This is a genomic window from Paenibacillus sp. fava2 (assembly GCF_058313675.1).
The window spans coordinates 5,356,453-5,414,123 of sequence record NZ_CM177755.1 but is presented as its reverse complement, the minus strand read 5'-3'; the positions used below and the strand labels follow the sequence as shown (position 1 = coordinate 5,414,123).

At 50.6% G+C, this 57,671-nt stretch carries 47 protein-coding genes (2 of these 47 only partly in view); 35 read left to right on the top strand and 12 right to left on the bottom strand.

Going from position 1 to position 57,671, the window contains the following annotated elements:
• The 3 genes from AC4G46_RS23820 to AC4G46_RS23810 all read left to right on the top strand — a co-directional run.
• Positions 1-1,189, top strand: partial view of a GH39 family glycosyl hydrolase gene (locus AC4G46_RS23820; protein WP_491124902.1) — the final stretch only. 1,271 nt of this gene lie to the left of the window's left edge; the window shows 1,189 of its 2,460 coding nt (coding positions 1,272-2,460); its start codon lies beyond the left edge, outside the window; its stop codon occupies positions 1,187-1,189.
• A gap of 210 nt (positions 1,190-1,399) precedes the next feature.
• Positions 1,400-2,629 (top strand): PTS sugar transporter subunit IIC, encoded by a 1,230-nt coding sequence (locus AC4G46_RS23815; protein ID WP_039875826.1) that lies wholly within the window; start codon positions 1,400-1,402, stop codon positions 2,627-2,629.
• A gap of 24 nt (positions 2,630-2,653) precedes the next feature.
• Complete coding sequence (locus AC4G46_RS23810) at positions 2,654-4,924, top strand: beta-glucosidase family protein (RefSeq protein ID WP_491124901.1); 2,271 nt, start codon at positions 2,654-2,656, stop codon at positions 4,922-4,924.
• Positions 4,925-5,055: 131 nt separating this feature from the next.
• Here AC4G46_RS23810 and AC4G46_RS23805 read toward each other — a convergent pair whose 3' ends face one another.
• From AC4G46_RS23805 to AC4G46_RS23795, 3 genes are read right to left on the bottom strand one after another with little or no spacing between them, the layout of a single operon-like run.
• Positions 5,056-6,030, bottom strand: a complete 975-nt coding sequence (locus AC4G46_RS23805; RefSeq protein ID WP_491124900.1) for a LacI family DNA-binding transcriptional regulator — start codon at positions 6,028-6,030, stop codon at positions 5,056-5,058.
• 28 nt (positions 6,031-6,058) lie between these two features.
• Positions 6,059-7,528: a sucrose phosphorylase gene (gene gtfA, locus AC4G46_RS23800; protein WP_491124899.1), complete on the bottom strand. Its 1,470-nt coding sequence runs from the start codon at positions 7,526-7,528 to the stop codon at positions 6,059-6,061.
• Between the two features lie 11 nt (positions 7,529-7,539).
• Entirely contained in the window at positions 7,540-8,496 is a 957-nt protein-coding gene (locus tag AC4G46_RS23795; RefSeq protein WP_491124898.1) for a carbohydrate kinase family protein, read from the bottom strand.
• Between the two features lie 238 nt (positions 8,497-8,734).
• Between AC4G46_RS23795 and AC4G46_RS23790 the strand changes: the two genes are divergently transcribed.
• The 7 genes from AC4G46_RS23790 to AC4G46_RS23760 all read left to right on the top strand — a co-directional run bounded on the left by AC4G46_RS23790 (position 8,735) and on the right by AC4G46_RS23760 (position 18,370).
• Entirely contained in the window at positions 8,735-10,306 is a 1,572-nt protein-coding gene (locus tag AC4G46_RS23790; protein ID WP_491124897.1) for a response regulator transcription factor, read from the top strand.
• 28 nt (positions 10,307-10,334) lie between these two features.
• A complete protein-coding gene (locus tag AC4G46_RS23785) occupies positions 10,335-12,101 on the top strand; it encodes a sensor histidine kinase (RefSeq protein ID WP_491124896.1) in 1,767 nt (588 codons plus the stop codon).
• A gap of 95 nt (positions 12,102-12,196) precedes the next feature.
• Entirely contained in the window at positions 12,197-13,921 is a 1,725-nt protein-coding gene (locus tag AC4G46_RS23780) for a type 2 periplasmic-binding domain-containing protein (RefSeq protein WP_491124895.1), read from the top strand.
• A gap of 94 nt (positions 13,922-14,015) precedes the next feature.
• Positions 14,016-14,990 carry an ABC transporter permease gene (locus tag AC4G46_RS23775; protein ID WP_491124894.1) on the top strand — a complete coding sequence of 325 codons (975 nt, stop codon included), beginning with the start codon at positions 14,016-14,018 and terminating at the stop codon, positions 14,988-14,990.
• 21 nt (positions 14,991-15,011) lie between these two features.
• The gene (locus AC4G46_RS23770) at positions 15,012-15,929 is read left to right on the top strand and encodes a carbohydrate ABC transporter permease (RefSeq protein WP_491124893.1); all 918 of its coding nucleotides are present in this window, start codon (positions 15,012-15,014) and stop codon (positions 15,927-15,929) included.
• A 190-nt stretch (positions 15,930-16,119) separates the two neighbouring features.
• A complete protein-coding gene (locus tag AC4G46_RS23765) occupies positions 16,120-17,553 on the top strand; it encodes a family 43 glycosylhydrolase (RefSeq protein ID WP_491124892.1) in 1,434 nt (477 codons plus the stop codon).
• Between the two features lie 28 nt (positions 17,554-17,581).
• A complete protein-coding gene (locus AC4G46_RS23760) occupies positions 17,582-18,370 on the top strand; it encodes an alpha/beta hydrolase (protein WP_491124891.1) in 789 nt (262 codons plus the stop codon).
• Between the two features lie 64 nt (positions 18,371-18,434).
• On the opposite strand, the gene AC4G46_RS23755 is transcribed toward AC4G46_RS23760, so the two are convergent.
• The 5 genes from AC4G46_RS23755 to AC4G46_RS23735 form a co-directional block, all read right to left on the bottom strand.
• Positions 18,435-20,192 (bottom strand): extracellular solute-binding protein, encoded by a 1,758-nt coding sequence (locus AC4G46_RS23755; RefSeq protein ID WP_491124890.1) that lies wholly within the window; start codon positions 20,190-20,192, stop codon positions 18,435-18,437.
• Positions 20,193-20,250: 58 nt separating this feature from the next.
• Positions 20,251-21,201: a carbohydrate ABC transporter permease gene (locus tag AC4G46_RS23750; RefSeq protein ID WP_491128963.1), complete on the bottom strand. Its 951-nt coding sequence runs from the start codon at positions 21,199-21,201 to the stop codon at positions 20,251-20,253.
• Between the two features lie 5 nt (positions 21,202-21,206).
• Positions 21,207-22,061 carry an ABC transporter permease subunit gene (locus AC4G46_RS23745; RefSeq protein WP_491124889.1) on the bottom strand — a complete coding sequence of 285 codons (855 nt, stop codon included), beginning with the start codon at positions 22,059-22,061 and terminating at the stop codon, positions 21,207-21,209.
• 382 nt (positions 22,062-22,443) lie between these two features.
• Positions 22,444-23,868: a DHA2 family efflux MFS transporter permease subunit gene (locus AC4G46_RS23740; RefSeq protein ID WP_491124888.1), complete on the bottom strand. Its 1,425-nt coding sequence runs from the start codon at positions 23,866-23,868 to the stop codon at positions 22,444-22,446.
• Positions 23,869-24,022: 154 nt separating this feature from the next.
• Entirely contained in the window at positions 24,023-24,511 is a 489-nt protein-coding gene (locus tag AC4G46_RS23735; protein ID WP_491128962.1) for a MarR family winged helix-turn-helix transcriptional regulator, read from the bottom strand.
• Positions 24,512-24,759: 248 nt separating this feature from the next.
• On the opposite strand from AC4G46_RS23735, the gene AC4G46_RS23730 reads away from it, so the two are divergent.
• The 12 genes from AC4G46_RS23730 (at position 24,760) to AC4G46_RS23675 (ending at position 39,289) form a co-directional block, all read left to right on the top strand.
• Positions 24,760-25,419: a response regulator transcription factor gene (locus AC4G46_RS23730; protein ID WP_491124887.1), complete on the top strand. Its 660-nt coding sequence runs from the start codon at positions 24,760-24,762 to the stop codon at positions 25,417-25,419.
• A gap of 1 nt (position 25,420) precedes the next feature.
• Positions 25,421-26,818 carry a sensor histidine kinase gene (locus AC4G46_RS23725; RefSeq protein WP_491124886.1) on the top strand — a complete coding sequence of 466 codons (1,398 nt, stop codon included), beginning with the start codon at positions 25,421-25,423 and terminating at the stop codon, positions 26,816-26,818.
• Positions 26,819-26,864: 46 nt separating this feature from the next.
• A complete protein-coding gene (locus AC4G46_RS23720) occupies positions 26,865-27,941 on the top strand; it encodes a hypothetical protein (protein WP_491124885.1) in 1,077 nt (358 codons plus the stop codon).
• 385 nt (positions 27,942-28,326) lie between these two features.
• Complete coding sequence (locus tag AC4G46_RS23715; protein WP_491124884.1) at positions 28,327-29,337, top strand: hypothetical protein; 1,011 nt, start codon at positions 28,327-28,329, stop codon at positions 29,335-29,337.
• A gap of 37 nt (positions 29,338-29,374) precedes the next feature.
• Entirely contained in the window at positions 29,375-30,100 is a 726-nt protein-coding gene (locus tag AC4G46_RS23710; protein ID WP_491124883.1) for an SDR family oxidoreductase, read from the top strand.
• Between the two features lie 146 nt (positions 30,101-30,246).
• Positions 30,247-30,600, top strand: a complete 354-nt coding sequence (locus tag AC4G46_RS23705) for a hypothetical protein (protein ID WP_491124882.1) — start codon at positions 30,247-30,249, stop codon at positions 30,598-30,600.
• A 274-nt stretch (positions 30,601-30,874) separates the two neighbouring features.
• Entirely contained in the window at positions 30,875-31,408 is a 534-nt protein-coding gene (locus AC4G46_RS23700) for a GNAT family N-acetyltransferase (RefSeq protein WP_491124881.1), read from the top strand.
• Between the two features lie 146 nt (positions 31,409-31,554).
• Entirely contained in the window at positions 31,555-31,986 is a 432-nt protein-coding gene (locus AC4G46_RS23695; protein ID WP_491124880.1) for a MarR family winged helix-turn-helix transcriptional regulator, read from the top strand.
• Positions 31,983-32,843 (top strand): SDR family oxidoreductase, encoded by an 861-nt coding sequence (locus AC4G46_RS23690; protein ID WP_491124879.1) that lies wholly within the window; start codon positions 31,983-31,985, stop codon positions 32,841-32,843. Before AC4G46_RS23695 ends, AC4G46_RS23690 begins: the two co-directional genes overlap by 4 nt.
• A gap of 1,037 nt (positions 32,844-33,880) precedes the next feature.
• A complete protein-coding gene (locus tag AC4G46_RS23685; RefSeq protein WP_491124878.1) occupies positions 33,881-36,523 on the top strand; it encodes a beta-glucosidase H in 2,643 nt (880 codons plus the stop codon).
• Between the two features lie 185 nt (positions 36,524-36,708).
• Entirely contained in the window at positions 36,709-38,214 is a 1,506-nt protein-coding gene (locus AC4G46_RS23680) for a glycoside hydrolase family 30 protein (protein WP_491124877.1), read from the top strand.
• Positions 38,215-38,269: 55 nt separating this feature from the next.
• A complete protein-coding gene (locus AC4G46_RS23675) occupies positions 38,270-39,289 on the top strand; it encodes a DUF4179 domain-containing protein (protein ID WP_491124876.1) in 1,020 nt (339 codons plus the stop codon).
• 76 nt (positions 39,290-39,365) lie between these two features.
• Here AC4G46_RS23675 and AC4G46_RS23670 read toward each other — a convergent pair whose 3' ends face one another.
• Positions 39,366-40,256 carry a DMT family transporter gene (locus AC4G46_RS23670; protein ID WP_491124875.1) on the bottom strand — a complete coding sequence of 297 codons (891 nt, stop codon included), beginning with the start codon at positions 40,254-40,256 and terminating at the stop codon, positions 39,366-39,368.
• A 257-nt stretch (positions 40,257-40,513) separates the two neighbouring features.
• Here AC4G46_RS23670 and AC4G46_RS23665 point away from each other — a divergent pair, with 257 nt between their 5' ends.
• The 4 genes from AC4G46_RS23665 to AC4G46_RS23650 all read left to right on the top strand — a co-directional run bounded on the left by AC4G46_RS23665 (position 40,514) and on the right by AC4G46_RS23650 (position 44,535).
• Complete coding sequence (locus AC4G46_RS23665; RefSeq protein ID WP_491124874.1) at positions 40,514-41,752, top strand: FprA family A-type flavoprotein; 1,239 nt, start codon at positions 40,514-40,516, stop codon at positions 41,750-41,752.
• Between the two features lie 14 nt (positions 41,753-41,766).
• On the top strand, positions 41,767-42,984 hold the full coding sequence (locus tag AC4G46_RS23660) for an NAD(P)/FAD-dependent oxidoreductase (RefSeq protein ID WP_491124873.1): 1,218 nt from the start codon (positions 41,767-41,769) through the stop codon (positions 42,982-42,984).
• Between the two features lie 568 nt (positions 42,985-43,552).
• Positions 43,553-43,732 carry a rubredoxin gene (rd, locus tag AC4G46_RS23655; RefSeq protein ID WP_042179145.1) on the top strand — a complete coding sequence of 60 codons (180 nt, stop codon included), beginning with the start codon at positions 43,553-43,555 and terminating at the stop codon, positions 43,730-43,732.
• A gap of 95 nt (positions 43,733-43,827) precedes the next feature.
• On the top strand, positions 43,828-44,535 hold the full coding sequence (locus AC4G46_RS23650; RefSeq protein WP_491124872.1) for a Crp/Fnr family transcriptional regulator: 708 nt from the start codon (positions 43,828-43,830) through the stop codon (positions 44,533-44,535).
• A 161-nt stretch (positions 44,536-44,696) separates the two neighbouring features.
• Here the strand turns inward: AC4G46_RS23650 and AC4G46_RS23645 are convergent, their stop codons facing one another.
• Positions 44,697-45,539 carry a MerR family transcriptional regulator gene (locus tag AC4G46_RS23645; protein ID WP_491124871.1) on the bottom strand — a complete coding sequence of 281 codons (843 nt, stop codon included), beginning with the start codon at positions 45,537-45,539 and terminating at the stop codon, positions 44,697-44,699.
• A gap of 80 nt (positions 45,540-45,619) precedes the next feature.
• On the opposite strand from AC4G46_RS23645, the gene AC4G46_RS23640 reads away from it, so the two are divergent.
• The 4 genes from AC4G46_RS23640 to AC4G46_RS23625 all read left to right on the top strand — a co-directional run bounded on the left by AC4G46_RS23640 (position 45,620) and on the right by AC4G46_RS23625 (position 50,557).
• On the top strand, positions 45,620-46,834 hold the full coding sequence (locus AC4G46_RS23640) for an MFS transporter (protein ID WP_491124870.1): 1,215 nt from the start codon (positions 45,620-45,622) through the stop codon (positions 46,832-46,834).
• Between the two features lie 189 nt (positions 46,835-47,023).
• Positions 47,024-47,899, top strand: coding sequence for a cation diffusion facilitator family transporter (locus AC4G46_RS23635; protein WP_491124869.1), 876 nt, complete (start codon positions 47,024-47,026; stop codon positions 47,897-47,899).
• Between the two features lie 148 nt (positions 47,900-48,047).
• Positions 48,048-49,874 (top strand): APC family permease, encoded by a 1,827-nt coding sequence (locus AC4G46_RS23630; RefSeq protein WP_491124868.1) that lies wholly within the window; start codon positions 48,048-48,050, stop codon positions 49,872-49,874.
• Positions 49,875-50,050: 176 nt separating this feature from the next.
• Positions 50,051-50,557 (top strand): GNAT family N-acetyltransferase, encoded by a 507-nt coding sequence (locus AC4G46_RS23625; RefSeq protein WP_491124867.1) that lies wholly within the window; start codon positions 50,051-50,053, stop codon positions 50,555-50,557.
• A 170-nt stretch (positions 50,558-50,727) separates the two neighbouring features.
• Here AC4G46_RS23625 and AC4G46_RS23620 read toward each other — a convergent pair whose 3' ends face one another.
• Positions 50,728-51,699 carry a helix-turn-helix domain-containing protein gene (locus AC4G46_RS23620; RefSeq protein WP_491124866.1) on the bottom strand — a complete coding sequence of 324 codons (972 nt, stop codon included), beginning with the start codon at positions 51,697-51,699 and terminating at the stop codon, positions 50,728-50,730.
• A gap of 55 nt (positions 51,700-51,754) precedes the next feature.
• Here AC4G46_RS23620 and AC4G46_RS23615 point away from each other — a divergent pair, with 55 nt between their 5' ends.
• A complete protein-coding gene (locus AC4G46_RS23615) occupies positions 51,755-53,281 on the top strand; it encodes an alpha-L-rhamnosidase-related protein (RefSeq protein ID WP_491124865.1) in 1,527 nt (508 codons plus the stop codon).
• Positions 53,281-53,799, top strand: coding sequence for a hypothetical protein (locus tag AC4G46_RS23610; RefSeq protein ID WP_491124864.1), 519 nt, complete (start codon positions 53,281-53,283; stop codon positions 53,797-53,799). The genes AC4G46_RS23615 and AC4G46_RS23610 overlap by 1 nt, the downstream gene beginning before the upstream one ends.
• A gap of 61 nt (positions 53,800-53,860) precedes the next feature.
• Here the strand turns inward: AC4G46_RS23610 and AC4G46_RS23605 are convergent, their stop codons facing one another.
• Positions 53,861-55,099, bottom strand: a complete 1,239-nt coding sequence (locus AC4G46_RS23605; protein ID WP_491124863.1) for a helix-turn-helix domain-containing protein — start codon at positions 55,097-55,099, stop codon at positions 53,861-53,863.
• A 165-nt stretch (positions 55,100-55,264) separates the two neighbouring features.
• On the opposite strand from AC4G46_RS23605, the gene AC4G46_RS23600 reads away from it, so the two are divergent.
• The 3 genes in view from AC4G46_RS23600 to AC4G46_RS23590 are tightly spaced (at most 54 nt apart) and all read left to right on the top strand, a layout consistent with a single transcriptional unit that may run on beyond the window.
• On the top strand, positions 55,265-56,548 hold the full coding sequence (locus tag AC4G46_RS23600) for a glycoside hydrolase family 1 protein (protein WP_491124862.1): 1,284 nt from the start codon (positions 55,265-55,267) through the stop codon (positions 56,546-56,548).
• Positions 56,549-56,596: 48 nt separating this feature from the next.
• Positions 56,597-57,400, top strand: coding sequence for an SDR family NAD(P)-dependent oxidoreductase (locus AC4G46_RS23595; protein WP_491124861.1), 804 nt, complete (start codon positions 56,597-56,599; stop codon positions 57,398-57,400).
• 54 nt (positions 57,401-57,454) lie between these two features.
• A protein-coding gene (locus AC4G46_RS23590; protein WP_491124860.1) for a glycoside hydrolase family 2 protein crosses the window boundary here: on the top strand, positions 57,455-57,671 show its 5' end (the start). It continues 2,126 nt past the right edge of the window; the window shows 217 of its 2,343 coding nt (coding positions 1-217); it begins with the start codon at positions 57,455-57,457; its stop codon lies off the right edge, out of view.

Sequence of the window (57,671 nt, the reverse complement as noted above, 5' to 3'; positions counted from 1 at the left end):
GTCCAGAGAAACGCTGTTTTGGTGGAGAGGCAATATCAGTCCGCCGGCAGATCCAGCCAAGTGGGAAGCGCTGGTCAGGGCCTTCATCCGACATTGTCTGAACCGTTACGGACCGGACGAGGTGAAGCAGTGGTATTTCGAAGTGTGGAACGAGCCGGATTTGGCAGGTGTCTGCTGGGCAGGCAGCAAAGAAGAGTACTTCGCCTTTTACGAATCTACCGTTCATGCGATTAAATCGGTGCTGCCGGAGCTGAGAACAGGCGGGCCTGCTATGGGGTACGGCTCGATCTGGAACGATACCTGGGCGGAGGATTTTCTGGCTTACTGCAGCTCGAGGGAAGTGCCGCTCGATTTCTTTTCGTTCCATATTTATTCGGAGTACCCCAAGCTAAAAACGGAAGAAGGCCGTTTGACCCGGATCATGCCCCCGGCATTTTTTAAAGAAAGCATTGACCGTGTACGGCAAAAAATGAAGGCGGCCTCGTACAGTGACGTTGAGCTTCATATTACCGAGTGGAATTTTTCGCTGTACGACCGGAATCTGCTGCACGATACGATGTTTATGGCCCTGTTTGTCATCTACCAGACGATGAATACGCTCGGGGACGTGGAGGCGATGGCCTACTGGTCCTTTACCGATGTGTTTGAAGAAAGCGTCGTTCCCGCATCCCCGTTCTATGGAGGCTTTGGCCTGATCAGCCGCGACGGGCTGAAGAAACCCGGGTATTATGCGTTTGAGCTGATGCAGAAGCTGGGTGACGAGCTGATTACACAGGGGGAAGGTTATACTTTTACCCGAAAAAGCGACGGAAGCCTGCAGTTCCTGTTCTATCACTACGTCCATGTGGATCAGCTGTTTGCGAGCGGAGACTGGTCAGAGCTATCCGGCTCCACCCGTTATGATGTATTTGAGGAAAAAGGCAGCAAGGCCTTTGACATCACGCTAACCCGGCTCGCAGGACCGTATAAATGCACCAGCTATCAGCTGGACCGGGAGCATGGGTCGGTATTCGATGAGTGGATGACTATGGGCGCGCCTGATTTTTTATCACAGGAGGAAATTCTGTATTTAAACAGCAGAAGCGGTCCGGTCATCCGGACAGAGCTTATACAGAAGGAAAACTGGCGCAAAGAAATTGTACTCCCGCCTCATGGGGTGCTGCTGCTCCAGCTCGAAAGGCAGTTTTAATTGAAAATACACTGAGCAAACATCCCTTCTCTGATGAAGGGGTGTTTTTTGTTGTTTATTTTGGATCGAAGCAGACAAGCTAGTACAAGAGGCAGGAAGTAGGCAAAATACGAACCCGGATGCGGCAAGTTACAACAAGAAAACGGTATCATAAAACACTATACTAGGGTTGTATCAGCATCAGCTAAGAGAAAGACAGGGGGAATTTAGATGAAGCGTTTCATGAAGTGGATGACAGAATCGTTTGCACCTAGATTGGAGGCGTTTACGAATAATCTCTGGGTTGCATCCATTCAGGAAGCCATTATGGTGGCGATTCCGATGATTTTTATCGGCTCGATTATCACACTCATTTCAATCTTGAAGGATTTCATTCCGGGGATGCCGGATCTTACACCCATCACGACCTTTAGCTTCGGGCTATTGGGGTTGTTTATTGCTTTTTTAACACCGTATACCGTCATGGAAAAAAGAGAACGTCACAAAATTAAGCTGCTGGCGGGAATGAGCGGGGTCTCCCTCTTCGTGATGCTGCTTAACCCGACCCTAAATGAAGACGGTACCATCCAGTTTATTCTGGAACGGTTTGGGCCTTCGGGGATGATTACGGCACTCCTGGTTGGTGTGTTTGTTGCTCTTGTCATGAATCTGTGCAACAAATTCTCGTTCTTCAAAAAGGGCTCCTCCCTTCCGGAGTTCATTATGGACTGGTTTGATTTTCTCGTGCCGATTGCCCTTATTTTAACTACAGGCTGGGTTCTGGTCTATCAGCTGCATTTCGATATTTTTGCACTGATTGTCAATGTGTTCGAGCCCATCAATGCCATGGGTCAAAGTCTGACCGGCTTTGTATTGTTTAACTTTATCGGCGTGGTGCTGTATTCCTTCGGTGTAAGCCCTTGGGTGATGACTCCGATCTGGTATGCCATCTGGATCCCTGCCATTGAACAGAATGCGGCCCTCGTTGCAGCCGGTCAGGACCCGGTCAATATCAATACGTTCGAAACCTTTTTCTCCGGCTGGCTGGGGATCGGCGGGATGGGCGCTACGCTGCCTTTAGTGGTCTGGTTCCTGCTGGCCCGGTCCAAAAAATTGAAGTCTGTCGGCAAAGCGACAATCCTTCCGTCCTTGTTCAACATTAACGAGCCGGTTGTGTACGGGGCACCGATTGCGTTCAATCCGCTGCTTATGGTGCCGATGTGGATTAACGGGCTGATCACGCCAATTCTCGTGTATATCGTCCTCGATATGGGGCTGGTGCGGATTCCGAGCCAAATCTTCCAGCTGTGGTATACCCCGATCGGGCTGTCTACCTATCTGATGAGCGGATTTAACGGGCTTATCCTGCTGGCGGTCGTTCTGCTGATTGTGTTTGCGGTCTGGTTCCCGTTCTTCAAGCTGTATGATGCCCAGGAGCTGAAAAAGGAACAGGAAAATTAATCTGATAATAAAGGATGGAGCAGCATGAATAAATCACCTGATGAATTGTTGAAGGAATTGACCCTTACCGAAAAAGCCTCGCTTGTTGCGGGACTGAATATGTGGATGACCAAAGGGATCGAGCGGCTAAATATCCCGCCAGTTCATATGTATGACGGAACCAACGGGATTCGCAAGACGAACAGTAATGAAGAGATGGGAATCACCACGGAAAATGTACCGGCTACCTGTTACCCGACAGGCTCTGCGATCGGCTCTTCCTGGAATACAGCATTGCTGCATGAGGTAGGCGTGGCGCTTGGACGGGAGTCCAAGACGATGGAGGTAGAGCTGCTGCTCGGTCCGGGCGTCAATATGAAAAGAACACCGCTTGGCGGAAGAAATTTTGAATATTATTCGGAGGATCCCTGCTTGACGGGCGAGCTTGGCGCAGCCTTCATTAACGGTATTCAAAGCGAAGGTGTCGGAGCCTCCGTCAAGCACTTTGCAGGCAACAACCAGGAGTTCGAGAAAATGGTGACCAGCTCGGAAATCGATGAGCGGACGCTGCGTGAAATATACCTGAGCGCCTTTGAACGGATTATTAAGAAATCCGATCCCTGGACGGTCATGTGCTCCTATAACCTGCTGAATGGAACCTATACCAGCGAGAATGAGCATCTGTTAAACGATATTCTCAGAGAAGAGTGGGGCTACGACGGTGTTGTCCTGTCCGACTGGACAGCCGTCAATGACCGGATACGCGGGCTAAAGGCCGGACTTGACCTTGAAATGCCGGGCCCTGCCCACTACAATGCCAAAGCCATAGTAGAAGCGGTTCAGGACGGGAAGCTTTCCGAAGAGCAGCTGGACAAGAGTGTGAGCCGTATCCTGAAGCTGGTTGAACGGGTTACCGGAAACAAAGCTGCTGAAAAAGAGGATGCAGATTATCATACGCTGGCCCGTAAAGCGGCGGCCGAAAGCATCGTGCTGCTGAAGAACGATAACGCGATTCTCCCGCTGCGGCCGGAAACGGCTTCGTCGATTGCGGTAATCGGACGGTTTGCGAAGAAGCCGAGAATTCAGGGCGCCGGCAGTGCCAAGGTGACCCCTACCAGAGTCGATATCCCGTTGGAGGAAATCAAAGAGCTGGCAGGTAGTCTAGCCACGGTGAGCTATACAGCCGGATACCCGGAAGATGATTCTGTGAATGAAGAGCTTATTCAGGAGAGTGTAACACTGGCCAAGAACGCCGATGTGGCGGTACTGTTCGTAGGCCAGCCGGAATATGCCGAATCGGAAATGCATGATTTGAAGGGCATCGAGCTTCCGGAGCACCAGGTCAAGCTGATTCAGGCGGTTGCCGCTGTTCAGCCAAAATGTATCGTGATAACCAGCAGCGGCTCGGCACTGGTCATGCGTCCATGGGTACAGCATGTTCCTGCTGTCATCCATTCCTGGCTGTCGGGTCAAGGCATGGGCAGATCCATAGCCGAGGTATTGTTCGGTTACACCAATCCTTCAGGCAAACTGTCGGAGACCTTCCCTGTGAAGCTGTCGGATAATCCTTCGCATATGCGGATTCGCGGAGAGAACGGCAAGCTGTATTACCGCGAAGGACTGTTCGTGGGTTACCGCTACTATGACCGTAAGGAACTGGCGCCGCAATTCCCGTTCGGACACGGATTGTCCTACACTACCTTTGCCTATACAGATCTGGAAGTGGTGCAGCACGAGAGTTGCGTCACAGTATCTTTTCAACTCACCAATACAGGCAAGCACAGAGGGAAAGAAGTCGTACAGCTGTACGTACACGATGAAGAATGCAAGTGGACCCGCCCGGAGAAGGAGCTGAAGGCCTTTGCCAAGGTGGAGCTTGATCCGGGCGAACAACAGACGATTGTCTTTGAGCTGGAGGAGAGAGATTTTTCATACTTCAATACCAAGTACAACCGCTGGGTCGCAGACACAGGATATTTTCAGATTCTGCTGGGCAGCTCGTCCAAGGACATCCGGATTACGGGAAGATTGCACTGTGACTTCGGTAAGGAAGAAATCACGTTCCACAAATTCAGCCTTCTCAGCGAATGGGTGAGTGATCCCGCCGCAAAAGCCGTATTGGAAGATTGCCTGAATGAAATGAATGAGCATGTCACAGACAAAGTATATCTTAACGAGGAGTTTGTCGGCTTCTGGGAGGACTTCCCGATGATAAAGGTCTTCCAGATGTTCGGCCAGACCTGGATGAACGAGCGCTCACCGGATCAGGTGATTCAGGAGCTTATTGAACGGGTTGAGCGGTTGCGGACTTATTAACTATATATTTATATTGAGAAGAACGACTATGCCTGTGTTGGCGTGGTCGTTCTTTTTTTAGTTTAATAAGCCTTGGCTGTTTGTTTTTTAAAATAAAAAAAGTACGCAGCTAGCGTACTTTTCAAATAAAGCTAAGTCGTTTCCCGCTCAATCAGCTCGACCGGAAGAATGTTTTCGTGAACAAGCGGCTCGGAGCTCATCTGCTGCTGAATTAGATTTACGGCCATACGCCCCATATCCTCAATAGGCTGCCTGACTGTAGTGATGCCAGGTGAGGACCAGGACGCCAGACTGACGTCGTCGTAGCCGACAATTTTTATTTGGCCGGGAACGGTTTTGCCCAGCTGTCTGCATTTTCTGATTACATGGCCTGCAATAATGTCACTGGTGGCGAATACACCGTCCAGATCAGGGTGGTCCGCAAACATATTCGTTATTAGGTACTCGTACTCTTCCCGGTCAAACACATTCATCTTGGTTTCAAGAATGACCGTTTCGATTCCTGCCTTTTTTACAGCCGACATGAAGCCTTCCGTTCTGAGATTGGATAGCATATCCAGAGACTGGTTCCCGCAAATATGGACAAGCTTCCGGCAGCCTTTGCTGATCAGCAATTCCGCTGCCAGGCGGCCTCCCAGCTCATTATCCGATGCAACATACGGAAATCCTGTGATCAGGCGGTCAACGGTTACAATCGGATAACTCAGATTAAGGTAGCTTTCTGTATCCAATGTATGGCTTCCCATTATGATCCCGTTGACCTGGTTGCCTTTCATCATTTTCAGGTATTCCCGCTCCTTGGCCGGATCCAGCTGTGAGTTGCACAGAAGCAGTTTGCAGCCTTGCTCATATGCATATTGCTCTACTGCGTAGGCGAACTCTGCAAAAAAGGGATGAGAAACATTGGGAATGATTAAGCCGATGACGTTTGATTGTTTGCTCAGCAGGGAGCGGGCAAGATCGTTGGGCTGGTAGTTAAGCTCTTCCATCGTTTCATGAACAATCTGCCTGGTTTTCTGACTGATGTATCCCCGGTTGTTCAGTACCCGGGAGACGGTAGTGACTGACACTCCTGCTCTCTTCGCTACATCGTGTATGGTTGCCATATATTGTCCTCTACATTTCTATTGTTAATCAGACAGTATATTCAATCACGCTGTTAGTATCATCAATGTATTGAATAGTGGTTCGCTTGGTATTAAGATCAACGAACAGTTCGCAATAGTTGTCATTATAATCCCAGCGCAGCCTGACTTCTTCCGTTGATGATACCTTAACTTCAAACTTACCGTCAAATGCCGCATAGCTGTTACGGAACCGGATAAGCTTTAAAAGCCGCTGAACGACAGGTTTTTGCAAGGATTGGTCGATTTCATCAAGGGTATAGTTGTGACGGTTAATCTCACGGCCGTCTCCGGTTGCTTCTGCCCGTTCATAATCATTTTCACCGGCAAGCAGTCCTACATAATATACCTGCGGAATACCCGGAGCAAAAAATTGAATGGCTCTTGCAGCAAGGTAAGCATCATCATCGCTATCCAGAACAGAATAATAGGTACAGCGGATTTGATGGACATCGAAGCCATCCTCACCCTTATGCTCCTCCGACAGAATCAGGCTCAGATTAGAGCCTCTCTCTAAACAGATGTCTACGAGCTTTTTCGCCTCTCCCGTATCAAGCAGACCGTCCAGATCGGGTTTGACAGGAATACCGTCATGACAATCGAGCATTGTGAACTGTTTGGCAGGCCGGGTCTGCAAATAATCGCACAGTGCAGCGCTGGACTGGTTGGTTAAGGCTTCCAGAATGCGGTACGGTAATATAAAATCATAAATCCAATAACCGTGCTCTGCCAGTTTGTACTGAATATAGTGGTGGGAGTGCACCTCTGGAAGAAGCTCAATGTCTAAGGATTGGGCAAGCTCCATGATCCAGTCGAGAAAATCATAAACATCCGGTTCAACAAAGAAACAGCTGGTGCCCAGCTTCTTAATAACGTATCCGACTGCATCCAGACGGACAATTTTGATATTATATTTTTTGAAGTTCCGGAAGAATGAGGCCAGGAGCTGTTTGGTCATTTCCGAGCGGATGTCCAGGTCAATCTGTTCTGAAGGGTCTGTTTTTCCAAAAGTAGTCCATACGCTTTCCTCTATCCCACTATCTTCAATCCGGAAGGTGGAGTAGGGGAGGGGTCTGCGCAAAAACATCTTGTCTATATCTTCCTGCACCGGCTGCCCGTCTTCCCACAGCTTATCCAGGGTGAGGAACAGGTCTGAATATTGTGAGCTGCGGCCGGACTTCAGGAAGTCCTGGAAATATTCCGATTTCTGCGAAATATGATTGACCATCAAATCAACGAGGACATCAAATTGTTCTCCGATCTCCCGGATATCATCCCATGTTCCGAACCTCTGATCAATTTCGAGGTAAGTAAGCGGCGCAAAACCTCTGTCGCCTGAAGAAGGGAATGGAGGGAGAATATGCACGCCGCCTTTAAAAACTTCAGCGAACCGGGAATAAAGCACCTCCTTCAGAGCCTTTAAGTCTCCGCCCAGTGAGTCGGGATACGTTATCAATTGAACCTGATTTTTTAATGACATGATTAATCCTCCTAAATTTGGTATAAAGAGCCGATGACCTCAAGTCTGGGCAAATCTGCTACAGCTCCTGCAGATTGTAATTTAAAAGCACTCACAGCGAGTCCCATACGAACAGATTCACGAAGGGTCAATCCCTTTATAATGCCTGCATACAATCCTGACCAAAAAGCATCTCCGGCTCCGGTGGTATCCACTACTTCTGTTGCCAATGAAGGAAATGCCTCGCTAGTTCTGCCGTTGGACACCAACGCACCGTCCTTGCCTAAGGTCAAAATCACCAGTTTGGCTCCCAGCTCAAGAAATTGCTCAATATACGATTCGGGTGAACCTTTGCCGAACAGGCGCTCAGCATCATCTTCAGAGGGTTTAATAATATCGCTTTTTGCAATAAATGATTTGACATAGCTGATCCCGTCTTCTCCTGCTTCCCACAGCTTTTCATGATAATTAGGGTCAAAGCAAATGAGCATCCCGTTGTCCTGTGCAATGCCAATCGCTTTTTCAAGAGTCTGGCGGGCAGGTGCTCTGGAGATTGGCCAGCAGGAAAAATGCAGGATCTTGGAATGTTTAAGCCGTTGTTCGAGTTCTGTGGTGTAGGCAAGCTTATAATCTGCCCCCCTGTAAAAAATGGGTACGGGTGTCGATTTGCTTTTTGTCAGCATTACCATACTCGTAGCCTCTTGTACAGTTTGAATGGAGTCCGTGTTCATTCCTGCCTGTTGCAGCTGCTGTTTAAGAAAAGCTCCCAGACTGTCTTCTCCGACCGTTGATGCTACTGCTGCACGGATTCCGAGTTTTGTTGCATTCATTGCGATGTTTGAGGGGGATCCGCCAAAAAATCTCTGATAAGTGCCGCCTGAAGCATCCTCGTCATACGTAGTTGATATCAGATCAACAAGAATTTCTCCGATGGCTAACAGGTCATAACTTTTCGGCTGGAAATTGACTTTTTCATTTAAATTGAGCATATAGCTCCTCCCTGAAGCAATAGTAGAAGATTAGCCTTATTGTATATGTCAAAGGTTTGACATGTCAATCGTTTGACATATAAATCAGAGCATTTAGTCAACCCATACAAATTATAGTGCTTTCCTTGAAAAGTATAGATGTTACCCTCTTTTTGATAAAGGCTCTGGTCATAGAAGCATTGTTGAGGTTAGCATAAAAGAAAGATAACCCACTATACCCGATAGAGAGGTGCTGGCAATGTTTTCTGCGCTTATAGTTGACGATGAATTGTTTGTGCGTAAGGGATTGATCAAAATGATTGACTGGGAGCGCAGCGGATATGTAGTGACCGGAGAGGCCGACAACGGAGAGGATGCGCTGGCTATGATCCGCGAGCACAAACCTGATCTGGTGGTTACGGATATCCGGATGCCGGTTATCGACGGGATTGGCCTGATTCGTGCCGCTGTGCTTGAAAAGCTGGATACGGAGTTTATTATTGTCAGCGGATATAATGAGTTCGAGTATGCCCGGCAGGCTGTGCGCTACGGTGCTTTTGATTATGTGCTCAAGCCGATTGACCAGGAGGACTTCGAGAAGACACTCGGCAAGCTAAAGGAGCGGCTGGAGGAAAAAGAACGGCTTAAGGCCCGTACCCAGGTCGGTCTGGACCAGAGCCGGGTTGAAGCGCTGATCCGGGGAGAGGAGGGCATGCTGGACGATGCTGCCTGGAAGGCTCCATGGGAAGGTGAAGCCGTACAGACGTTCACCTACGCCCTGCTTGAATGGAACGATATTCTTCCCTGGAACGGGTATGTACTGCCGGCCAAGGATATGCTGCGCAAGGGCATCCGCGAAGCTGTGCATACAGCCTCGGGAACGGTGTTTGAGCCTGTACTGTATGAGCATCACCAGACGTACGGCCTGCTCGTGCCTGATCTGTATGCCCGTTCCTTCGGCGGGGATGTCAGCGCGTTTCTAACGGAGCTTGCCGGTCTGATCCGCACAGCCTTTTCCTGTCCGTTCCGTATTTACGCCGGGCCCGGTGTTCCTTCATTAAAGGATATAAAACATTCCTATCTCGGAGCCAAGGAAGTCCAGCAGCATAAATATCTCCTGCCGGCGCATTCCGTCATTGCGTATGAGGATATTTCGGGCAGAGCGCTGAATTACCGGCATTTGGAGGATGAAATGTACCGTAAGCTGATTGATGCGGTAGAAGAGAACGATCCGGAGATGCTGGCTGAACAAATAAACCATCTGTTTCAATTCATGCAGGAAAAAAGCTTCTCGCCGGAGGCGATGAAGGCGGCAGTCACCCAATGTGTGTTGGGCATCCTGAAATCGATCCAGACCCTGGAGGGTGACGAAAAGGAACTGATTTATCTGGAGGCGGCGGTAGGCTGGTATGACCGGAACATCACGCTGGGGGAAATTACGCGCATCTTTACGCTGTTTGCCCATGAAGCGGCCGGACTTCTGGGGCGGCTCAGCCAGAACCAGTGCAAGGGCGGTATCCAGAAGATCAAATGCTACGTCGACGAGCATTATCATGAATCGATTACGTTAAAGGAGATCGCTGCCCGGTTTTATATGAATTCTGCCTATCTGGGCCAATTATTCAAGAAAACCTACGGAAGCTATTTCAATGAATATCTGCAGCAGCTACGCATAACGGAAGCCAAACGCCTGCTCCGGCAAAGCGATTTGCGGATCTATGAAATTGCCCAGAAGATCGGATTCAGCAACGCTGATTATTTTGTTACCCAGTTTGAAAAGCTGGAGCAAATGACACCGACCGAGTACCGGAACCGCATTATCAGCCGGTAAGCCGAATGAGGAGGAGGAGAGGAAGAAAGTGGACAGGCTGCTCAATCATATTAAGATGCGCAACAAAATGCTGTTGATCTATTTTCTGTGCGTGTTTATTCCAATCGTGCTTACCAATATTCTGTTCTACAATGCCATTACAGAAAATGTGCGAAATCAGCGGATTCGTGATATCGACCGGACCATCGAGCAGATCAGCAACGATTTCCGCGAGCAGGTTGATAATGCGGTAGGATTGTCTTCCTTTTTCTATGCCGATTTAAGCACGAATGAAATTCTGGACCGGAACTTTGCGAATGCGGCCGATTATCTGGAGGTTTACGACTCGTATTTACGGCGGATGCTTAACAACTATACCCCGCTATCCTTCTCATTACAGAATGTGACGATTTATGTAGACAATGATACCTTATTACACTCGGGAAATATCGGCTACCTGTCGGATGAATTGAGAGAGGAACCGTGGTACAGGCAGGCTTTGGCCAATGACACCTCCCATCCGATCTTTACCCGGACCGAAAGCGAAAGCGGCCGGTTTCAAGAATTCTCGCTGATCCGGAAGATGGATTATTACTCTGGAAGGCTGAACAAGGAGAAGGTCGTCAAAATCGATTTCAAGACCATCGACATCGGCGAAATCTTTAATAATCTGAATATGCAGGGGGCTGTCTATCTGCTGAATCCCTCAGGAGACATCGAGTATACCACTGATTCCTCCATCGACTGGAAGACGTCAGACAAGACAGCCTTCAGTACGATCCGCTCCAGCGACCGGATCAAATTCTCAAGCCGGTACAGCGGAGTAAGCTATCTGGAAGGCTGGAGTATCGTCGGAACGGTGGACGAGAACGAAGTGATCCGGGAGGTGAGGAAATCCCGTGACTTCATTCTTATATCCGCCTGTCTGATGATGATTCTCCCTACCTTCGTTATTGTCATTATCACCCGGTCCTTCAATGTCCGCATTGTCAAAATCCTGAAACAAATGAAGAAGGTGCGCAGCCAAAATTTCGAGGTGATTCCGGTTACTGACTTCCGGGATGAAATCGGCCAGCTCAGTCTGGGCTTCAACCGGATGATTCTGCAGATCAAATCCCTGATAGATGATGTATACATAGCCGAGATCCAAAAGAAATCACTGGAGCTGGAGCGCAGCAAGGCGCAGCTTAATGCGCTGCAAAGCCAGATCAATCCGCATTTTCTGTTCAATGCGCTGGAGACGATCCGGATGCGCAGTCTTCTGAAGGACGAGAACGAAACGGCGGCCATGATTCACAGCATGGCGAAGATTTTCCGCAGCTCGCTCACCTGGAACAAAGATATGATTACAGTCCGGGAAGAGCTGGAATTTATCATCTGTTTCCTTGATATCCAGAAATACCGCTTCGAGGACCGGATTGACTATTCGCTTGATGTACAGCCGGAGGCGTATGCCTGCAAGCTGCCCAAGATGCTGTTCCTGCCTTTTGTGGAGAATGCCAGTATTCACGGTCTCGAGCCTTTAAAGCAGGGCGGACGAATCCATATTACCATCACTATGCAGGACCGGAATCTGATTTTTACAATCAGGGATAACGGGACAGGGATGAACGAGAGGCAAATCGGCAAGCTGTACAGCTACCTTGAAACCAATGAAATCATGGGCGAACGGATCGGGATTCAAAATGTAATCTACCGCGCCAAATTGATATACGGTGCAGGGTTCCATTTTACGGTGAACAGCGCTCCCGGACAGGGAACAGAGATCGAGCTGAGGATTCCAAGATTACCCGATTCAGGTGAAAAGGAACAATAATTTCTACAGTACGGTCTATATTCTTGAGGGTAATCAGGAAATGTAATCGCTTTTATAATGGAAAAGCAAGGAATTGATAACGAGGGGGAAAGGCTTTGAAAACAAAAAAAATGCTTCGTCTAAGTCTTGCAATGCTTCTATTGTCATCTTTGGCAACAGCCTGTTCCGGGAATAACGGGAACAACGCCGGTGCAGAAACCAACAGCAAGCCTGATTCAACGAACAGTGCCAATGCCGGCACTGAGGAAGTCAAAAAGGACAAGGTTACCTATACGATCTTTAACGGTGTTGCCGGCTCTAAGGATGGCAATACCAATGAGACGACGATCGGCAAAATGCTGGAGGATCAGACAGGCACCAACTTCAAGCTGGAGTTTCTCGTCGGCGACCTGAACACCAAGATCGGGACCATGATTGCCGCCAACGAATACCCGGATGTACTGATTCCCGACGCGGCTATTGAAGAGGTATTGAACGCCGGCGCGTTTATTCCGCTCGACGATCTGATCGAGAAGTACGGACCGAACATCAAGCGCGTGTACGGCGACGACCTTGACCAGATGCGTTCCGCAGACGGCAAATTGTATTTCCTGCCATTGTCCGCCCAGGTCGGCGAGTTTGTACCGGATCCTGAACCGACAGCGGCCTTCTGGGTACAGCGCCGGGTGTTGGAGGAAGCGGGATATCCAAAGATCAAGACGCTGGATCAGTACATGGAGCTGATTGAGAATTATGCGGCCAAACATAAGGATGAAGAGCTGACCGGGATGGTGTCGCTCACCCATGACTGGAGATTTTTTGCCACCGCCAACCCGCCGATGCATCTGCTGGGGTATCCGAATGACGGCAACGTGATGGTGGACCCGGCTACACTCGAGGCCACAACCTATTCCGGCTCAGACGGAGCCAAACAATGGCTGCAGGCCCTGAATACGCTTAATTCCAAGGGGATGTTTGACAAGGCCTCCTTCGTCGATAACTACGATCAATATATTGCCAAGCTGACCTCGCATAAGGTGCTCGGGTTCTTCGATTACCGCTGGCAGGTGCAGACTGCGCTGAATGTGCTGAAGGATGCAGCCCGGAAGGACCCGTCGCTCGACGGCTACAACTACTTCCCGCTGCCGGTTACCTTTGACGAAAGTATATCCGATGCTTATGTTGACGGTCCCGGCGGTCTGGTTACTAACCGCGGGGTCGGTATTACTGTCAGCGCCAAAAATCCGGAGCGGATCATCCAGTATTTTGACAATATGCTGAAGGAAGAAAATCAGATCCTTATCTCCTGGGGGATCAAGGGCGAAACCTATGAAGTCAATGAAACAGGCCGCTACTACCGGACCCAGGAGCAGATCAACAAAATCGACGAGGCCTTTAACGAGAAATTCGGCTTTAAGTATTACAGCTGGAACTGGCCGAGCTATGGCGGCAACTCGACACTCTCGGACGGCAATGCCAAGGGCGTAGGTTATCAGCCGGAAGTATTCCAGATGAGCCTTACCGATAAGGATAAAGAAATCCTGGGAAAATATGAGGCTCAGACCTATACCCAAATGTTCGCCAAGCCGATTGACCGTCCATGGTATCCAGCTTGGGGCTTCGTAAAGGAGCAGAATTCACCGGAATTGATGTGGGAGACCAATAAAGATGAGCTGACCAAAAAATATTATCCGAAGCTGGTACTCTCCTCCCCGGATAAATTCGATTCCATCTGGAACGATTTCCAGAAGGAATGGGGTAAGCTGGACACAGCCGGCTATGAAAAATGGACTACTGAGCAAGTGAAGAAGAAAGTCGATATGGGCAAAGCAAGCAAGTAAAGGAGATGAAGGGCTGCCGGAGCATTGGCGCGGCTATGGCTGCCGGCTGCCCTTTTCCCCGGTAATCCGTACAGGGGCTGGAGGAGATAATGAGATGAATACAAAAACAATACTGGCAACGCCTGAAATAAAGACTGACCAGAAGCCTGCAGGCCTTCGGCTGTTTCTGAGCAAGCTGGTGAAGCAACGGGTGCTCGTGTTTATGTCGGTTCCTTTTTTGATCTGGCTGTTTATATTTAAATACCTGCCGCTGTGGGGCTGGACCATCGCTTTCCAGGATTACCGGCCGGCGCTCGGCTTTTGGGATCAGAAATGGATCGGCTTTTCGCACTTTGCCTTTTTGTTCGGTGACGAACGGTTCCTCCGGGTACTTCGCAATACGCTCGCTATGAGTTCGATTAATCTTATTTTGGGTTTTTTAACCGCCATCGTGCTGGCCTTGCTGCTTAATGAAATCCGTCAGGTTGCCTTTAAGCGCATCGTACAGACGGTCAGCTATTTACCCCACTTTATTTCCTGGGTGGTGGCGGCAAGCATTATTCAAACCACCTTGTCCCCGGACGGTATTATTAATCAGCTGCTGATCTGGGCAGGGTTCATTGACAAGGGGCAGGAATTTTTGTTTCTCGGCATTCCGCACTTTTTCTGGGGAATCTTCGGGGCAAGCTCGGTCTGGAAGGATATCGGCTGGAATACGATTGTGTATCTGGCGGCCATGACAACCATCGATCCGTCGCAGTATGAAGCCGCAGAAATGGATGGTGCAGGACGGTTCAAGCGGATGTTCTACATCACGCTGCCGGGCATTAAAAGTGTTGTTGTCGTACTGCTTATAATGAACATCGGCTATCTGCTGGAATCGGGATTCGAACCGCAATATTTGCTGGGGAACGGCATGAATGTAGACTATTCGGAGAATATCGATATTTTCGTGCTGAAATACGGGATTGCCCAAAGCAATTTCTCTCTTTCCATCGCAGCCGGCATGTTTAAGACGATCGTCAGCTTTATTCTGCTGTTCGTGGCGAATTCCGTTGCCAAACGCGCTGGCGAGTCCAGGCTGTTCTAGACGAAGAAGGAGGGATTTGAAGTGGAGAAAAGCAACCGGATCCGGACATCCAGGGGCGATAGAGTATTCGAAATATGCAACTTTATCTTTATGATTCTGCTAATGATCGTTACACTCTATCCGTTCATTAATATACTTGCTGTTTCTTTAAATGATGCGCAGGATTCGATCAAGGGCGGGATATACCTGTTCCCGCGGGCGTTAACACTGGATAATTATCAGTATGTATTCAAAGAAGCCACCATTTTTCATGCGACCCTGATTTCCATTCTGCGAACGGTAATTGGTACGGTTGTGACGGTACTAGGTTCAGCCATGGTGGCGTACACCATCAGCCGGCAGGATTATGTGCTGCGCAAATTCATTACAATTGCCTTTATTCTGACCATGTACTTTAACGGCGGATTGATTCCGAACTACCTTCTGATGCGCGATATGAATCTCGTCGGCAGCTTCTGGGTCTACATCCTGCCGGGCCTTATCGGTGTATTTAATCTGATCATTATCCGTTCCTTTATTGAAAATTTGCCCGAGAGCATCCTCGAATCAGGAAAAATTGACGGTGCCGGCGATTTCAAAACCTTCATCAGCATCGTGCTTCCGCTAACCATGCCTGTGCTGGCTACCGTAGCCTTATTCTCGGGGGTGTATCAGTGGAACTCCTGGTTTGACGTATTCCTGTACAATTCCTCGAAGATTAACCTGAGCACCCTGCAATACGAGCTGCAGAAGATCCTGCAAAATTCCACGGCCAGTGCAGGTACCTCCAGCATGGACGGCATGATCAACGGAGCGAACGGCTCGCAGCAGGGTGCAGTTACGCCGCTGTCGGTCCGGGCCACGATGACGATCGTCGCATCGGTGCCAATCATTATGGTCTATCCGTTCCTGCAGAAATATTTCGTCAAAGGCATGATGGTCGGCGGTGTAAAGGGCTGACGACAGGGAAGCCGTGTTATCTTTGCTGTTCAGGCTGCCGGATTGTCCGGCAGCTTTTTTCTTTGATTTATTTAAATGAAGACGCATATGAGGATAGGTCAACGATCGGTTAGTTTAGGTCATGGACTTCAATCCTCCCGTGTACCTATAATCGAATTGTCTATTAATATCTTCTATTATAAAGGGTGAAATGACATTGGCTAAAAAACAAGGAATGAATCCATACCTTCCTTCATGGGAATATATCCCTGACGGTGAGCCTTATGTATTTGATGGACGGGTGTATATTTACGGTTCGCATGACCGGTTTAACGGGCATGTGTTTTGCCTGAATGATTATGTCAGCTGGTCTGCGCCGGCGGAGGATCTGTCTGACTGGAGATATGAAGGGGTAATCTACCATTCCACGGATGACCCGCTCAATCCGGAGGGAAGCATGTGCCTGTATGCCCCTGATGTTACGGCCGGACCTGACGGGCGGTATTATCTGTACTACGTGCTTGATAAGCTCCCCATTGTATCTGTGGCTGTATGCGATACGCCCTGCGGCAGATTCAGCTTCTACGGTCATGTGAAATATGCCGACGGAACACTTCTCGGAGAACGGGAAGGCGACGAGCCCCAGTTCGATCCCGGTGTCCTTACAGAAGGAGAACTTACCTATTTATACACCGGGTTTTGCGCAGCGGGGGATTTATCCAGAAGCGGTGCCATGGCTACGGTATTAGGTCCCGACATGCTTACCATCCAGGAGGAGCCTTTATTTGTCGCGCCGAGTGAGCCCTACAGCGCCGGAACCGCTTTTGAAGGACATGCGTTCTTTGAAGCGCCTTCCATCCGCAAGAGAGGAGATACCTATTATCTTATCTATTCCTCGGTTGCCATGCATGAGCTGTGTTATGCGACCAGCAAACAGCCCACCAGGAACTTCGAGTACAAGGGAGTCCTTGTAAGCAACTGCGATCTTCATATCGGTACATACAAGCCGGGTGCCAAACCGATGTATTACGGCGGCAATAACCACGGCAGCATCGTAGAGGTCGATGGAGCCTGGTACATTTTTTATCACCGTCACACCAATGGAACCGCATTTTCCCGGCAGGGCTGTCTTGAGCCCATCCATTTCCGCGAAGACGGAACGATTCCCCAGGTTGAAATGACATCCTGTGGTCCTAACCGGGGGCCGCTTGAAGGTAGAGGAGAATATCCGGCCTATTTGGCGTGCCACTTGTTCTGTAATGCCGAAGAAATGTATACCGGCGGCTTTGGCCGTTCCGGGGCATGGATGGACAGCCGCTTCCCGAAAATTACTCAGGATGGGCGGGACGGCGATGAGGAAAACGGTTATATTGCCAATATGACGGATTCGGCTACGGCCGGATTTAAGTATTTTGATTGCCAGGGCGTTCAAAAGGTGCATATCAAGGTGAGGGGCTATTGCCAGGGTGTGTTTGAAGTAAAAACAGCGTGGGATGGACCGTCTCTGGGACATATTCCCGTAGGCTTCACCAACGTCTGGACAGAATATGCCGCAGAGATCCGCATTCCTGACGGGCAGCAGGCCCTGTATTTCACCTTTTCCGGTAATGGAAGCGCCAGTCTGGCCTCGATTGCCCTGGAATAACTTATGCTGAATAAAGGAGAGAGCTGCGATGAACAGAAACAGCCAGGATGTTGAGGTGTCAGAGGCTCCGGCCGGATTTGACAGCGAACGGGAATCCATTGCCCGTGGGAGCATTCAGGTAATAGAATATCCTTCCGGAACGGTAGGCCGTAACCGGCAAGCCAGGGTGTATACGCCGCCAGGCTATTCAGCTGACCAGAGATACAGTGTGCTTTATCTGCTGCACGGGATCGGCGGAGATGAGAATGAGTGGTACATGCATGGCATGCCTCAGATCATTCTTGATAATCTGTATGCGGACCAGATGCTGAGGCCCGTGATTGTCGTATTTCCCAATGGCCGGGCCATGCAGAATGACCGGGCGGAGGGCGATATTTTTGATGAAGAGAAGATCCGGGCGTTCGAAACGTTTGAGGCGGAATTGTTCGGGGATCTTATCCCTTATATAGAAGCGAATTATCCGGTCCCGACGGACCGGCTGCACCGTGCCATTGCCGGATTATCTATGGGCGGCGGGCAGGCCTTGAATATCGGGCTCGGTAATCTGGACAAGTTCGCCTGGATCGGGGCGTTCTCTCCTGCGCCTAATACCAGAAAGCCGGAAGTACTGGTTCCGGAGCCTAAGCGGACTGCGGAGCTGCTGCACCTGCTATGGATATCGTGCGGAAATCTGGATTCGCTGAAGCATGTCAGCGACCGGACACATGCCTACTTGTCGCAGCATGCTGTACCGCATATCTGGGTAGAGGAGCAGGGCGATCACGATTGGCCTGTCTGGAAAAGCGGATTGTACCAGTTGGCTAAACGTCTCTTTTAAAGCAAGAAGGCAGGGCAGTGATTCCCCGGTAACGGGAGAGTCACTGCCCTGCTTCGTTTCCTGCTTATTTATTAGCCATTGCCTCTTTGCGCAATTTCACGATTTTTTCGGCCTTCGCTGTATCGGCGGCGACTACATCCGACCAGCCGAGACCGGTCAGATCCGATTTCAGCTTGGTCCACAGCTGGTCGAATTCGCTCTGGTTTTTGGCGAAAATCATTTTCCAGGAGGTATCCTTTACATAATCGGAAATCTGGCTCCGTTTATTCTTGATGTCGGAGGAGTCCGTCCCGAGGCTCGTATTGATGTTGGGCACAATATCAATCATATTGTTTTTCTGATAATAATCAGTCGGGTTGGTAGCCTTGAACATACTCTGCCACTCAGTAGTAAGCGTGGTTTTATTAGCCTCAATCGTTGCATTCCAGTAATCCTTATTATAGAATTCGCCAGTATCGGGATCTACCGAAAAATCACCGATAATCATGCTGTTGATTTTGCTTTGTCCATCCTGATAGCCTCCGCCGCCGTATTCGTCGGGAACAGGGGTGTTATCCTGGAAGGCGCTCTGGCCGATTTCAGTCAGCTTGAACTTGCCGTCGGCGGTTTTTTCATAATTGAAGCCTTCCATACCATTGGTATAGTAGCGCAGTCCTTCCGGGGAAGACATCCAGTCCATGAATTCCATGATGCGGTCCGGATTTTTGGCTTTGGCGCCGATGGCGAAGACGCGTCCATTGCCGAAATAAGCATCACTGTTCTGGATAATATGGGTGTCGCCGATTGGAATAGCCACGTTTCCGTCACCCTGCGCCCCTCTTTGGGGCGTGTTATAGAACCCTCTCTGCCATGAATACCATAACAGGAGCACCTGTTTATTGGTCAGCTTCTCGGACACCTTGTTCCAGTCCTGCGTCGGTGAATCCGGGTCTACAAGTCCCATCTGGTTGGCGTCAAAATAAAACTGGAGGATTTTCTTGTACATGCTGTTATCATCAATGAGCGGTACGATATCCCCTTTGGCGTTCAGCTGTATGGTTGAGGTTCCGTCCGGCTGCTCATAGCCGTACCAGTTGCTCAGCCAGCGGACGTTCTCCATGCTTCCGTTATCCCAATCCTTCCAAAGCGTAATAGGGGAGATAGGTTTACCGTCAGCCGTTGCCGGATATTTCTCATGCATCAGCTGTAGTGCATTCAAAAGGTCAGTCAGATTGTTCAGCTTGGGCGCCCCGATCCCCTTGTAATAATCCCAGGGCATGAGCGGGCTGGAATAAGGGATTTCCTCCGAGAAGGTGGTCGGCGAGGTATCGGCTACAAAGGTCGGCAGGCCGTAAATTTTACCGTCCGGGTTCACTTTGTCAAAGGCTGCATTAAACGGCTGGAAATGCTGCTCTACATATTTGGACAGGTACTGCGTATTCTTGACCTTGTCGGTAATATCCATGATAAGTCCGGCCGGAATCAGCTCCTCCAGCTGACTGTTGTCAATAATCAGCAGATCCCCGAGGTCCCCGGATGCCGATCTTGTTTTGTAGAGCTGGTCTCCTGCTACCTGTGGGGAGAGAATATTAAGTGTAATATTGAATTTGTCCTTAATCAGCTTGCCGTACCAGCCCGTCTGCTCTCCCTGATAATTGGCCGCATTGTTAAACACGGTGATGGTAAGCGGTTTGCTGTGATCGGGGCCGTTCCCCGGATCTGCCTCCGGATTGTCTGAATTACCTGAATTGCCGCCGCATCCGCTCAAAGCTGTCATTCCCAGAAGCATACAGGCTGCGAGCGCAAATACGGTCCTGCTGTGCAGTTTATTCTTTTTACTCATATACAATACAACCCCCCTGATTTAGGAATCTTCTATTATAACGGCGCTACGGTCGGCATTAGCCTTTCACAGCCCCGATTATAATTCCCTTCACAAAAAACCGCTGAAAAAACGGATAGACCAGAAGTATGGGCGCTACAACGATGATCGTCACCGTCATACGGATTGATGTTGTCGTCTGCTTGGTTGCGAGGCTTGCCATTGCTGTTGATCCGGCATTCTGCAGGTTAACCATGGTCGACAGTGAGCTGGCCTGATTGATGTAGTTGTAGAGGATAAACTGCAGGCTGTACAGCTTGCTGTCCGTAACCAGCAGCAGCGTATCCTGAAAGGAATTCCACTGGTTCACTGCCGAGAAGATCGCGACGGTCGCCAGAATAGGCTTGCTGATGGGCAGAATAATTTTGTAAAAGATCGTCATCGTCCCGGCTCCGTCTATACTGGCCGCCTGCTGCAATTCCTTCGGCGTGGATTCCACAAAGGTTTTTACCAGAATGATGAAGAAGGGGGCGACGATGGAAGGCAGAATATATGCCAGAAAATTGTTGGTGAGGTGCAGAGACCGCATGGTCAAATACCAGGGAATAATCCCGGCATTAAAGAACATGGTGATAATCGTGAAGCGGTACCAGAACCTTCTGCCCCACATGTCGTCCTGGGAGAACATGAAGCCCAGGAAGGCAGAAGCGCCCACTGTCAGCAGGGTGCCAATGACCGTTCTTCCTAATGAAATGACAAAGGCATTCCATAAGCCGGGGATCTTGAACACATCAATATAGTTCTGAAAATGAATTTGCTTCGGAAGGAAGATGACCTCCCCTTTGGCGCTAAGATCGTTTGCGCTGATCGTATTGATGATGATGGAATAAAAGGGATAGATACAAACGAAGGTAAACAGAGAGAACAGCACATAAATGGTAATGGAGATCAGTTTGTCGGCTGTGCTGACCTGCATTCTATTCTTCTTGGACAAGCGACGGCTGCTCTTGGCTGCCGTTTCCGTTCCCATGCCGCTCATACGATGCCCTCTCCTCTCAATAGTTTCGAAAGTCCGTTTACGGAAAAGAGAAGCACTACACTGATCAGACTCTTGAGCATGCTGATGGCAACCGAAACGGAGTAGCTTCCGCCTCCCATGGCCAGGTTATACACGTAGAGATCCAGCACCTGAATACTTTCCTTGTTAAACGCATTCTGGAATACAAAATATTGCTCGAGGCCATTGTTAAGAAAGCTTGCTATCTGGAGCATAAGCAGCACGAAATAGGTTGGCAGCATACTTGGCAGCACCACATGCCGGATCACCTGCATTCTCGTTGCCCCGTCTACATAAGCGGCTTCATAGAGGGATTCATCAATCCCCATAATGGCGGCAATGTACAGGATGGCCGACCAGCCCAGCGTTTTCCAGGTGACCCAGACCCATTGGGTGATCCAGACATGCTCCGAGCTCTGAAGGAAGAGTACAGGCGAATCTATAAGCCCGAGCTGATGCAAAAAGCCGTTGACGATGCCTTCACTCGAAAACATGGTAAAAGCTAAAGAGTAGACCAATACCCAGCTGATGAAGTTAGGAAGGGTGGTAACGGTCTGGATAAATTTCCGGAATCTCACGGCCTTGATTTCAGTCAGGAAGATGGCAAAGATCATGGGGAGCCAGGAGAACAGGATGCCGAGTCCGCTTATCCCGAACGTGTTCTTGACCACCTGCAGCAGCTGATCAATTTTGACTTGATTTTCTACCAGCGAGTGAAACCATTTGAAGCCGACAAAAGGCGACTCGGACAAAGGAATGGGCGGCATATAGTCGAAAAAGGCATAGACCCATCCGTACAGCGGATAATAGGCAAAGACGGCCAGTAAAATCATAAAAGGCAGGATATAAAGAAATTTGCTTACTGATTTGCTTCCCGTAATAGATTTGGGACCAGGCATCCAATCCACCCCTTGTGTCTATTTTGCGCGTTCAACAAAACAGGTTTTGCTTTTTTGTTAACGCTTACACAACTATGGGTTTATGATAAAGGTTCATTTTCCTGCGAACAATGACCTATCCTCACTGGTTATTGATCTATTATTAGATAGGGCCAGATTTGCTGCGTCAGCGGTTGTTTTTGCCATAAGCGGAATCTATTATATAGAATACCGGGAGGTTGACGGGCATATGAAGGAATACCCTGCGCACAGTGCTGTCCTGTATGAGGCGCACCAGAAGATTTATTACCGGGCGTGCGGGGAGCATTGGACGGTATCAAAAATGGTCCAGACTCGCCCTTCTCTTATCCGTCAAGAACAAAGCCGGGATAAAAATAACTGCGAGCACAACGGCCGATACCAGAAACCCGGCATGGTAACCCCTTAATCCGTCCGCGGCCGTTGGCTGCAGGCCTTGGATGACTGTGGCGACAACGGTGGCGATGACAGCAGAGCCAAAGCTTGCGCCAAGATTTTCGATAATATTAATTCCTACACCGGCTTCCGGAAGCTGCCTGCTATCGAGTCCAATATAGGCCTCACTTGTTAGCGGAAGACTGATTCCCCCGATGCTGGCACCGCGGACGAACAGGATAACGGAGATCCAGATCATGCTCGTATGGCCGGTAATGAAGATAAGCGGAACCGATCCGATCAGAGAAAGAACCAGGCTGACAAGCACCACGTATTTGGCACCGATTTGATCGATCATTTTGCCAAGGATAGGCCGGGTAATCAGCATTCCGACTCCCTGGGGGATTAGGGCGATGGCAGTTTCAATTGCCGTGAAATGACGGAAGTTCTGAAAGAACAAGGGAAGGATCAGCATAGGACCCATGATGGCAATGTTGGCGAGGAACAAGCCGATGCTTGAGGCCGTGAAGCTTGTGTGGGCAAACAGATTGAGCGGCAGGACTGTCTGATTTTTTCTGATCCGGTTATATGCCAGATAGATAATACCCAAAGCAAGGCCGATGCTGCTCCAAAGTATGGTTTCGCTGTTGTTGAAGGAGGCATGATCGGCTGCTTTTGTAATGCCGTAGATCAGGGCTGCGCTCATAGAAGACAGAACAAGGATCCCGAACAGATCGAGCTTACTTTCTTTGCTGAAGGGCTCGAAGTCAGGGATCTTTTTCATCATCAGCGGTGCTGCAGCCACAACAACGAATACATTGATGAAGAAAATCCAGTGCCAGGATGCTCCTTGAACGATGAAGCCGCCGATTACCGGTCCCAGGATGGGGCCGAAGATCATCGGTGTGCTGACGATAGCCATGACCCGGCCGAGATTGTCCTGACCGGCGGTTTTGACCAGAAGGGTGAACATCAGGGTGGTAATGACTCCGGCACTAAAGCCCTGCAGCAGACGGAAGCAGATGAAGCTGGATATGTCCCAGCTGAATCCGACCAGAGCGGAAATGACGCCAAAGGCGATAACGGCGCCAACGAATACTTTTTTACCGTTAAATTGATTCATCAGCCAGCCGGACACGGGAACCGCGACCGCAAGAGCCAGAACATAACCTGTAATCGCCCACTGAATGATATGGAGGGTTGTGTTGAAATCTCTGGTTAGCTGATCTATAGCGATATTTACCATCGTGGAGTCAAGCATCGGGGCAATCGCTCCAAGGGCAATGGCCCAGGCCGCCATGAGGATTTCTTTGGGTAATGCTGTCGTCTGTACGTTCTCTTTTGCCATGTTAATCTCCTTAAAAAGCAGTTTAGTTTCCTTGTCAACAAAACAATAAACTGATTTGGTTTCCTTGTCAACAAAAAATAGAGATAAAAAAACAGCCCGTTCTCAATAGAATTGGGCTGCTTTTATAGAAATGAGCTGCAGTTGGTTTAGATAGTTATCCCTCAAGGCTGTCTGACTTATTGATATCCAGCCCCTGTTTCTTGATTTCTGCATCCAGATGCCGGCTGTACTTACCGATGAAGCTAAGCATACTGTCATATTGCTCCCCGGTTACCTGCTCGAATACGGCTTGATCCCGCTCGCGGAACTCGTTGTGCAGCTCCTCATGTATATTAAATATGGTTCTGCCCTGCTCAGTCAGTCTGAAATAAACCTCTTTCTTATTATCCGGCTTCCGGTAGCTTTCGATAAGGCCTTTGTCGGTAAGCTTTTTGGTTAATTTGCTGATGGCACCTTTGGTCATATAGAGAGTTTCGGCGAGCTTGGTCACATTGGACTCCGCATTTTTTTCGATACATTCAATGCAATGAACCTCCGACGGCTTACAGCCTCTGAGACTCTCTTCCATCTTCGATTTATTAATCCAGGCCATCTTGTTAAATAAGTCCCGGAACTGCAGCATGACCTGATCCTGTTTATTAATGGCTAGTCGCCCCCGTATGCGATATAAGATATTTGAGCTCTCCTGATTAAAGAGAAGGTCTTCCATATCAATATTCCCTGATTTGTATTTATTTGTACAGCCGGCGTAACTGTTGCAGTCATAGATGCGTTACATTAGTATAACGTGATTTTGGTTCTAACAATATCTTTTTACAAAACTTTGCACGGGTATGCTAGACTCAACAAGACATTGTTTCTTAACGATTTGCTCAGGAGGATATTCACTAAATGGCTCATATATTAGTAGTTGAAGATGAACAGCCGATCAGCGATTTGATCACAATGAATCTTAAACTGGTCGGACATACGTATTCCAAGGCTTACAACGGTCTGGAGGCGGCAGACATGCTGGAGCAGGAGCGGGCAGATCTGATTCTGCTGGATGTGATGCTTCCGGGACTGGACGGGTTTGCAGTAATGCAGCGGATTGCGCATCTGCAGATTCCGGTTATTCTGATTACGGCCAAAAATGCACTGGCGGACCGGATCAAAGGGTTCGAGCTGGGGGCGGAGGATTATATCATCAAGCCGTTTGAAATGCTGGAGCTGCTGGCCCGCATTAATGTCGTGCTGCGCAGGAATGAACAGTCCGTTCCGGCGTTTGTCTGCGATGGGGTGGAGGTGCGGTTCGCGGAGCGGCAGGTCCGGGTGGACCAGCAGGCGGTCGATTTGACCGCCAGGGAATTCGAGCTGCTCGAAGTGCTGATCCGCAACCGTAATATTGCCCTTTCCAGGGAAAAGCTGCTGGAGCTGGCCTGGGGCTATGATTTTGCCGGTGATACCCGCACTGTAGATGTCCATATACGTCAGCTGCGCAAAAAACTGGGCTGGGAAGAACGGATTAAAACCGTATTCAAGCTGGGCTACCGCCTGGAGATTCAGGTCTAGCATGCGGTTCTGGCATAAGATTCTGCTTGCTGTACTTGCTCTTTTTATTGTTGCCCTCGATGTGAGTGTCATCATGGTGATGAAAAAAAGCTGGCAGCTGAATATGGACAGCGAAACCAGACGGGCGGCGAGCGAGCAGACGTTAATCGCAAATAATATTTTTGAAAATCTCGATTCGATCCGGGCGCGCGGCAATACCCTTACACCTGTCCTGCTGGCCAGTGTGGCCCAGTCCTACGGGGATTATTACCTCAGCCAGGGAATCGGCATTGAGCTGCGCGAGAACGGACGATTAATTTATCCCAATAACAGCGGACAGGCTGAAGGGGTGGAGGAGGGACAGGGTGGGCAGAACATCACGTTGTCGATGCCGCTGCCTGCACCATACGGGCATTTGGAGCTGACCTATAACCGCGATATCAGCGGACTCTATGCCCAGCAGCAGGAGCTAAACCGTTTCTTCGTGATGATCAACTGGATTGCCGGACCGGTGCTTGCGCTGCTGCTCTATCTATTAATCCGCCGGCTGACCAAGCCGCTCAAGCAGCTGTCAGAGACCGCCCGGACGATCGCGGAAGGTGAATATTCGAACCGGGTGGAGCTGCGCAGCAGGGATGAATTCGGGGAGCTCGCGGTTCACTTTAACCGGATGGCTGCTGCAGTGGAGCAGCGTATGACCGAGCTCTCGGATATGGCTGAGGAAAAGCAGCGGATGGTGGATAATCTGGCTCATGAGCTGCGCACACCGCTGACCAGCATGCAGGGCTTTGCGGAGTTTCTGACCTCGGCCAACATCGGCCAGGAGGAGCAGATGCTGGCCGGCCGTTACATCTGGAGCGAAACGGTCCGGCTGAAGAATCTGGCCTTTAAGCTGCTGGATTTGTCTGTTCTCCGGCACCAGCCTCTGGTACTTTCCGGGGTAGAGGTGGCCGATCTGTTTGAGGTGGTGAGGCAGACAGAGGAGCATAAGTTAAAAGAGAGCAGAATTCCGCTGGAGATAGACAGCTCCATTCCTGCCGTGCGGGGTGATGCCGATCTGCTGGCAGCTTTTCTGGTGAACCTGATCGAGAATTCGGTTCACGCCTCCCAGCCGGGCAGTCCGATACGTCTGCTGGCCTATGAGCAGAATGGAGAAGCTGTGCTGGGGGTGCGCGACAGCGGGAGCGGAATGACGCCGGAGCAGAGCACACGCGCCTTCGAGCCATTCTACCGGGCAGACCCGGCGCGCTCGCGCCTGTACGGCAACGCCGGGCTTGGCCTGTCCTTATGCCGCCAGATTGCCGAGGCGCATCAGGCGCGGGTCGAGCTGGAATCTGAGCCCGGGCAAGGGACGTGCATCCGGCTTATTTTACAACTCTCTAACAACTTGGCCTCCTACTCTATAACATCCCGGGATTAAGGTATAGACAGGTTAAACATCCCAGATTCCGATGGAGGTCATTCAATTGAACAAAAAGAAAATATATGCCGGAGCCGTTGTTCTATTCTCAGGAGGCGTGCTCACGTTAAGTGCTTTTCTTGTCCCTGGCATTGTAAATTCGCAGGTTATTGAGGGGGACGGTCCGGCCGTTCAGGCCAAGGTTCAGCCTGCTGCGGCCGAAAGCGCAATCCCTGTGCTAAAAGTAGAAGCTCCGGCCCCCGTATCCACGGTGACAGCCGATCTGCTTAAAGATATGAGCGAAGCGCAGATGCAGCAGATTTATGATTATGTGAATAAACCCGGGCTTGAGCCCGGCATCTCCGGCAGGGAGATGACCGAAGCAGAAGTGAACCGCAGACTGGTGCTGGAAGATAACTACGTGTACGATGGGCTGCGCCCGGAGCAGCCGCTGCCGCTTAAGGCCGGACAGGCGGAGGTATATGTGGATTTAGAGACGCACACGTACACCTACCCTGAGCGGACGATGACCGATGAAGAGCTGCTGCAGCTGATCGACTGGTCCTACCGGCTGAATTATATCGCTGCCCGGCACAATGTCACTGTCCCGCCGCTGGTGCAGGACATTAGCGAGGCTAAGGCGGAACAGCTGGCCGCAGAAAGTGTGTACAAGCTGTTTGATGCCGATGTTTCCAAGCTGGAGACAAAAGCCCTTCTGGCTGAGCTTGGAGCGGACAAGCAGCTAACCTGGACTGTGCATTCGGCTCCATACAAAGCCGGCACCCTGCGCGGGGAAGGGAAGGAATTCAAGGAGTATCACGTGATCATTGATGCCAAAACAGGCGATGTGCTGGATACAACGGTCATAAATGGGGCGCTGAAAAGAACACCTGTCGATGCAGCCGTTGCAGACAGCATTCAGAAGGATGCCAGCTGGATTCACAAGGCTACCCAGATTGTGATGAACAAGCAGGGAGAGAAGCGCACCATCGTCAAGGCCAGCCTGACCGGTACAGAGGTTAATAACAAGCGCGGGATGGTCGCCGTGAAGCTGCTGCTGGAAGACGGAAGCAGCTATACGGCAGAGCTCCGTTATCCGAATCAGGCCTTGCGCTGCCTGATTTATGAGCCGGCGGGAAAGTGAGCAGGCACTCATCGCTGCTGCGGCCATAGCAAGTATAAGATGAGGAGACATTCTGTTGCACTTTGTACAACAGATCATGATTAAATCGGTCTGAAGATAGAATCTGCTGTATTTTGTACAGCAGATTTTTTGATTTTTGGAGCATTCGCTCTATTTTCCGGAAATCAATTGTACCAAATGCAATAGAATGACTTTTTCGGCATCCAAATGATGAATCGGTTGTACAAAGTACAACCAACCATCTTACAACCAAATCAAATGCTTGTTTATTTTAGATAAGCATAATCTGTCATTATGCCATAAACAACGGCCATTAGATTATGTCTGCCTCCGCTTCAATCCTCTACAATGGAATGGATGAAGCTTGATAAGGAGGCGTTACCAAATGATTAATATTGAGCCTTTTATACAAAAGGTGCTCCGCACTATAGATGCCCACCGCGCGGGCCAGGCGGGCGGATACCGGCGGATGCTGGCCGACCCGCCGCATGAAGCGGAGCTGTACGGAACAGCAGATGCAGCAATTCTGCTGTATACGCTCGGGGAGCTGCCGTCTCCGGGGAGTGCGGAGCATAGCGGGCTGATCCGGACACTGCAGAGCTTCCAGCGGGAAGAAGACGGAATGTTCCCCGGGGCGGGGCATCACGCCATTCACAGCACGGCGTTTGCCATCTCGGCGCTGGAGCTGCTGGATGCCAAGCCGTTGCAGCCGTTGAAAGCGCTACATCCCCTGAAGGAGCGCTCCGGGCTGGCTGCTTTTCTGGACGGGCTGGACTGGAAGCAGCAGCCGTGGGGCGAGTCAACCAAAGGCGCAGGAGTCTACGCTGCGATGGTGCTGGCCGGAGAGGCGGATAAAGCCTGGGAGGACTGGTATTTTGACTGGCTCTGGAATGAGGCTGATCCGGAGACAGGCCTGTGGCGGCAAGGAGCAATAACGGGCCGCGGGGATAACGCTGCTGACGACGGAGCGCCGCTGTTCCATCATCTGGCCGGCTCCTTCCATTACCTGTTCAACCAGGATTACCGCAAGCACCGGCTCCGTTATCCGGAGCAGCTGGCAGATACTTGCCTGACGCTGTTTCAATCCGGGCAGATCCCGCTTTCTAAGGGGGCTTTCTCTTTTGTCGAGCTGGATGTGCTGTATCTCGTAGTGAGCGTAATGGGGCAGACCAGTCACAGGGCAGAGGAGCTTAAGGAAATGGTTCAGGCCATCGGCGGACATCTGCTGGAGTTTATTGCCGCACGTGCAGAAGAACCAGCTGATGAGATATATGAGGACCTGCATACCTTATGCGGCAGTGTGTGCGCCCTGGCCATCGTGCAGTCCGTGCTGCCGGAGCAGGTGCAGGCGGAACGTGTGCTGAACAAAGTGCTGGACCGGCGTCCTTTTATCTAGCGGGCATGGGACTTATTAACATAAGGGGGACAAGCTGATGATACAGTGGGCATTCGTTACAGGAGCGGACCGGGGAGTCGGGCTCAGCCTGGTTAAGGGACTGCTGGGACAGGGCTATCATGTATTTGCCGGACAATATGCCGGAGCCGGGAGTGAGCTGGAGCAGCTGGAGGGGGTAAGTGAGGGACGGCTGAAGATTATTCCGCTTGATATCAGTTCTGCTGACAGTGTCAGCAAGGCGCTGAAAGCCGTGGCTGCGGTCACGGACCGGCTGGATATTCTAATCAATAACGGGGCTATATTGGGAGATATGCAGGCGACGATTGAGGACGAGCTGGATTTTGAGGAGATAGATCAGGTGTTCCGCGTGAACGCGCTGGGGGCGCTGAGGATGTCGAACGGGCTGTTGCGGCCTCTTTTGCGGAGTGAACATAAGCTCATCGTCAACATCTCCTCCGAGGCAGGCAGCATCGGCAGCTGCTGGCGGAACGCCTGGTATGCCTATTGCATGTCCAAGGCGGCGCTCAATATGCAGTCCCATTTGATCCACAACCAGATCGCTCCTAAAGGCGGTAAGGTGATGGTTATTCATCCCGGCCATGTCCAGACGTACATGCAGGGCAAGCTGGATACAGCGGGCAAGCTGACACCGGACGAGTCTGCCGGGAGTATCTTGAAGCTTGTGGAGCAGCGGCTTGATCCCGGCTATGCCGGGGAAGGGCTTGCACTGATTGATTATGCCGGGGAGACGCTGCCCTGGTAGATACAGGAGCGGATTTCATAATATAAGTTTTCCAGAATCGGAATCAGACAGTATAGATTTTTATGAAGAAAAGAGGTATTTGAGGTATGATATGTAATTATGGGTTGTCAAATAAATGGATTTTTTGAAATGGGGGGAATCAAAATATGGAACGTAAAATTCAACTAATGGAAACCTACGTAGATATCGATGTTGGAAACTCACCTTTTATAAAATTAGATAACGGATTGCAAATTCCATACTCTTCAATCACAGGAATAACAACGGGTAGACCGATACCAAATGCTTTTAAACTATATGGTGCTTTATTTCGAGGAATGAGAAATGGGTTATTTAGATCAAATGGTGGTTATCAACTGCACTTTTTTGAAAATGAGCTTGAAACTCTTCATTTAGATTTGAATAGCTTTAAAGTTGGTAAGTTCAAAATATCAAAGCTGATCATTGGTGTTAAAAATCCCGAAGAAATAAGCGAAAATATTTCCGGAAGATTAAAGTGATCATTTGTTGATGAAGGGTTCTTTGAACTAACGGGAAGCGTAGCTCAATAATACCAAGAAAGCAGCTGATCAATGTGATGGGCTGCTTTTGTTCAATTAAAGGGCAGGATATTTAGTTGAACAAGATAAGTGGAGGTTTTATGTCGCATTTGACGCAAACTGTGAAAGAAGGGAAACGGATAAAATGATATAGTGAATTCTATACATAGCACTTAATTTATCTATCGGGAGTATATATCTACTGGGAAGGTGTTGCAGGAATAGGAGGAGTTAAATGATTTTTGAAACAGAGTTATTTATCGTGAAGATTGTAGAAGAAGACGATGTGCCAGAGCTAGTTGAGGTATACAACTCGAACCCTGTATTTTTATTAAGCCATTTGGGCATGGAACAGATTACGGAAGAATGGTTGGGGAAAGAGCTTGCGTCTATGCGGGAGCTGAATTTTTTATCATGTAAAATCGTGCAAAAAAATCATGGATATATTATCGGAGTAATCGATTTTTTGCCGGGAATAGAGACGTATTTGTCACTGATGTTGTTAGATCGAGAGTATCAAGCTAAAGGACTGGGTAAGGAGATTTATTGCTCATTTGAACAATATATTCGGTCTCTGAATATTGCTAACGGCATGATTCGCATTGATGTGGTGACTGGTTACAAGAATTCAGTGCTGAATTTCTGGGAGCTGAACGGGTTTGCGATATCTGGAAATACAGTACTGGAGTGGGAGGACCAGAAGCTACAGGCCGTGGTGATGCGCAAACGGGTTTTAGGTCTTCAAGGAATCAAGCATCTTTCTGAATAAGAAGATATACAGTGCGAAGATACTATGCTTATAACGGGAGACGTTAGTTAGATAGCAGCAGCCAGAAGGGTATTTAATTCATTTGACAGAAGGGATGCGGAAGCATAATAATATAGTTAACCAGACTAACTAAATGAGGTGGACATATGAAAGAGAGTACGGTGAGGAGTGCGGAGATCATCGGTTTATTTTGCCGGCAGCAGATGAATGTGAAAAAGGAGATTCCGGTCAGGTCCAGCGAGATGGGCGTGCTTATCTTTGTGGAGAAGCAGGAGGAGCCGGTTACGCCGCTGATGATCAGCAGTTTTTTCAGGATATCCAAGCCGTCTGTTACGGTCATGATCAATTCTCTGGTTCGCCAAAAGTATCTCCATAAAGCTGCATCAGCTACAGACGGAAGAAGCTACACTGTCTCAATGACGCCGGAAGGGCGGGAACTCGTAGAGTCCACCGCAACGGAATATTACCGCAGCATGGAGCTGCTGGAAGAGCAGATGGGCAGTGCTGAATTCACCAGATTTATAGAGTTAATGCAGCAGGCGACGGAAATCATCAGCAGGGAGACGGGAAGATCATGAAAATAGTAGTAACAGGCGCTTCGGGCAATGTGGGCAGCTATGTAGCGGATGAGCTGTTGAAAAGGGGGGAGCAGGTTGTGGCCACCGGGACAGATGTGCATAGACTTGAGAAAATATTTCACGGCCGGGCAGCATGTGTGAAGCTGGATTTTACAGAACCGGCTACGTTTGCTTCGGCGCTTGAAGGGGCGGACCGGGTATTTCTGATGCGCCCGCCGCATTTGGGGAACCCGGAGGATTTGTATCCTTTTATTGACGCCTTGAAGGCTCACGACATTCGGCTGGTCGCCTTTCTGTCGCTGATGGGGATCGAGAAGAATAGCATTCCGCCCCACTATAAAATTGAAAAATACATAGAAGCTGCAGGAATTCCTTATGCGCATATCCGTCCGGGGTTTTTCATGCAAAATATATCTGGCATTCACGCTGCCGAGATCCGCGGGCTGAATCAGATTTTTATACCGGCGGGCAACAGCAAAACCAGCTTTATTGATACGGCGGATATCGGGTTTGCTGCCGCTGTGCTGCTTGGCGATCCTGTGAAATATGCCAATACCGCCCACACGCTAACTGGACCGGAGTCGCTCGACTATTATCAGGTGGCGCAGATCCTGAGTGAGGCAACAGAACGGCAGATCACGTATGCCAAGCCTGGGTTCCTGAAATATAGAAGGTACTACATTAAAGAGCGGGGACTGGATAAAGCCTATGTGAATGTGACGGTAGCCCTGTATTTTATGACCAGGATGGGTACGGCTCAGCGGGTAAGCGGGGAGTTTCAGCAGCTGACAGGGCGGGCACCGAGAACGTTCCGGGAATTTGTGCAGAAAAATTTGAAATGTTTCGAAACGGTTTAACTGCATTCTAAAATTGTAAGAAAAGAATGTAAGAAACGGCTGTTCCGTAGAGGAACGCCGTTTTTTTGCGTTGTTTTATCCGGGCGGGGAGGCTTGCGAGCGGTATAATACAAGATTTCACTTACTGAGGGAAAGAACCTTTGAGGCTTAGTTGGATTTTTGCTACTTAAATTCGGTGATCCCCGGCTTCTGTGATGGTTAGGTGGAAAAAGAGCATTTATTTCGGACGATTTATTGTTCTGGAGCTACTTTCGCTGAAATTAAGTGTCGTTTTTCCAATTAGATTCCCAGCAGCACAGTTTTACGGAGAAATAGATGGCATTTTTCCACTTAGTTTAATTAGCAGGGTTGGGAAGCGAAGTGGAGAGGGATTTGTGAACTGGAGGATCAATAGCGACTGCCTGAAGCGTTACGCAGATAAGCTGGCAACGAAAAGCATAGGCTGTTTGCCGATTCGGGCAGATCATGTTGATGGACCCGGCATCGATTAACCATAACTTTAGTATGAATACAAATATGGTTTCAGCGTGAACGCCGGTATGAACCAGGTGTAAATACTTGGAAGGTTATGCAGTTGTATTTTTGCATGTGGCCCAATATAACCCTATATTGGTTTTTTGCGGCGGTCCTATTTTTCTGATCCTTCTGTCTTAAAAGTTACAAAAAGGTTACAATAAGGTTACGATACTGCAAGGGAATATAGTCCTAGTTTTCAGCGGTATTCAGTTAATTTTCAGGAAAATTTCAGGTGATTTTCAGTAAAGTAGGGTACAGGGAGCTTCCCGTTACCAGAAAATAACGGATGCAAGACATGAAAAACTGCGCTACTGTTATACCCGGCAATTCAAAAGCTGCCTGTGCTCACGAAAAACATAGGCACATCCCAGCATGAAGCCTATACATATTCCAGAATTACAGGACGGAGGAGGGGAACGCATAACTCGGATTGCCGATCAACAAGGACTGTCCGGCAGCTGGACAGACTGGAATGTGAGGACGGGTCATTAGACAGAGACATCCAGGAGGGAACACAGAACATGAAAGTATCGCTTAAACTACACGCGGCGGTTGCCGCCGCAGCAATCAGTATATCCGTGCTTGCGCCTCTGCAGATGGCCGGAGCGGATTCTGCCAGACCATGGCTGGACGCTACGCATTCTCCGGAAGAGCGTACGGAGCTGCTGCTGAAGGAAATGACTACAGAGGAAAAGGTTAATTTTGTCACAGGTAATGTGAATAATTATTACGGCTTTTATAACGATTCGCTGGAGCGGCTTGGCATTCCCGCATTGACGATGGCCGATGGGCCGACAGGCGTACGCATAGCCAACCCTGATATACAGAATAAGAAATCTACCGCATTCCCGGCGCCGATCGCGCTTGCTGCAACCTGGGATACCGAGGCAGCAGCTCTCTACGGTGATCTGGTCGGAGAAGAAGCGTTCAATACAACGCATAATGTGCTGCTCGGACCGGGACTCGACATTGCCCGGCTGCCATGGGGCTCGCGTAACTTCGAGTCTCTCGGAGAGGACCCGCTGCTGCAGTCCAAGCTGGGCGTGGCTTATGTCAATGCTGTGCAGAGCCATCCGGTCATGGCAACAGCCAAGCATTACCTGCTTAACAATCAGGAGACAGACCGTTTCACAGTGGATTCCGTAGCCAGCGAACGGGCGATTATGGAGATCTACTCCAGACCGTTCGCAGCGGCGATAAAGGATGCCGGTCTTTCTTCCGTAATGTGCTCATTCAATAAAATTAACGGCACTCCCGCCTGTGAAAGCGAATATGCGCTGACTGATGTCCTGAGAGACAAGCTGAACTTCGACGGCTTTGTCATGAGTGACTACGGCGCCAATCTCAGTACAGCCAAATCGGCACTGGCCGGACTTGATCTCGAAACACCGGGTGAGCCGTATGGCAAGTGGGGGAGTCAGCTGCTGACAGCTGTTCACAACGGAGAGGTCAGTGAAGACCAGCTTGACCTTATGGCCGGAAGAGTTCTGACCCAGATGTTCGATAAAGGCCTGTTTGACAGCAAGCCGGTCAATGTCCAGATTCCGGCAGAGGAGCACGGCAAGGCGGCGCTTGCTATTGCCGAGGACAGCCTGGTGCTGCTCCAGAATAAAGACAAGGCGCTGCCGCTGAATGAGGACAAGCTGCAGTCGATTGCGGTCATCGGCCCGGATGCTGATAACTACACAACGGTCGGGGGAAGCTCTCTGGTGAATCCGACGTATACGGTCACTCCGCTGGATGCAATCCGCGGACGCGCCGGAAGCGGCGTTAAAGTCAGCTATGCACCTGGTACGGATCCGGTAGGCACCGGTGATATTGTCAACGGTCCTTCCGCGATTCCATCCTCGGTCCTGACTCCTGCGGGAGACGGGGAAGGTACTGGTCTTAGCGGGGAATACTGGCCTAACAACAAAATGGAAGGCGAGCCTACGCTTACCCGGACAGACGGCCAGGTTAACCTGAATCTTGGTTTTTATAACTTTGACGGACTGAACGGACAGTCCTCCAAGCTGCCGCAGACACCGGGCAATCTGAACAGCATGATGTCCGCACGCTGGAACGGTTATTTGACTGCTCCTGTGACAGGCGAGTACAATCTAAGCCTGACCAGTGTAGGCACCGGCAAGCTGTATCTGGACGGCAAGCTGCTGATCGACAGCGACGGAACCAAGCTGAAGACAGAAAAGGCTGCTGTAACCCTCACCAAGGGAGAACGTCATGAGATCAAAATTGAATATAAAACATACTACAAGGAAGGTGCCTCCACGGACTTCGGCGGTACCGTCCGGCTCGGCTGGGAGCCGCCGGCTGGTGCGGTAGACAGCAAAATGCAGGAAGCCGTTAATCTGGCCCAAAAATCTGATGTTGCCGTAGTTGTTGTCCGCACCTATGAAAGTGAAGGCTACTACGACCGTTCGGATCTGGATCTGCCTAATAACCAGGACCGTCTGATCTCCGAGGTGGCTGCAGCCAACCCGAATACAATCGTGGTATCCATGAGCGGAAGAGCGGTTGAGATGGACGGCTGGCAGAATAAGGTCAAGTCGATCGTCCAGGCCTGGTTCACCGGTCAGGAGCAGGGTGACGCCATTGCGCGGGTACTGTTCGGAGATGTGAATCCGTCCGGTAAGCTGCCGGTAACGTTCCCGGTTAATGAAGACAGTACGCCGGTATCGTCTGCTGCACAATTCCCGGGAGTGAACGGCAAGGGCGAGTACAGTGAAGGTGTTATGGTGGGTTACCGCGGTTACGAGAATTCCGGGATCAAGCCGGCGTTTGCTTTTGGCCATGGCTTGTCCTATACAACCTTCGACTACCGTAATGTTCATGCAAATGTAAGCGGCAAGGGCGCTAACAGCAAGATGACAGTGTCTCTGAATCTCCGAAATACCGGTAAAGTTACTGGTGCCGAGGTAGTTCAGGTGTATGTCGGCCAGCTGCCAACCCAGGTTGAGACCGCACCTAAGCAATTGGCAGGCTTTTCCAAGGTTGAACTGAAGCCCGGCAAGCAGCAGCGCGTCCAGATTGAGCTGGATGCCAAAGCACTGTCTTATTGGGATGAGAAAACGGACAAGTGGGTCATGCCTTCCGGCAATGTACCGGTTTATGTTGGCAGCGCCTCGGACGATATCCGTTTGAAGACCAGCTTGACGATCAAATAAGGGTATTGCAATGTAATCAAAGATCAAACGATGAAGCAGATATTTCCGGGCAACAAAAAACATAGCTGGCCAAGTGTGTGACGGGTAGCACAGCTGTGTAGCGGATAATGACGCAGATTCATGGATCGGCCGGGGGTAAAGCCTCCGGCTTCTTTTTATTTATACCATATTAAGGAGGTCTCGCTATGCGCAGACGCAAACTGTTATTGACGGCAGCAGCAGCCGCCGCCGCACTAACGGCCTTGAGCGCAGTGATACTGTACAATTACAAGCCGGAACAGACCCGCCCGTCTCCGGTAGAAGTGAATGCCTGGGTGACAACGGGAGATCAGTCCAGTCTGCTTGCTCCGCAGGAGCCGTTCTTTTTCCGGGATTCGGCAGACACGGATGGTGAAACGGCGCAGTCAGCTGCCGGACAACCCGTTATAACGGTGAATCCGGACCAGGAATATCAGACGATGGACGGCTTTGGTGCCTCCGTTACGGGGTCTTCCGCTTTTCTGATTAATAAGCAAATGTCTGAGGTTCAGCGCGATGCACTGGTAAATGATCTGTTCTCGCCCGAAGGGATACGCCTGAGCTTTGTCCGCCACTCCGTCGGCGCTTCCGATTTCTCGGTCGATGCAGACGGCAATCCGGCGAGCTACACTTATGATGACTCAGAATCCGGACAGGATTACGGGCTGGAGCAGTTCTCCACCGCCAAAGACAAGGATGTGACGGAGCTGCTGCGGCGTATTGTTGACGCGAACGAAACGGTGAAGGTAATGGGAACACCCTGGACCGCTCCGCCCTGGATGAAATACGGGGAACAGATTCATAACGGATGGTATTTAAACTACGCCGAGCCGCGTGTCTATTCTGCTTACGCGCAGTATTTGGCACGATATATTAAGGATTATGAGAAGCTGGGTATCCCTATCTATGCACTGACTATACAGAACGAGCCGGAATTCACGACTGCGGATTATCCGAGTATGAGCATGGGTGCGGAAGAGCAGGCACTTTTTATCGGAGATTATCTGGGACCGGAGTTCAGCAAGCAAGGCATTACGTCCAAAATTGTGGCGTTCGATCATAACTGGGACATCGCGGAGAGCTATACGCAAACTGTACTGGGTGATGTAAAAGCGAACGCCTACACTGACGGCACAGCCTATCATTGTTATGCGGGTTCGCCGGAAGTGATGAGCAAGGTGCACGCAGCCCATCCCGAAAAAGAGATCTATGTAACGGAGTGCAGCGGAGGCGCGTGGAGCGAGAATTTCGGCGATAACCTGACCTGGCTGATGTCCAAGCTGATCATCGGCGGGCCGCGCAACTGGGCAAAGAGCGTGCTGCTGTGGAACCTTGCCCTCGATCCTGACGGCGGACCAGCGAACGGAGGCTGCACGAATTGCCGCGGTGTTGTAACCGTAGACGGCCAAGGAGCCGCAGGCTACTCACGGAATGTGGAGTATTACGCCCTGGGACATGCCAGCCGTTTCGTTCTTCCCGGAGCGGTCCGTATCGGCTCGCCGCAGGCCGGCGGGATCGACAATGTCGCCTACCGCAATCCGGACGGCACCCTTGTCCTGATCGCCCTTAATCCGGCGGATGAGGACCGGGCGTTCAGCGTGGAGTGGGGGGAGCGTACATTTTCCTTTACTTTAAAAGCACGCTCGGCGGTGACATTTAAATGGCAGCCATAGGATGGAACAACAGCCAGGCGTACGATTACAATGAACCAAGAGAGGACGATCAACTATGAATAAGTTTGCCGGACGCAGAAGGAAACCGCAGTCGAAGCTCCGCCGGTTTAGCTCTGCCACAGCAGCAGCTTTTGTTCTGGGAGCAGGCCTGTTCGCCTCCGGCTTTGTATCCCCGGCTATGGCGGATTCGATCAAAAGCATACCGCTCATCGGAAGCCTGTTCAGCTCGATTGAAGGGGATATTGGCCTGCGGAACACCGGCGACCTCGGGCTTGCCTCCAGTGTGAACGGTGAAGTGTCCTACAGGGACGTGAAGCTGGAGGTTACCGAAACCGTTTTTGACGGAAGCCGGGCAGCTTTTCTGCTGAAGACAGAAGCTCCGAACCTGAAGAATGGCGAGTTTGATACCGGTAAAAGGAAGGTGAAGCTCAGCGATGCCATCAGCAATCTGACGCTTACGGTAGACGGCAAACAGCAGGGTGACTCCGGCTCTATCCTGCAGGGCGGTTATTATACAGGCGCCGGTGATGCCCATCCGGATATGCTGATTTTTGAGGAGGTGTTTGAAGCGTCCGGCAGCAGCACTGTTCCTGATACCTTAACGGCTGAAGCTTTTCTTACTCTGGAAGGGATCGACCACGAATTCAAGCTGGATATTCCCTTCAAAAAAACAACCGAAGACATCATTAACGTGCAGCCTGATGCTCTATCCGCTAATGACGAGCTGTCCGTTACAGTGGCAGAGCTGCAGAGCACTCCTTTGACGACCCGTATTGATTATTCCATAGCCTTGTTCAAAGCAGATACATTAACAGAGAAGGAAGAACAGCAGTTGAACAAGATCCGGCTAGCCGTTTATGACGATCAGGGACGCCAGCTTCCGGCTCTGAACGGGGACGGGCAGTATTCTGCCAATGCACTCAGCTTCGACGCGAGATATGCGACAACTTCCGGAGCCACCTCTTATCTGCTGTTAAAGCCTTTTATAATAGAAGATGATTTCGCGGAGACGGTGAAGGAGAAGCAGTTCATCAAGGGACTGGAGCTGAAAATCGATCTTCCTGCGGCAAAATAACACAAAAAAGGGACATGCCCATAAGCCAGTGATGGCTTCCCGGGTATGTCCCTTTGTATGCTTTTAACAAAAATGTCTAATGTGAAACAGGCTGCGCTCCGCCGGTAGGAAGCTTTTTCCGCTGCTCCAGCCACTGGGATACCAGAATGCCGCCAACCACCAGCATAGCCCCGATATATCCCTGCATAGTCAGACGCTCACCGGCAAACATAAATGCGATTATCGCGGCAAAAATCGGCTCCAGCGCATACATAAGTCCCAGCTGTACAGGTGCAATATACTTCAGGGATACCGACTGGGCAATAAAGCAGAAGGCACTGCAGACCAGACTAAGCGCCAGTATCGAAGTCCATCCGCTGAAGGTTCCGGGAAGAACCGGTGACTCGAAGATAAAAGAGAAGATCAGGGCAAACACCGCAGTGAAGCCCAGGGACACAATGCCGACGTTTATGGAATCGGTCTTTTTGACTGCTGCGCCGGAGATCAGGATAAACAAGGCGTTGCTGATCCCGCTCGAAATACAAAGAATATCTCCCGGGTGCATCTGCAGCTTGCTGTTCAGGGTTAGCATCCCGATGCCGGTCATTGCAATCAGTGCACCGATGATGTGGCTCAGCGCAAGCTTTTTACGGAAGAGAAAGACGCTTAATATAGGTACAAAAACAACCGTAAGCCCGACGAGAAAGCCGGCGTTTGAGGTGCTTGTAGTTTTGAGGCCGAATAGAATGGATACGCACACCCAGAGCAATATGGCTCCAAGCACTGCACCATACCCGATAGTCGTTTTATTAATCCTGCGCAGCCGCCTCCAGAATACCAGTCCGGTCACCAGAAAAGCGATCCCAAAGCGCAGTGCAAGCAGATTGAATTCTTCCATGGAATCCAGGCCCATTTTCATAAACAGATAGGAAGATCCCCATCCCAGGGTAATGAGCAATACCAGAAAATTGGCCTTATACTTGTTCAACTCGACACGCTTCCTTTTGTATGTAGTAGTGCGGATTATCAGCGTGCAGAGACGTGCATGACCAATTTTCCTCAATCAGTATACTCCAGCGTGACTCAGGACACAACGCTCTCCAGAAAACCGTGTATATTCTAATTTGTAATCTCCGCTTTTTTAAACTTTTCAAAATTTGATTTGAGTCCTCCTTTTGACCCCGGTGCCCGTTATAGAATGAGGGTGCTGATAGACAAACAAGATCAATTGGAGGGCGAAGAGAGATGAACATTTCAGATATTAAGATTGCCAAGGATACGTACTGGGTAGGGAAAATCGACAACCGTGAGGTGCCGTTCCACCGGCTGATTCTGGCGAAGGGCACGACTTACAATTCCTATTTGCTGAAAACCGGCAAGCCGACCGTTATTGATACCGTGGATATGGAGTTTGGCCGTGAATATGCCGACCGGATGGCAGAGCTGATTGATCCGCTGGACATTGCATACATCGTAATCAATCACACCGAGCCGGATCACTCCGGCGGGCTGGCAGCGCTGGCTATGCGGGCGACTAACGCTACTATTGTATGTACCGAGATTGCGGTACCGGAAATCCAGGAAATGTACAAGCTGCACAGCCGTAATTACCTGGTGGTACGGGACGGGGATACGCTGGATATTGGCGGCAAAACGCTGCTGTTCAAGGAGACTCCTTATCTGCATACCGCAGAAACGATGATTACTTATTGTATAGAAGATAAAATACTTTACCCGTGCGACATTTTCAGCACCCATGTTGCTGTGGAGAAGCTGTTCAGCGATGAGGCCGGTTTTGATATCACAGAGGATTTCAAAGGTTACTACAGCGCCATTATCCACCCGCACAGAAGATATGTAAGAACGCTGATGGAAGCGGTCAAGGATCTGGAGATTGAGATGATCGCCCCTTCGCACGGGTTCCTGATCCGCGAGGACGTCCGCAAGTATATTGATCTGTATGCCGAGCTGAGCCGGGAAACGACACAGGGCAAGAAAGCGGCCATCGTCTACACCACCATCAAGAACAATACGAAGAAAATGGCCGGCATTCTGCAGGCTACGCTGCAGGAGAACGGTATCGAAGCAACGGTATGGGATGCGGATAAAAGCGATATGAACGACATGATCGAGAGCATTGAGGCGGCGGACGCTGTCTTCATCGGCAGCTCAACCCGTTACGCCGATATGATCGGCAATCTGGAGCCGCTGCTCAAGGAGCTGCAGCTCCTGAATCTGAAAGGCAAGCTGGCAGCTGCCTTCGGCTCTTACGGCTGGAGCGGTGAAGCGATCGAGGTTATCCAGGATTACCTGAATGGAACCAATATGACCGTACAAAGCACTTCCGATGTAATCAAGTCCACCGGCATGACGCATGTGGAATTCCCGATCCGCGTCCGCTTCTCCCCGAAAGAGGCCGAGAAGACACAGAAGATCAAAAACGCCGCTGAATTCGTCTCTGACCTGCTGCTGAGCGCAATCTAAGGGGGCCGACGGAAATGAATAAACATTATGTCATTGTCGGCAGCGGGGTAGCGGCGGTTCATGCCGCTAAGGCGATCCGCGATCAGGATGCGGAGTCGGAAATTACGATTTATGGGGAGGAGAGCCACCTGCCCTATAACCGGATCAAGCTGACCAAGGGCTTGTTCAGTGATCTGCACAGCGATAAGGTGCTGATCAAGAAAGAAAAATGGTACCGCGATAACCGGATCACTCTGCACACTGCCAGCCGGATTGCTGCAATCCACCCGGAGGCGCAGGAGGTAGAGACGGCAGACGGCCGCCGGATAACCTATCATAAGCTGCTGCTCTGCATGGGTGCCCGCAACCGGGCGCTGGCTGTAGGCGGTGCCGGACTGCAGAACGTGCATACGATCCGGGATTTGGCTGATGCCGACCGTTTAAAGGCAGAGCTGACCGCCGGGCAGCGCACCGTTGTCATCGGCGGCGGGGTACAGGGGCTGGAGACAGCCTGGGCGCTGCATGAAGCCGGTTATCCGGTGACGATTGTCGAGGCCGCCCCGCGCCTGATGGCCCGGCAGCTGGATGAAGCTTCGTCGGAGCGGCTGCGCCGGATTCTGGAGCAGGCCGGTGTGGAGGTTAAGCTGCACGCTGGGGTTACTGCGATTACCGGAAATGTAGTAGTCTCCGGCGTAACCCTGGACGATGGAACGGAAGTTCCCTGCGGACATGTCGTGTACTCTATCGGCATCGTGCCGAATACGGAGCTGGTGCGGGAGACCGGGATACATGTCCGGTCCGGCGTGCTGGTGAACCGTCATCTGGAGACGAGTACTCCCCATATCTATGCCGCCGGCGACATTGCCGAGCTGGATGGCCTGGTGGAAGGCTTGTGGGGCGGAGCGATGGAGCAGGGCAAAGTAGCCGGAATGAACATGGCTGCGGCAGACCCGGCCGATTACCGCCGGCCGGTTCCGGTGACGCTGTTTAACGCTTTTGGCAGCTCGCTGTTCTCGATCGGGAACACGGATGAGCGGCAGTGTGACCTGTCAGCGGCGGGCGAAGTGAACGGCGTGTACACGCGGATTTACGTCAAGGACAACCGGCTGGCCGGGGCGCTCGCCTGGGACGGTGCGGCAGCCTCGCTGCTGTATAAGTCAGCGGTGGAGCAGGGCGTGAGCCTGGAGGGGCTGGATGTGGCGGGCGGCAGTCTTGAGGCGGTTATTGCCGGGATTGCGGCGCTGGTGGAATAAGAGTGCGGGATCGCGGCCAAATGTGAGGTTTACTGGTTTGGTGATCCAGGTAAGAGAACAGATTCATAATCCGTAGTTTGGGCCGGCTCTAACTGTTGTGAGGATGACTGCGCAATGAAGCATAACTGTAGTTTGTACAACTATATTCCCGCGTCGTCGTATGCTTGCGCTCTATAAGTGTATTTCGTGCAGCTACAATGGGCCGGAGCGCGTAAATCGGACTTTTTAGGGAGATTTAAGTGTATGGAATACAACTAAGTGCCGGCTCGGGCAGAAAATAGCCGATTTAGTTGTACAGAATACATCTATGCTGATTATCGCGGTGCGGAAATGCCCCTATAAGCGGCGGCTGACCAAACTAAGTGGAAAAATGACATTTAATATTTGGCTAACTGCCGGTTTGAAGAATCTAGGTGGAAAAACGTCATCTAATTATACAGTTATCCGTCCAAAAGGGGTTTTTGGCCTAAACTAAGTGCTGATTTTCCAACTAATGAGTATAAAAGTCGAGAAATGATCGAATTAAGTGCCGAAAATCCAACTAAATAACACACAGGAGGAATTAACAATGACTAAATACATTTGCAAGCCATGCGGCTATATTTATGATCCGGCGCTCGGAGATCCCGATGAGGATGTTGAACCAGGTACGGCATTTGAGGATCTGCCGGAGGATTGGGTCTGCCCGGTATGCGGGGAAGACACCACTCATTTTGAACCGGTCGCACAGAAACGGATTGTTTCCTAAGCAGCAGATTCCCGATTAAGCAGGCTCTCGTTCAAATAGATTCAATCAACCAGACTTCCTATCAACCAGACCAATGAACCAAGGAGGGGTACAGAATGCCGGAACATTCCTGTAAAAACGCTGCGGAGCCGTGTACCCGCAAGGTGCCGATCTTCGCCTCGCTCAGCGGCAGCGAGCTCTCGCGGATCAGCGCGATGATCAGACACCGCAAATACGCCAAAGGCCAGGCGCTGATTCTGGAGGAGCAGCCGACAGACACGCTGTTTATTATCCAGCAGGGACAGGTGAAGCTGTCCAAAATGACGCCGCAGGGCAAGGAGCAGATTCTGCATGTGCTGAGCAGCGGGGAATTTTTTGGCGAGCTGAATATCCTGAGCAGCGAGGAGCTGAGCAACTTCAGCGCCTACGCGCTGACCGAGACGGCGATCTGCATGCTGACCCGCACGGATATGGAGCAGCTGATGGCGGAGAACCCGGATATTACGATCAAGCTGCTGAAGACTGTAGCCAAGCGGCTGGCCCATACCGAGAATCTGGCCCAGAGTCTGGCGACCAAGGACCCGGAGATCCGGATCGCCCATATGATTCTGGAGCTGGGCGATAAATATGGCAAGCCGCGCAGCGGCGGACTTGCGATCAAGCTGCCGCTCTCCCGCGAGGAGCTGGCGAGCTATGTGGGTGTCACCCGCGAGACGATCAGCCGCAAATTCGCCCGCTTCGAGGACCTGGGCCTGATTGAGCTGGTCGGCAATAAGCAGCTGATCGTGAAGGACCGGCCGTCTTTGGAGAAGTATACAGTGTAGCTTCGCCTGATTTGTTACAGGCCAGGCGATCATCCGGAGTGCAAGCCGAAGACGGCGGAGCAGCCCCAGCTTCATCTGCAAAAGCCAAAAAACCTTGAGAAATCAAGGTTTTTTGGCATGCTCGCCTGCGTCTGGCTTATTCGTAGCTGGCTCAAATCAAATCAATCTGTCCGGTCTGTTTGTATCCGGCACACGTGAACCGAAATCCGGATCACAAAATGCTCCGGATTATCTTCAGTGAAATAATTGTAGAGATCCATCTCGTAAGCGGCGCCGCATACAGCCAGCCCGTTAACTTGGATGAACTCTTTTAGCTGCGCATAAGTGTGTTCTAATGTCTCGTAAGATCCCTTATGATCCATGACGGCATAAAGGCCCGGCGGCTTTACGATGATATTGCCTCCCTTGGCAGGAGTAAGCAGCTTGCAGGCAATGTGGCTTGGATAATATTCGCCTGACTGGAGCTGCTCCTGATTCACGATGGACCAGAACGGCAGCTCATGCATAATCAGATGTTCTTCACAGTAGATCCGGTGTTCGCTGAATTTGCGGGCGTATTCGTGGTCACTGATGTCCGGGCCGACGGGGGTTGTGATAAAATACGCCGCCTGCTGCTCTTCAACAGCCGGCGTATCCCTTGGTGCCTTTTGTGCGTTTTCGGACATTTGCAGGGCGCCGTCCAGGAAGCTCTGAATCCGCTGCATCCGGTTCAGCTCAAGCTCAAGCTCACGCTGCTTCTGGCGGATGAGGCTGACGAACCTGTCTGTGTTCTGGTTATCCAGAAAATCCTTGATTTCCTTCAGCGAACTGCCGGCCTTCTTGAGTACACTGATGATTTCGAGTGTGTAGCATTGCTGGAGCGAGTAGTAGCGGTACCCCTTCGCGTTCACAAATTCCGGCTTTAACAGCCCGATTTCATCATAGTGAAAAACCGTATGCTTGGTCACCCCGCAGGTCCTGGCGATTTCGCTCGTTGTAAAGTATTTGGACGGCATGACGGACATGGCCTATCTCCTTTCGCTGGTTTAGCGGTCTTGACTATCGGGTTACCCTATAGTTTAAAGTCGTTGTACTGACAAAGCAAATGTCAAAAACCAGCCAGGGGTGCCTCATGAACAAACTGATCAGAAACAGAGTATTTCTTATTGTCGCCACAGCCGATCTGCTGCAGCAGACAGGAATATGGATCCGGAATATGGCTTTGCTGTTCTATATTATGGATCAGACCGGAAATAATCCTACTGCTGTATCCATGCTTACTGCGTTAGAGTATCTTCCTATCTTTGTGTTCTCTCTAATCGGAGGAACCTTTGCCGACCGCTGGAATCCGAAAAAAACTGTCATTTTGGGCGATGCCCTAAGCGCATTATCAATGCTGCTTATTCTTGGACTGGTTGCCGGCGGGGTATGGCAGGCGGTGTTTGCGGCCACCGTTATTTCGGCGATTGTCAGCCAGTTTTCCCAGCCGTCTTCCGCGGTGCTGTTCAAAAAGCATATCCCTGCAGAGGAGGTCGGAACAGCCGTCGGGATTAACCAGAGCCTGATGGCCTTATTCACGATCTTTGGACCGATGCTCGGGACTCTTGTCTATACTCAGCTCGGCATACAGTCATCGATTATTGCCTTGTTCCTGATCTTCACGCTGGCAGCCGGAATCCAGCTGTTCCTGCCGTCATCGGGCAGAGAGCTGAAGGCAGAGAAGACTTCACCGTTAAAAGATATAAAAGAAGGCTTCCGTTATGTGCTGGGCCATGCCAACCTGAAGCTGATTGCGGTTATGTTTCTCATCTCGGGTCTGGCGATGGGGGTGACCCAGCCGCTGGATGTCTTTGTTACGATGAACCGTCTGGGTCTGCCCAAAGAAAGCGTACAGTGGTTCGCAGCCGCCGAAGGCGCGGGGATGCTTGCAGGCGGCCTCCTGGCAGCCATGCTTACAGCCCAAATAACCCGTTACAGACGCGGGGTCATTACAGTAATCATGATCATTTGGGCAGTCATCACCGCTATTGAGGTGCTGTCGGTCTGGCCTGTACTTACAGGAAGTGCGAGAGTGCTGTCCGGTATAGCTACAGCCTGCTTCCAGGTCTCCTTCAGCGCCATGATGATCCAGGAGATCAGGGAAGAGTATATCGGCAGGACCAACGGAATTCTGATTCCGCTGATGATGGGAGGGATGCTGCTGGGCAGCGCCTCCTCCGGATTCATTGTGGCCCAGCTCGATCTGATGGGAGCCTATTTTATAGCGGCGGCTCTTACGCTTGGCTGTGTTGTTTTTACAAGAAGGTTGAAGTTTGGTTAAAGTGCGTATCTAAAGGTACTGCATTTTGAAACTAAATCGTGCTTCCCTGCAACCCTTTTGCGCCAGGGCAAGCTTCTTTGCCCTGAGACATTATTCGTCCCCCGTCGAAAAACGTTTCTCTAGACCCACTCGAATTGCGTCTGCTAGTATGAAACAATGCAATGTAAGGCGAGGGGAGAATCTGGAAACATGGAGCAGCAGCAGCGTTATGAGAATTTAAAAATGGGCGAACGCGGGGCTGTTATAAGCATTATCGCTTATATCTGTCTATCTGCACTTAAGTTAATAATCGGGAATATTTCGGGCTCGGAAGCCCTCAAGGCAGACGGCCTTAATAATGCAACGGATATTGTAGCTTCCATCGCGGTGCTGATCGGACTAAAGCTGGCGCAGCGGCCGGCTGATGCAGACCATCCGTACGGCCACTGGAAGTCGGAAACGATAGCTTCATTAGTAGCTTCCTTTATTATGATGGCGGTCGGCCTGCAGGTTCTAATTACGGCGGTTGCTTCTGTCTTTAAGGGCAGAGGAGAGTCGCCGGATCTAATTTCTGTATGGACAGGGCTATTCTGTGCAGTCGTGATGTATTGTGTCTACCGGTACAATAAGCAGCTTGCGCTCAGAATCAAAAGCCAGGCTGTGATGGCCGCCGCCAAGGATAACTATTCGGATGCCCTGGTGAGTATCGGTGCGGTAATCGGGATCGTCGGCTCCCAGTTTAATCTTCCATGGCTTGATCCTGTGACAGCGGTTCTGGTCGGATTCATCATCTGCAAAACAGCGTGGGATATCTTCCGTGATGCCTCCCACCACTTATCGGACGGGTTCGATGAAACGATTATCCATACATTCAGGGAGACTGTTGAGCAGGTTGAAGGTGTGGAGGAGGTTAAGGAGCTGCGGGCCAGAAATTATGGCAGCAATGCTGTAGTCGATGTCGTCCTGTCGATCAAGAGCGGTCTGGGCTTTCAGGAAGCCCATAACGTTGCTACCAATGTGGAGAATGAACTGAAGAAATCCGCCGAAGTTATAGAGGTTCATGTGCACTATGAGCCGTCGAAGTAGCCCCGTCAGGGGCTTTTTTTAATGGAGAAAAACGGACTGATCTTAATGCAATCTTAATACTGAAGGCGAAATCCTAACACCAGCTTAATCCGGCAGGTGATATGCTTTCAGGACAATAAGACTAACGTACAAAGCGAGCGTGAAACCCGTGATTTCCTTTTTAAAAAGGTTTTTGATTGGCAGGCCCTTGAAGTCCACTGAGCTGGGGGAGCAGAAGTTAAATAAAAAGAAAGCGCTGGCGATTCTGTCATCAGATGCATTATCCTCGGTTGCCTACGGTCCTGAGCAAATCTTAATTGTATTGGTTACGGTTGGTACAATGGCTTTCTGGTATTCCATTCCGATCGCGATCGGGGTATTGGTGCTGCTGACTGCGCTGATCCTGTCCTACCGTCAGATTATTTTTGCTTATTCGCACGGCGGGGGAGCCTATGTTGTCTCCAAAGAAAATCTGGGCAGATACCCCGGGCTGGTCGCCGGCGGCTCGCTGTTGGTGGATTATATTCTGACGGTGGCGGTAAGTGTTTCGGCGGGGACAGACGCGATTACATCGGCTTTTCCAAGCCTGCATGAGCATAAGGTGCTGATCGCCATTATCTTCGTGCTGCTCATTACATTATTGAATTTAAGAGGAGTGACGGAATCCGCATCCGTTCTGGCCTATCCGGTATATCTGTTCGTGCTGGCCTTATTCATTCTGATCGGCACGGGTCTTTATAACATCTTAACGGGTAACGTTCCGGCTGAGCTGCATACGTCGCTGGGCACTCCGGTGGCGGGAATCAGTTTGTTCCTGCTGCTGCGCGCTTTTTCATCGGGGAGCTCCGCGTTAACCGGGGTAGAGGCGATCTCCAATGCCATTCCGAATTTTAAAAGTCCTGAAGCTTCCAATGCGGCCAAAACGCTGGCAGCGATGGGGATTTTATTAGCTGTCCTGTTCTCCGGGATTGTCGTGCTGGCCTATTACTACGGGATTTCGCCGCGGGCTGATGTCACTGTAGTGTCGCAGATTGCGGAGCAGACCTTCGGGCGCAATGCGATGTACTTTTTTATCCAGGGTACAACTGCGTTAATTCTGATTCTGGCGGCTAATACCGGATATTCGGCGTTCCCGCTACTCGCAGTGAATCTGGCCAAAGACAAATTCATTCCGCGGATGTTTACAATGCGTGGAGACAGACTCGGGTATTCCAACGGGATTATTATCCTGGGCGTGCTCTCGATGCTGCTGATTTATGTATTTGAAGGGGAGACGGAGCAGTTGATTCCTCTGTATGCGGTGGGGGTGTTCATTCCCTTTACGTTATCCCAGACCGGGATGATGGTGAAATGGCTCCGCGAAAAGCCGGCAGGCTGGATGCCGAAGTTCGTTATCAACACCGTGGGAGCGCTGATCAGCTTCATTGTAACCATGATGTTCTTCCTGACCAAGTTCACTCAGGTATGGCCGGTATTTGTCTTCCTGCCGATTCTCCTGTTCATCTTTCATAGAATTCATAAGCATTACGAGGCTGTTGCCGACCAGCTTAGAATTACAACCTGCGAGCCTACGGTAAAAATCGAGGGCAATGTCATTATCGTGCCGGTTGCCGGAATCACCCATGTTGTGGAGAACTCGCTGGAATACGCCAAATCGCTGTCACCGCAGCAGATTATCGCCGTATATGTTCCTTTTGAACGGGAAGATGAAGCGGCATTCGAGGAGAAATGGACAAAGTGGCAGCCGGACGTACGCCTGGTGACCCTCTATACGCCTTACAGAAGCATTGTACAGCCGTTAACCAAGTTTATTGACACGATCAACTGGAAAGCGGCAGATCTGAATCATCGAGTCACAGTCATCATTCCACAGTTTATACCGAAAAAAGGCTGGCACAACATCCTGCACAACCAGTCGAGCCTGCTGATCCGCGCCCGTCTGCTGTTCCGCAGCGATGTGATTGTTACTACGGTGCCTTATCATTTGAAGAAGTAATTGAGTTTAAGAGGCTGTCCCAAAGTCATGTAAGTGGCTTGGGGCGGCTTTTTTTGCGTGGATATAGGCTAATGACTTCCTATTAAGTTAACTGGGAGATTTGTTGAATATACTCGTTTTATCCCATATTAAGACTTTCGTTTATTTTATAATAAAAGAAAAGAAGAGGTGACTTTATGACTGATGTAACTATCCGTATCTTGAATGAAAGTGATCCCAAAGTGATCTCCGAGGCGTTTCATAATCAAGGGTGGGAGAAGCCTGTAACTCTTTTTCTAAAATATTTGATGGAACAAGAAAAAGAGCAGCGAGTCACATTGGTGGCTGAAATTGAAGGTGATTTTGCGGGTTATGTCAATGTACTTTGGCAATCAGATTATCCCTATTTTAAAAAGCAGCTTATACCGGAGATTCAGGATTTCAATGTACTGATTAAGTATCGACGTCTAGGAGTAGGTACATTGTTGATGGATAAAGCAGAAGTTATAGTTAGCGAACGATCAGAAGTCTCAGGCCTGGGTGTAGGGCTGTTCAGTGATTATGGGGCTGCACAAACCTTATACGTCAATCGCGGATATGTTCCGGATGGCAAAGGAATATTTAAAGACGGGGAGTACCTGCAATATAGTCAGCAGGTAATTATAGATGACGATCTGAATTTGTTCCTCGTTAAGAGATTATGAGGGGAAGGTAGGCATTTAAGTATATCTCACTCAGATATTCAACTAACGTGAAACGTTAGCTCAATAATACCAAGAAAGCAGCTGATCATCGTGATCGGCTGCTTTTGTCACCTCCCTCGTAATCATTCAGTCTCCTCACTCAGACCCATGAATTAGTAGGAACTTCAACTTTATTGTCTGGTTATACCCGGAGCCTTCCGGTACTCACTCGGACTAATCCCCATCAGCTTACGAAAAATCTCGCGGAAATGCGCGGTGTCCTGGTAGCCGATGCTTTTGGCGATGTCGGGCATTTTGCGGCTGGTTTCGATTAAAAGGTGGCAGGCCAGCTCAATCCGCTTATGCTGCAGGTAGTCAGAAAAGCTCATGCCGGCCTGCTGCCGGAACAGGCGGATAAAATGCCGGTTGCTTATACCGGCCTGGGCGGCCAGCTGCGAGAGTGTCAGCGGCTCGGCAATATGGAGACTGATATACTGCAACAGTTCTGACCACTCACGATTATCCATCCGTCCGGAAATTCCGGTGCCGCCGTGCTCCTTCGTCTGTTGCTTCACCAGGCGCGCGATCCGTACAGACAGCTTCAGCAGACCTGCGAACAGGCTCGCCTCGAAGCCCCAGGGCTGCTCGGTATACTCCCGGTACATACTCTCGAAGGCTTCGCCAAGCTCGAGCCCCCTGTCTTCAAGGGCAATATAGCTGCCCGGCTCTCCATTAAAAATAAACAGAGGTTCGCCGCCGCTCCCGTAATTCCCCAGCCAGGCGCCCAATTCTGCGGCAAATTCCGGCAGTGCACACAGGTTGTACACGATCAGCGGATTCCGGACTGAGGTGCTGCCGGGGCGGAAAATATGTGAGGTGCCTACAGGCAGGAGATACAGGCAGCCTTTGCCTGTTTTTTCAACCCGGTCATCGATATAATGATAGCCTTCGCCTGACGTTACATAGACGATCTCAATATAATCATGGCTGTGCACGCGCAGATCAAAGCCCTCCGGCCAGCGGTTGAGGAACAGTGGAAAACCGTCCACAAAATGCTCGGATACACTGGATTGATGGACGGGCGTTTTTGACGCTTTTTGCAGACCGGTTCTAAGGAATTGGTCACTATTGTCCATGTATAATGTCACTTCTCCCTGCATCATCTTCTGTCCACCCAGTATACACTTAGGCATATCAGAAATGAAAGGGGTAACAATTATGGAGACACATCCAATGAAGCAGGCTGCCGCCTGGATCTGGTATCCGGGGGATTTTGAAATCCGGCTGCATGAAAAAATGTCTGTAGCGCGCAGAGCGCGGGGCGTTACTTATCCGGCCCTTTGGCGGCTTGACCGCCATTACAGTAATATCAAATTCAGCTATACGTATGACCTGCCCGAGGAGGAGCAAATTACTATTTTGGCAGAAGGCAAGCTCTCGCTCTATCTGGACGGCAGGGACAATTACCGCTTGAACAAGTCCCCGATAACCCTGCCGGCAGGACGGCATCAGATCGAAGTCAGTGTGTACAATGATCAGGAGACGCCAGCCCTCTACATTAACGGGAACAATATCCGTACCGGCCCGTCCTGGGAAGTGACCTCTTACCAGAATGATTGGGTTAGCGCAGGCTCATGGATTTTTAATCAGCCGGACAGTCTGCCGTCAGAGTATAAGCTTAGTGTGTCACCGCTGGAGGCAGTCTCCGTGGAGCTGAAAAACGGCCATCCGCTGGCTGACTTCGGCCGGGAAACATTCGGCTATCTGCGGTTTCATAACCTGACAGGAACCGGGACAGTCCGGCTGTATTACGGGGAGTCAGAGGCGGAGGCGCTGTCACCGGAGGAATGTATCAATCTCGACGGGTTCACGGTTAATGGCGGGACTCCGCAGGGCGATGAAGGCATATTCATTCTGGAGGAAGCCAGAGCCTTCCGGTATGTATGGATTCATGCGGACGGGGATGTACAGTGGGAACGGGTCTCCCTGCTGTATGAGTATGTGCCGGTAACCTACCGCAGCTCTTTCCGGAGCTCGGACTCCCGGCTGGATGAAATTTATAACATGTCACTGTATACGCTGCACCTGAACACCCGCGAATTTTTCCTGGACGGAATCAAGCGGGACCGCTGGGTGTGGTCGGGGGATGCTTATCAGGCGTTCCTGATGAATTACTATAGCTTTTTCGATCTGGATGTGACCCGCCGGACCCTGATTGCCCTAAGAGGAAAAGATCCCGTGACAATGCACATCAACACGATCCAGGATTACTCTTTCTATTGGTTCATCTCCCTGTATGATTACTATCTCTATACCGGTGACTTCGGGTTCATCCGCCAGTATTATGACCGGGCTGTTTCGCTGATGGACTTCTGTCTGCAGCAGCGGAATCCGGAGGGTTTTGTGCAGGGCAGAGAACAGGACTGGGTATTTGTGGATTGGGCAGATTTCAGTAACATAGGTGCTGTCAGTACAGAGCAGATCCTGTTCGTGCGGGGCCTTGAGGCTATGAGTATTTTCGCATCGCTTATGGAGGATGCAGATGCTTCCGCACGTTATGGGGCAGTGGCTGAAGAGGTTAAGGCCAAGACGCTGTCGGTCTTTTGGGATGAGGCAAAAGGCGGTCTGCTGCACCACCGGGTTGACGGGGAGACGCAGCCGGTTCTGACCAAGCATGCCAGTATGTTCGCGATGACCTATGGCTACCGTCTCCTGAGCAAAAAGCGAGTGTTGTCCAAAAGGTAATGCTGAACCCTGAGGTTCCGCAGATCAGAACGCCATATATGCGGTTCCATGAGCTGGCAGTGCTCTGCGAGAGCGGAGAGCATGAGGTTGTCTACAAGGAGCTGCAGTCCTACTGGGGCGGGATGATCGATCTGGGAGCGACCTCCTTCTGGGAGGAATATGATCCTTCGCTTGCTGCGGATGAGCATTACGGGATGTACGGAATGCCGTTCGGTAAAAGCCTCTGCCATGCCTGGGGAGCCGGTCCAGTCTATCTGCTCGGAAAGTATTTTCTTGGAGTGCGACCTCTGACGCCGGGTTATGCCACTTACACGGTAGAGCCGCAGCTTGGTGGCCTTACTTGGATGGAAGGTACTATACCGGCCGGCCCGGGGGACATTGAAGTCTACATGGATCAGGAAAAGATCAGAGTGCGGAGCACACATGGGCAGGGTGTGCTGAAATACGTCCGCAGCGGCCAGGCCATGGAAGCTCAAATCCCGGGTGACGGGGAGTGGGTTGAGGTTGGTTGGGTATAAAGAGCAGAACCCGCGCGAAAGCGCGGGTTTCTTTTTGCTGAAAAGGGTTGTCCGGCACAGCCTATTTCCGCTCCAGCAGATGATGCCGCTCCCTGTACACCATCGGCGTAACACCAGCTATCTTTTTAAACACCTTGGTGAAATAGCTCTGGTCGTTGAAGTTCAGCAGCGTGCAGATTTCGGAGATGGGCGTCTGGCTGTGGACGAGCAATTTTTTTGCTTCATTAATACGGGTGTTCTGAATGTATTCGCTGACCGTAATTCCGACCTCCCGCTTGAACAGGACGGACAGATATTTCGGGCTGAGGTCTGCTTTACGGGCAATGTCGTCGTGGCTGATATTCTCGTAAATATGCTTGTAGATATAATCCTTGCAGGTGGTGACCGTCTTGGAAAAGCGTTCGTTTTTGACCTCCCGGACCTGCTCGGCATAGGTATAGAGCACTTCCTTGGCCAGCTCCCGGATACCCTCCAGCGTGTTCGCTTCCTCCAGCTGCTGGATAAAGCGGTCATGCAGACTGAAGGCGACCTCCTCATGCAGTCCTCCGTCAATTGCAGCTCGGGATACCAGGGTAATTAGGGTGATGATGTGATTTTTATTGGACCGGAAATAACTGGTTTTGGACAGCACGCTGGCGATTTCTTCTTCCTTCAGATGGGGCAGCTGGGGCAGCTCCTCGACCCGTCCCTCTCTGATGATCTCCAGCATTTTCCGCTCAAACAGCCGCTCGTGATAGATGCTTGCCTGCAGATTACGGGAGACCACCAGCTCGTTTTTCTCCATTTTTTCATGGGATTCCCGTAGCTCGCCGTTCCGCGACCATGCTGTCTCCGGGGCAACATAGATCTGGTTGAACAGCTGAAAGGCGAGTGTGCCGATATTCAGCAGCTTTTCCAGGGGAACGACAGGGATGGAGCTGTAGTACTGGATGATTTTATCGCGGTAAAAGAAAGCCAGGGAATCGTTGATAATCCCGTCCACCCGGTCAGCGGATAGCGGATAGGAAACAGACGGGCCGATGAGCACGGTGCCCTCGAACACCTGCTTGCTGAACACGCTGATGAGCAGGAATTTCTCGGAAAAGGCTGACTTTTGCAGCAGCGGAAAATCGTACGGCTTGCCGGCATAGAAGTTCAAACGTGCAAACAGACTCTCTTTCTGGTTCTCATACAGCGGATTAAGCAGCTTGTTGTTGGAGGACTCATAGGTGATTTTTCCGGAGGGATCGATATAGAAGACATGCAGATCAAATGTGGCAGCAATAAGGTCACATAGCTTGAAATGCTCCTCAGTGTTCATGGCCGGGCCATTCTCCTTTCCTACTTCCTGGTTCAATGTTACAAAAAAGAGTACCAAAATACCATAACGATTTTTGTGACCATGATATTATTTTAGCTGTAAGGTGATCTGTAAAGTTGATAGCGGTTACATTTAACACGTTAAGTAGAGGGGATGGACAGAAATATGGGAAAGTTTCCGGCGGATTTTATGATTGGGGCGGCTACAGCTGCCCATCAGGTGGAAGGACATAATATCTTTAGTGATTTTTGGGCGATGGAGCATGCACCTCATTCCGTATATAAGGAGCCTTCGTTGGATGCAGTAGATCATTATAACCGGTATGAAGAGGATATTCTGCTGCTGAAGGAGGCCGGCTGCAACGCCTACCGGTTCTCTATTGAATGGGCGAGAATTGAGCCTGCAAAGGGCGAATTCAATGATCAGGAAATCCGGCATTACCGGGATGTGCTGAATTTCTGCCATCAGCAGGGGATTACGCCGGTAGTGACCCTGCATCATTTTTCCTCGCCTAAATGGCTTATAAGCGCAGGCGGTTGGGAGAATGAGACGACTATTGAAGCCTTTGGCCGGTACTGCAGACATGTTGTCTCAGAGCTGGGCGAATTCATTCCTTATATCTGTACGATCAATGAAGCCAATATGGGCAAGCAGATCACCAAGATTATGAAGCGGATGATGGGCGGCAGCACTAAGCAGACGAATAATGCGGAAGTCCAGGTGGGGCTGAATACGGATCTGGGAGCCCGGATGGAGCATTACTACCGCGAGCTTGGGGAAATTTTCGGCATCCATCCGGGCCAGGTGCAGCCGTTCCTCTCTCCAAGAACGGAGCAGGGTGAACGGATTATTATGAAATGCCATGAGACAGCGCGCAGCATTATCAAGGAGCTGCATCCGGACATTCAGGTAGGCATTACCTTTTCACTATATGATCATCAGGCCCTGCCGGGTGGGGAGCCGTTTGTGCAACTGGAACAGCAGGAGGACTTCCTAGTCTATCTGCCGTATCTGCAGGATGATGATTTCCTCGGTGTACAGAATTACTCTCGCAAAATCCACGGGCCGGACGGTGTCGTACCCCCGGATGCAGCAGCCAAACTGACGAAAATGGGCTATGAAAATTATCCGGCGGCGCTGGGGAATGTTCTGGATTTCGTATCAGAGCATTGGAAAAAGCCCATCTTCATTACCGAAAACGGCTTGTCCGGTGACAACGATGAAGACAGGGTTACATTCATTAAAGAGGCGCTGAAAGGCGTTCAGGAGCGGATTGCCAAGGGGATTCCGGTTATCGGCTATACGTATTGGTCGCTGCTCGATAATTTTGAATGGCAGCTGGGCTATGACCAGACCTTCGGTCTAATTGCCGTGGACCGTTCTACCCAGACAAGACATCCCAAAGAAAGCCTGTCTGTACTGGGCGGGATTGGTACAGCCGGCTTATAGCAGCCTTACTCATTAAAGCAACTATGAAAGAAGAAGGTGACTGCAGACATGAAGGTATCAGGCAAGGTTATTGTTGTTACCGGAGCCGGAGGCGGGATCGGCCGGGAATTAGTGCGTAATCTGCTGTCCAAAGGGGCGCGTGTAGCTGCTGTTGATATAAGCCAGGCTGCACTGGAAGAGACCGTCAAGCAATCCGGCGCTGCCAGCGACAGATTATCCATACACCTCGTAAATCTGACAGATCCCGCTGCAGTAGAAGCGTTGCCGGAGCAGGTGCTGAAGCAGCACGGAGCTGTGGACGGGATCATCAACAATGCGGGGATTATACACCCGTTTGTGCCGGTAAATGAACTCGGCTATGACAAAATCAGGCAGGTAATGGATATCAACTTCTACGGAACGCTTTACATGGTTAAGACCTTTCTTCCGCATCTGCTGGACAGACCGGTAGCCCATATAACGAATGTATCCAGCATGGGCGGGTTCCTGCCCGTTCCCGGACAGACGATCTACGGGGCATCAAAGGCAGCGGTGAAGCTGCTGACCGAAGGACTTCGTTCCGAGCTTAAAGATACGAAAGTCAAAGTAACCGTGGTTTTTCCCGGCGGGGTAAGCACCAACATTATGCAGAACTCCGGTCTTGCGGACGCAGGCAATAAAGAGATAAGCAAGGATCAGGTCGCCCAGCTGCTGACTCCTGTACAGGCTGCCGAGATTATCATTGACGGAATCGAAAAGGACCGGTACCGTGTGCTGGCCGGCAAGGATTCCCGGATGATGGATAAGCTGTACCGCCTGAATCCGCGGCGGGCCGCGGAGCTGATTGCCGACAAGATGAAAGAGCTGCTCTAAGCGGGCTGAGACGGATAGAGGGGTAAAGGGAAATGGGATGGAGGGGATTTTGGAATGCGTAAAGTAATGAATTTGAATGCCGGTTGGATATTCTCGAAGCAAAGTGAGATAGCGGGTGCCGATCCGGCCTGCAGCGACCGTGACTGGGAGACGGTCTCCCTGCCGCATACCTGGAATGCGGTTGACGGAGCTAACGGCAATGAATATGACCGGCGGGCCTGCTGGTATCGGAAGACGCTGACTATACCGGCCGCTGAGCAGCATAACCGGG

Coding starts and splice junctions, on each gene's coding strand:
- AC4G46_RS23815 (WP_039875826.1), top strand. CDS start 1,400: ATGAAGCGTTTCATGAAGTGGATGACAGAATCGTTTGCACCTAGATTG.
- AC4G46_RS23810 (WP_491124901.1), top strand. CDS start 2,654: ATGAATAAATCACCTGATGAATTGTTGAAGGAATTGACCCTTACCGAA.
- AC4G46_RS23805 (WP_491124900.1), bottom strand. CDS start 6,030: ATGGCAACCATACACGATGTAGCGAAGAGAGCAGGAGTGTCAGTCACT.
- gtfA (WP_491124899.1), bottom strand. CDS start 7,528: ATGTCATTAAAAAATCAGGTTCAATTGATAACGTATCCCGACTCACTG.
- AC4G46_RS23795 (WP_491124898.1), bottom strand. CDS start 8,496: ATGCTCAATTTAAATGAAAAAGTCAATTTCCAGCCGAAAAGTTATGAC.
- AC4G46_RS23790 (WP_491124897.1), top strand. CDS start 8,735: ATGTTTTCTGCGCTTATAGTTGACGATGAATTGTTTGTGCGTAAGGGA.
- AC4G46_RS23775 (WP_491124894.1), top strand. CDS start 14,016: ATGAATACAAAAACAATACTGGCAACGCCTGAAATAAAGACTGACCAG.
- AC4G46_RS23765 (WP_491124892.1), top strand. CDS start 16,120: ATGACATTGGCTAAAAAACAAGGAATGAATCCATACCTTCCTTCATGG.
- AC4G46_RS23760 (WP_491124891.1), top strand. CDS start 17,582: ATGAACAGAAACAGCCAGGATGTTGAGGTGTCAGAGGCTCCGGCCGGA.
- AC4G46_RS23755 (WP_491124890.1), bottom strand. CDS start 20,192: ATGAGTAAAAAGAATAAACTGCACAGCAGGACCGTATTTGCGCTCGCA.
- AC4G46_RS23750 (WP_491128963.1), bottom strand. CDS start 21,201: ATGGGAACGGAAACGGCAGCCAAGAGCAGCCGTCGCTTGTCCAAGAAG.
- AC4G46_RS23745 (WP_491124889.1), bottom strand. CDS start 22,061: ATGATTTTACTGGCCGTCTTTGCCTATTATCCGCTGTACGGATGGGTC.
- AC4G46_RS23740 (WP_491124888.1), bottom strand. CDS start 23,868: ATGGCAAAAGAGAACGTACAGACGACAGCATTACCCAAAGAAATCCTC.
- AC4G46_RS23730 (WP_491124887.1), top strand. CDS start 24,760: ATGGCTCATATATTAGTAGTTGAAGATGAACAGCCGATCAGCGATTTG.
- AC4G46_RS23725 (WP_491124886.1), top strand. CDS start 25,421: ATGCGGTTCTGGCATAAGATTCTGCTTGCTGTACTTGCTCTTTTTATT.
- AC4G46_RS23715 (WP_491124884.1), top strand. CDS start 28,327: ATGATTAATATTGAGCCTTTTATACAAAAGGTGCTCCGCACTATAGAT.
- AC4G46_RS23710 (WP_491124883.1), top strand. CDS start 29,375: ATGATACAGTGGGCATTCGTTACAGGAGCGGACCGGGGAGTCGGGCTC.
- AC4G46_RS23705 (WP_491124882.1), top strand. CDS start 30,247: ATGGAACGTAAAATTCAACTAATGGAAACCTACGTAGATATCGATGTT.
- AC4G46_RS23700 (WP_491124881.1), top strand. CDS start 30,875: ATGATTTTTGAAACAGAGTTATTTATCGTGAAGATTGTAGAAGAAGAC.
- AC4G46_RS23695 (WP_491124880.1), top strand. CDS start 31,555: ATGAAAGAGAGTACGGTGAGGAGTGCGGAGATCATCGGTTTATTTTGC.
- AC4G46_RS23690 (WP_491124879.1), top strand. CDS start 31,983: ATGAAAATAGTAGTAACAGGCGCTTCGGGCAATGTGGGCAGCTATGTA.
- AC4G46_RS23685 (WP_491124878.1), top strand. CDS start 33,881: ATGAAAGTATCGCTTAAACTACACGCGGCGGTTGCCGCCGCAGCAATC.
- AC4G46_RS23680 (WP_491124877.1), top strand. CDS start 36,709: ATGCGCAGACGCAAACTGTTATTGACGGCAGCAGCAGCCGCCGCCGCA.
- AC4G46_RS23675 (WP_491124876.1), top strand. CDS start 38,270: ATGAATAAGTTTGCCGGACGCAGAAGGAAACCGCAGTCGAAGCTCCGC.
- AC4G46_RS23665 (WP_491124874.1), top strand. CDS start 40,514: ATGAACATTTCAGATATTAAGATTGCCAAGGATACGTACTGGGTAGGG.
- AC4G46_RS23660 (WP_491124873.1), top strand. CDS start 41,767: ATGAATAAACATTATGTCATTGTCGGCAGCGGGGTAGCGGCGGTTCAT.
- rd (WP_042179145.1), top strand. CDS start 43,553: ATGACTAAATACATTTGCAAGCCATGCGGCTATATTTATGATCCGGCG.
- AC4G46_RS23650 (WP_491124872.1), top strand. CDS start 43,828: ATGCCGGAACATTCCTGTAAAAACGCTGCGGAGCCGTGTACCCGCAAG.
- AC4G46_RS23645 (WP_491124871.1), bottom strand. CDS start 45,539: ATGTCCGTCATGCCGTCCAAATACTTTACAACGAGCGAAATCGCCAGG.
- AC4G46_RS23640 (WP_491124870.1), top strand. CDS start 45,620: ATGTCAAAAACCAGCCAGGGGTGCCTCATGAACAAACTGATCAGAAAC.
- AC4G46_RS23635 (WP_491124869.1), top strand. CDS start 47,024: ATGGAGCAGCAGCAGCGTTATGAGAATTTAAAAATGGGCGAACGCGGG.
- AC4G46_RS23625 (WP_491124867.1), top strand. CDS start 50,051: ATGACTGATGTAACTATCCGTATCTTGAATGAAAGTGATCCCAAAGTG.
- AC4G46_RS23620 (WP_491124866.1), bottom strand. CDS start 51,699: ATGATGCAGGGAGAAGTGACATTATACATGGACAATAGTGACCAATTC.
- AC4G46_RS23615 (WP_491124865.1), top strand. CDS start 51,755: ATGGAGACACATCCAATGAAGCAGGCTGCCGCCTGGATCTGGTATCCG.
- AC4G46_RS23610 (WP_491124864.1), top strand. CDS start 53,281: ATGCTGAACCCTGAGGTTCCGCAGATCAGAACGCCATATATGCGGTTC.
- AC4G46_RS23605 (WP_491124863.1), bottom strand. CDS start 55,099: ATGAACACTGAGGAGCATTTCAAGCTATGTGACCTTATTGCTGCCACA.
- AC4G46_RS23600 (WP_491124862.1), top strand. CDS start 55,265: ATGGGAAAGTTTCCGGCGGATTTTATGATTGGGGCGGCTACAGCTGCC.
- AC4G46_RS23595 (WP_491124861.1), top strand. CDS start 56,597: ATGAAGGTATCAGGCAAGGTTATTGTTGTTACCGGAGCCGGAGGCGGG.